The 57,671-nt window shown below is 67.6% G+C and carries 47 protein-coding genes and 1 tRNA gene (1 of these 48 running past the window's edge); 29 read left to right on the top strand and 19 right to left on the bottom strand.

Going from position 1 to position 57,671, the window contains the following annotated elements; genetic code table 11:
• The 5 genes from FHT36_RS18260 to FHT36_RS18240 all read left to right on the top strand — a co-directional run.
• Positions 1-219, top strand: partial view of a PAS domain S-box protein gene (locus FHT36_RS18260; RefSeq protein WP_169123926.1) — the 3' end only. The gene continues 225 nt to the left of window position 1, outside the view; 219 of the gene's 444 nt are visible here — the last part of the coding sequence; its start codon lies off the left edge, out of view; the stop codon is at positions 217-219.
• Positions 220-349: 130 nt separating this feature from the next.
• Positions 350-1,603, top strand: coding sequence for a formyl-CoA transferase (frc, locus tag FHT36_RS18255; RefSeq protein WP_168459886.1), 1,254 nt, complete (start codon positions 350-352; stop codon positions 1,601-1,603).
• Positions 1,604-2,051: 448 nt separating this feature from the next.
• Positions 2,052-3,254, top strand: a complete 1,203-nt coding sequence (sucC, locus tag FHT36_RS18250; protein WP_169123925.1) for an ADP-forming succinate--CoA ligase subunit beta — start codon at positions 2,052-2,054, stop codon at positions 3,252-3,254.
• The gene (gene sucD, locus FHT36_RS18245; protein WP_169123924.1) at positions 3,254-4,138 is read left to right on the top strand and encodes a succinate--CoA ligase subunit alpha; all 885 of its coding nucleotides are present in this window, start codon (positions 3,254-3,256) and stop codon (positions 4,136-4,138) included. The genes sucC and sucD overlap by 1 nt, the downstream gene beginning before the upstream one ends.
• A gap of 201 nt (positions 4,139-4,339) precedes the next feature.
• Complete coding sequence (locus FHT36_RS18240; protein ID WP_169123923.1) at positions 4,340-5,113, top strand: fumarylacetoacetate hydrolase family protein; 774 nt, start codon at positions 4,340-4,342, stop codon at positions 5,111-5,113.
• 21 nt (positions 5,114-5,134) lie between these two features.
• On the opposite strand, the gene FHT36_RS18235 is transcribed toward FHT36_RS18240, so the two are convergent.
• The 3 genes from FHT36_RS18235 to FHT36_RS18225 all read right to left on the bottom strand — a co-directional run bounded on the left by FHT36_RS18235 (position 5,135) and on the right by FHT36_RS18225 (position 8,475).
• Positions 5,135-5,386, bottom strand: a complete 252-nt coding sequence (locus FHT36_RS18235; protein WP_024280333.1) for a GlsB/YeaQ/YmgE family stress response membrane protein — start codon at positions 5,384-5,386, stop codon at positions 5,135-5,137.
• Positions 5,387-5,556: 170 nt separating this feature from the next.
• Entirely contained in the window at positions 5,557-8,214 is a 2,658-nt protein-coding gene (gene ppdK / locus FHT36_RS18230) for a pyruvate, phosphate dikinase (RefSeq protein WP_169123922.1), read from the bottom strand.
• Positions 8,215-8,334: 120 nt separating this feature from the next.
• Positions 8,335-8,475 carry a DUF3096 domain-containing protein gene (locus FHT36_RS18225; protein ID WP_081762717.1) on the bottom strand — a complete coding sequence of 47 codons (141 nt, stop codon included), beginning with the start codon at positions 8,473-8,475 and terminating at the stop codon, positions 8,335-8,337.
• Positions 8,476-8,943: 468 nt separating this feature from the next.
• On the opposite strand from FHT36_RS18225, the gene FHT36_RS18220 reads away from it, so the two are divergent.
• Positions 8,944-9,663 (top strand): MBL fold metallo-hydrolase, encoded by a 720-nt coding sequence (locus tag FHT36_RS18220; RefSeq protein ID WP_246702308.1) that lies wholly within the window; start codon positions 8,944-8,946, stop codon positions 9,661-9,663.
• Between the two features lie 261 nt (positions 9,664-9,924).
• Here FHT36_RS18220 and FHT36_RS18215 read toward each other — a convergent pair whose 3' ends face one another.
• From FHT36_RS18215 to FHT36_RS18205, 3 genes are all read right to left on the bottom strand, one after another.
• On the bottom strand, positions 9,925-10,866 hold the full coding sequence (locus tag FHT36_RS18215; RefSeq protein ID WP_229645313.1) for a TorF family putative porin: 942 nt from the start codon (positions 10,864-10,866) through the stop codon (positions 9,925-9,927).
• A 386-nt stretch (positions 10,867-11,252) separates the two neighbouring features.
• Entirely contained in the window at positions 11,253-12,044 is a 792-nt protein-coding gene (locus tag FHT36_RS18210) for a protease inhibitor Inh/omp19 family protein (protein ID WP_169123920.1), read from the bottom strand.
• Between the two features lie 137 nt (positions 12,045-12,181).
• The gene (locus tag FHT36_RS18205) at positions 12,182-13,138 is read right to left on the bottom strand and encodes a 2-hydroxyacid dehydrogenase (RefSeq protein WP_169123919.1); all 957 of its coding nucleotides are present in this window, start codon (positions 13,136-13,138) and stop codon (positions 12,182-12,184) included.
• A 358-nt stretch (positions 13,139-13,496) separates the two neighbouring features.
• Here FHT36_RS18205 and FHT36_RS18200 point away from each other — a divergent pair, with 358 nt between their 5' ends.
• From FHT36_RS18200 to FHT36_RS18180, 5 genes are all read left to right on the top strand, one after another.
• A complete protein-coding gene (locus FHT36_RS18200; protein WP_169123918.1) occupies positions 13,497-14,570 on the top strand; it encodes an ABC transporter ATP-binding protein in 1,074 nt (357 codons plus the stop codon).
• Positions 14,571-14,684: 114 nt separating this feature from the next.
• Positions 14,685-15,998, top strand: a complete 1,314-nt coding sequence (locus FHT36_RS18195) for an ABC transporter substrate-binding protein (protein WP_169123917.1) — start codon at positions 14,685-14,687, stop codon at positions 15,996-15,998.
• 183 nt (positions 15,999-16,181) lie between these two features.
• Positions 16,182-17,123, top strand: coding sequence for a carbohydrate ABC transporter permease (locus FHT36_RS18190; protein WP_210257856.1), 942 nt, complete (start codon positions 16,182-16,184; stop codon positions 17,121-17,123).
• Positions 17,124-17,172: 49 nt separating this feature from the next.
• A complete protein-coding gene (locus FHT36_RS18185) occupies positions 17,173-18,063 on the top strand; it encodes a carbohydrate ABC transporter permease (protein WP_169123916.1) in 891 nt (296 codons plus the stop codon).
• A 133-nt stretch (positions 18,064-18,196) separates the two neighbouring features.
• Positions 18,197-18,700 carry a TIGR00645 family protein gene (locus FHT36_RS18180; protein WP_210257855.1) on the top strand — a complete coding sequence of 168 codons (504 nt, stop codon included), beginning with the start codon at positions 18,197-18,199 and terminating at the stop codon, positions 18,698-18,700.
• An 87-nt stretch (positions 18,701-18,787) separates the two neighbouring features.
• On the opposite strand, the gene FHT36_RS18175 is transcribed toward FHT36_RS18180, so the two are convergent.
• Genes FHT36_RS18175 through FHT36_RS18165 form a run of 3 tightly spaced genes read right to left on the bottom strand, consistent with a single transcriptional unit; the run spans position 18,788 to position 22,451 of the window.
• Positions 18,788-20,266 carry a mannitol dehydrogenase family protein gene (locus FHT36_RS18175; protein WP_169123915.1) on the bottom strand — a complete coding sequence of 493 codons (1,479 nt, stop codon included), beginning with the start codon at positions 20,264-20,266 and terminating at the stop codon, positions 18,788-18,790.
• Positions 20,263-21,675: a glucuronate isomerase gene (uxaC, locus tag FHT36_RS18170; protein ID WP_169123914.1), complete on the bottom strand. Its 1,413-nt coding sequence runs from the start codon at positions 21,673-21,675 to the stop codon at positions 20,263-20,265. The genes FHT36_RS18175 and uxaC overlap by 4 nt, the downstream gene beginning before the upstream one ends.
• A 5-nt stretch (positions 21,676-21,680) precedes the next feature.
• Positions 21,681-22,451, bottom strand: coding sequence for a GntR family transcriptional regulator (locus FHT36_RS18165; protein WP_348644504.1), 771 nt, complete (start codon positions 22,449-22,451; stop codon positions 21,681-21,683).
• A 129-nt stretch (positions 22,452-22,580) separates the two neighbouring features.
• Between FHT36_RS18165 and FHT36_RS18160 the strand changes: the two genes are divergently transcribed.
• The 7 genes from FHT36_RS18160 (at position 22,581) to FHT36_RS18130 (ending at position 29,149) form a co-directional block, all read left to right on the top strand.
• On the top strand, positions 22,581-24,113 hold the full coding sequence (locus FHT36_RS18160; protein ID WP_210257854.1) for a UxaA family hydrolase: 1,533 nt from the start codon (positions 22,581-22,583) through the stop codon (positions 24,111-24,113).
• An 80-nt stretch (positions 24,114-24,193) separates the two neighbouring features.
• Positions 24,194-25,213: a TRAP transporter substrate-binding protein gene (locus FHT36_RS18155; protein WP_169123913.1), complete on the top strand. Its 1,020-nt coding sequence runs from the start codon at positions 24,194-24,196 to the stop codon at positions 25,211-25,213.
• A 59-nt stretch (positions 25,214-25,272) separates the two neighbouring features.
• Complete coding sequence (locus FHT36_RS18150; RefSeq protein ID WP_169123912.1) at positions 25,273-25,848, top strand: TRAP transporter small permease; 576 nt, start codon at positions 25,273-25,275, stop codon at positions 25,846-25,848.
• Between the two features lie 15 nt (positions 25,849-25,863).
• Positions 25,864-27,144, top strand: coding sequence for a TRAP transporter large permease (locus FHT36_RS18145; RefSeq protein ID WP_169123911.1), 1,281 nt, complete (start codon positions 25,864-25,866; stop codon positions 27,142-27,144).
• 44 nt (positions 27,145-27,188) lie between these two features.
• A complete protein-coding gene (gene kduI / locus FHT36_RS18140; RefSeq protein WP_169123910.1) occupies positions 27,189-28,028 on the top strand; it encodes a 5-dehydro-4-deoxy-D-glucuronate isomerase in 840 nt (279 codons plus the stop codon).
• Positions 28,025-28,786 (top strand): 2-dehydro-3-deoxy-D-gluconate 5-dehydrogenase KduD, encoded by a 762-nt coding sequence (gene kduD, locus FHT36_RS18135; protein ID WP_348644503.1) that lies wholly within the window; start codon positions 28,025-28,027, stop codon positions 28,784-28,786. The genes kduI and kduD overlap by 4 nt, the downstream gene beginning before the upstream one ends.
• A 12-nt stretch (positions 28,787-28,798) precedes the next feature.
• Positions 28,799-29,149 carry a cupin domain-containing protein gene (locus FHT36_RS18130; protein WP_169123908.1) on the top strand — a complete coding sequence of 117 codons (351 nt, stop codon included), beginning with the start codon at positions 28,799-28,801 and terminating at the stop codon, positions 29,147-29,149.
• A 3-nt stretch (positions 29,150-29,152) separates the two neighbouring features.
• Here the strand turns inward: FHT36_RS18130 and FHT36_RS18125 are convergent, their stop codons facing one another.
• The 3 genes from FHT36_RS18125 to FHT36_RS18115 all read right to left on the bottom strand — a co-directional run bounded on the left by FHT36_RS18125 (position 29,153) and on the right by FHT36_RS18115 (position 30,081).
• A complete protein-coding gene (locus tag FHT36_RS18125; RefSeq protein ID WP_348644502.1) occupies positions 29,153-29,476 on the bottom strand; it encodes a DUF167 family protein in 324 nt (107 codons plus the stop codon).
• Between the two features lie 10 nt (positions 29,477-29,486).
• A complete protein-coding gene (locus tag FHT36_RS18120; RefSeq protein ID WP_169123907.1) occupies positions 29,487-29,777 on the bottom strand; it encodes a YggT family protein in 291 nt (96 codons plus the stop codon).
• Between the two features lie 97 nt (positions 29,778-29,874).
• Positions 29,875-30,081, bottom strand: coding sequence for a hypothetical protein (locus FHT36_RS18115; protein ID WP_169123888.1), 207 nt, complete (start codon positions 30,079-30,081; stop codon positions 29,875-29,877).
• Positions 30,082-30,293: 212 nt separating this feature from the next.
• Between FHT36_RS18115 and FHT36_RS18110 the strand changes: the two genes are divergently transcribed.
• The 4 genes from FHT36_RS18110 to FHT36_RS18095 all read left to right on the top strand — a co-directional run bounded on the left by FHT36_RS18110 (position 30,294) and on the right by FHT36_RS18095 (position 34,313).
• On the top strand, positions 30,294-31,247 hold the full coding sequence (locus tag FHT36_RS18110) for an acetyl-CoA carboxylase carboxyltransferase subunit alpha (protein WP_169123906.1): 954 nt from the start codon (positions 30,294-30,296) through the stop codon (positions 31,245-31,247).
• A gap of 230 nt (positions 31,248-31,477) precedes the next feature.
• On the top strand, positions 31,478-32,704 hold the full coding sequence (locus tag FHT36_RS18105; protein ID WP_169123905.1) for a murein L,D-transpeptidase family protein: 1,227 nt from the start codon (positions 31,478-31,480) through the stop codon (positions 32,702-32,704).
• Between the two features lie 16 nt (positions 32,705-32,720).
• Entirely contained in the window at positions 32,721-33,578 is an 858-nt protein-coding gene (locus FHT36_RS18100; protein ID WP_210257853.1) for an FkbM family methyltransferase, read from the top strand.
• Between the two features lie 132 nt (positions 33,579-33,710).
• Positions 33,711-34,313, top strand: coding sequence for a Pr6Pr family membrane protein (locus FHT36_RS18095; RefSeq protein ID WP_169123904.1), 603 nt, complete (start codon positions 33,711-33,713; stop codon positions 34,311-34,313).
• Positions 34,314-34,364: 51 nt separating this feature from the next.
• On the opposite strand, the gene secA is transcribed toward FHT36_RS18095, so the two are convergent.
• The gene (secA, locus tag FHT36_RS18090; RefSeq protein ID WP_169123903.1) at positions 34,365-37,145 is read right to left on the bottom strand and encodes a preprotein translocase subunit SecA; all 2,781 of its coding nucleotides are present in this window, start codon (positions 37,143-37,145) and stop codon (positions 34,365-34,367) included.
• Between the two features lie 430 nt (positions 37,146-37,575).
• Between secA and FHT36_RS18085 the strand changes: the two genes are divergently transcribed.
• From FHT36_RS18085 to FHT36_RS18065, 5 genes are all read left to right on the top strand, one after another.
• The gene (locus tag FHT36_RS18085; protein WP_229645330.1) at positions 37,576-38,847 is read left to right on the top strand and encodes an efflux RND transporter periplasmic adaptor subunit; all 1,272 of its coding nucleotides are present in this window, start codon (positions 37,576-37,578) and stop codon (positions 38,845-38,847) included.
• A gap of 27 nt (positions 38,848-38,874) precedes the next feature.
• Positions 38,875-42,084 carry an efflux RND transporter permease subunit gene (locus FHT36_RS18080; protein ID WP_169123901.1) on the top strand — a complete coding sequence of 1,070 codons (3,210 nt, stop codon included), beginning with the start codon at positions 38,875-38,877 and terminating at the stop codon, positions 42,082-42,084.
• A 218-nt stretch (positions 42,085-42,302) separates the two neighbouring features.
• A complete protein-coding gene (locus FHT36_RS18075) occupies positions 42,303-45,728 on the top strand; it encodes a DUF2126 domain-containing protein (protein ID WP_169123900.1) in 3,426 nt (1,141 codons plus the stop codon).
• A 170-nt stretch (positions 45,729-45,898) separates the two neighbouring features.
• Entirely contained in the window at positions 45,899-48,406 is a 2,508-nt protein-coding gene (locus FHT36_RS18070) for a circularly permuted type 2 ATP-grasp protein (RefSeq protein ID WP_309298297.1), read from the top strand.
• A 92-nt stretch (positions 48,407-48,498) separates the two neighbouring features.
• Entirely contained in the window at positions 48,499-49,386 is an 888-nt protein-coding gene (locus FHT36_RS18065) for a transglutaminase family protein (RefSeq protein ID WP_169123899.1), read from the top strand.
• Between the two features lie 7 nt (positions 49,387-49,393).
• Here the strand turns inward: FHT36_RS18065 and FHT36_RS18060 are convergent, their stop codons facing one another.
• From FHT36_RS18060 to FHT36_RS18040, 5 genes are all read right to left on the bottom strand, one after another.
• Positions 49,394-50,746 carry a TRAP transporter large permease gene (locus tag FHT36_RS18060; protein WP_169123898.1) on the bottom strand — a complete coding sequence of 451 codons (1,353 nt, stop codon included), beginning with the start codon at positions 50,744-50,746 and terminating at the stop codon, positions 49,394-49,396.
• Positions 50,743-51,303, bottom strand: coding sequence for a TRAP transporter small permease (locus FHT36_RS18055; RefSeq protein ID WP_169123897.1), 561 nt, complete (start codon positions 51,301-51,303; stop codon positions 50,743-50,745). The genes FHT36_RS18060 and FHT36_RS18055 overlap by 4 nt, the downstream gene beginning before the upstream one ends.
• Positions 51,300-52,349: a TRAP transporter substrate-binding protein DctP gene (dctP, locus tag FHT36_RS18050; protein ID WP_169123896.1), complete on the bottom strand. Its 1,050-nt coding sequence runs from the start codon at positions 52,347-52,349 to the stop codon at positions 51,300-51,302. Before dctP ends, FHT36_RS18055 begins: the two co-directional genes overlap by 4 nt.
• A gap of 178 nt (positions 52,350-52,527) precedes the next feature.
• Positions 52,528-54,057 carry a malonyl-CoA synthase gene (locus FHT36_RS18045; protein WP_169123895.1) on the bottom strand — a complete coding sequence of 510 codons (1,530 nt, stop codon included), beginning with the start codon at positions 54,055-54,057 and terminating at the stop codon, positions 52,528-52,530.
• 61 nt (positions 54,058-54,118) lie between these two features.
• On the bottom strand, positions 54,119-55,489 hold the full coding sequence (locus tag FHT36_RS18040) for a malonyl-CoA decarboxylase (protein ID WP_169123894.1): 1,371 nt from the start codon (positions 55,487-55,489) through the stop codon (positions 54,119-54,121).
• Between the two features lie 304 nt (positions 55,490-55,793).
• Here FHT36_RS18040 and FHT36_RS18035 point away from each other — a divergent pair, with 304 nt between their 5' ends.
• Positions 55,794-56,468, top strand: a complete 675-nt coding sequence (locus FHT36_RS18035) for a GntR family transcriptional regulator (protein WP_169123893.1) — start codon at positions 55,794-55,796, stop codon at positions 56,466-56,468.
• A 187-nt stretch (positions 56,469-56,655) separates the two neighbouring features.
• Positions 56,656-56,732 (top strand) — tRNA-Arg (locus FHT36_RS18030).
• A gap of 401 nt (positions 56,733-57,133) precedes the next feature.
• Here FHT36_RS18030 and FHT36_RS18025 read toward each other — a convergent pair.
• Positions 57,134-57,671 (bottom strand): IS3 family transposase (locus tag FHT36_RS18025; protein WP_169123892.1); only part of this gene is annotated, 538 nt, incomplete at its 5' end.

Genomic DNA, 57,671 nt, shown 5'->3' with positions numbered 1-57,671 from the left:
CGCTACGGGACGACGCTCTTGCGCGTGCCGGCCATCCACAAGGACGGCCATGCCTTGTCCATCGCCTTCACCGTCGCCCTCCTCACCTCCCCGGCGGGCGAGCCGACGCACATCGTCTCGGTCATCCGGGACGAGACGGCGCGATGGAAGGAGGAGCGCGACCTTCGCAAGCGCCTCGCGGACGCCGAGACGCAGATGAAGGCGGCATCCCAAGCATAACAGACCGGGCAAACCGGCGGGTGAAGCCGGCGGCGGCCCCGTGCCGTGACGCCGGAAGGTTTCGGGACTGCGGATGCCTCGCGTGACGCCGTCCCGCTGTCGAAGACCAGTTTTTGAAAAGGGAACGCAAATGACCAGCAAGCCGTTGGAAGGCATCAAGATCATCGACTTCACGCACGTTCAGGCCGGCCCCGCCTGCACGCAGCTCCTCGCCTGGTTCGGCGCGGACGTCATCAAGGTGGAGCGTCCCGGCTCGGGCGACGTGACCCGCAACCAGCTGCGCGACATCTCCAATGCCGACGCGCTGTACTTCACCATGCTGAACTCCAACAAGCGCTCCCTGACCCTGGACACCAAGACCCAGGAAGGCAAGGAAGTGCTGACGAAGCTCATCAAGGAGAGCGACGTCCTCGTGGAGAACTTCGCGCCCGGCGCGCTCGACCGCATGGGCTTCACCTGGGAGCACATCAACGAGCTCAACCCGGGCATGATCGTCGCCTCGGTGAAGGGCTTCTCCGACGGCCACCACTACGAAGACCTGAAGGTCTACGAGAACGTGGCGCAGTGCGCCGGCGGCGCGGCCTCCACCACCGGCTTCTGGGACGGCCCCCCCACCGTCTCTGCCGCCGCGCTCGGTGATTCCAACACCGGCATGCACCTCGCCATCGGCATCCTCACCGCGCTGCACGCCCGCAACAAGACCGGCAAGGGCCAGAAGGTCGCCGTGTCCATGCAGGATGCGGTCATCAACCTCTGCCGCGTGAAGCTGCGCGACCAGCAGCGTCTCGACCGCGTGGGCTACCTCGAGGAATACCCGCAGTACCCGCACGGCACGTTCTCGGACGTTGTTCCGCGCGGCGGCAATGCGGGCGGCGGCGGCCAGCCCGGCTGGGTGCTGAAGTGCAAGGGCTGGGAGACCGATCCCAACGCCTACATCTACTTCACCGTGCAGGAGCAGGCCTGGGGCAAGGTGGCGGAAGCCATCGGCAAGCCCGAGTGGATCAACGATCCGGCCTACAACACCGCCCGCGCCCGCCAGGACAAGATCTTCGACATCTTCGCGGTGATCGAGGCGTGGCTGGCCGACAAGACCAAGTTCGAGGCGGTCGACATCCTGCGCAAGTTCGACATCCCCTGCGCCCCGGTGCTCACCATGAAGGAGATCGCCGAGGACAAGTCCCTGCGCGAGAGCGGCACCATCGTGGAAGTCGATCACAAGCAGCGCGGCAAGTATCTGACCGTGGGCAGCCCGATCAAGTTCTCGGACATGTCCGTCGAGGTCACCGGCTCCCCGCTGCTCGGCGAGCACACCGACGAGGTGCTTGCGGAGCTCGGCTATTCGCCGGAGCAGATCAAGTCCATGCACGAAGGTCGCGTGGTCTGATTTGAGCCTTGCGGCGGGGCGATGCGTCCCGCCGCTTTCTCTTGCGTCATCGCCCGGCTTGTCCGGGCGATCCACCGTCCCGCTCATCGGGTGCCCGGTCTTGAAGCACCGGGATGCGGATAAGTGGATGCCCCGGACGAGCCGGGGCATGACGATCCGCCCGACACCGCGTACTCCTTCCGGCCTTGCCCGATGCGCTGAGCGCTCCGGCCGCCGGCTCCACGCCGCCCCTGAGGGGAGAGGCGATGTTTCGTCCGCAAGGGCGGTCCGCAAAATTCACCTCGCCGAGCGCGTCACGCCTCGCGCTTCCACTGGCGCCCCCACTGGCGTCGTGTCGCACTGGAGCGTGCGCGCGATTGGGTGCAGACTGCGACTTTCGTCGCAATGTGCAGCCAAAGCGCACCTTGAGCCGCGGCAAACGCGGCCCTCGACGAGGGAGGAAACCCCGATGAACATTCACGAATACCAGGCCAAGGCCATCCTCCGCGATTTCGGCGTGCCGGTCTCCCGCGGCTTTCCCGCCTTCACCCCCGAAGAGGCCGAGGCCGCGGCCGGAAAGCTCGGCGGCATCGCCTTCGTGGTGAAAGCGCAGATCCACGCCGGTGGCCGCGGCAAGGGTAAGTTCAAGGAGCTGCAAGAGGGCGCCAAGGGGGGCGTCCGCGTGGTGAAGACTGCCGCCGGCGTCAAGGCGAATGCTGCCGAAATGCTCGGCAATACGCTTGTGACGCTGCAGACCGGCGCGGACGGCAAGCAGGTGAACCGCCTTTACATCGAGGAAGGCGCACTCATCGACAAGGAATTCTATCTCTCCATGCTGGTGGACCGCGCGACCTCGCGCGTCGCCTTCGTGGTCTCCACCGAAGGCGGCATGGACATCGAGGAGGTGGCGCATGCCACGCCTGAGAAGATCCACACCTTCTCCGTGGACCCGGCCACCGGCGTGCAGCCCCTGCACGGCCGCAAGGTGGCGCAGGCGCTCGGCCTCACCGGCGATCTCGCCAAGCAGGCCGGGGCACTCACCACCAACCTCTACAAGGCCTTCACCGAGAAGGACATGAGCCTTCTGGAGATCAACCCGCTGGTGGTGACGAAGGACTCCCGCCTCGTCTGCCTCGACGCCAAGGTGGGCTTTGATTCCAACGCCATCTTCCGCCACTCGGACGTGGCCCAGCTGCGCGACGAGAGCGAAGAGGACTTCAAGGAGATCGAGGCCTCGCGCTACGACCTCTCCTATATCGCGCTCGATGGCACCATCGGCTGCATGGTCAACGGCGCGGGCCTCGCCATGGCGACCATGGACATCATCAAGCTCTACGGCATGGAGCCGGCCAACTTCCTCGACGTGGGCGGTGGCGCCACCAAGGAGAAGGTGACGGCGGCCTTCAAGATCATCACCGCCGATCCCAATGTCGAGGGCATCCTCGTCAACATCTTCGGCGGCATCATGCGCTGTGACGTGATCGCCGAGGGCGTCATCGCCGCCGTGCGTCAGGTCGGCCTGAAGGTGCCGCTGGTGGTGCGCCTCGCCGGCACGAACGTGGACGAGGGCAAGAAGATCATCCGGGAATCGGGGCTCAACGTGATCCCCGCCGATGATCTCGACGATGCGGCGCAGAAGATCGTCGCGGCCGTGAAGAAGGAAGCTGCGTGATGTCCGTGCTGATCGACGCCAACACCCGGGTCATCACCCAGGGCTTCACCGGAAAGAACGGCACGTTCCACGCCGAGCAGGCGATCATGTACGGAACGAAGATGGTGGGCGGCACCTCCCCCGGAAAGGGCGGCTCGGTGCATCTCGGCCTGCCGGTGTTCGACACCGTGCTGGAGGCGAAGGAAGCCACCGGCGCCGATGCCTCGGTGATCTACGTGCCGCCGGCCGGCGCGGCCGACGCCATCCTGGAAGCCATCGACGCGGAGATCCCGCTCATCGTCTGCATCACCGAGGGCATCCCCGTGCTCGACATGGTGAAGGTGAAGCGGGCGCTCTCCGGCTCGAAGTCGCGCCTCGTGGGGCCGAACTGCCCGGGCATCGTGACGGCAGGGCAGGCCAAGATCGGCATCATGCCGGCCAACATCTTCAAGACCGGCTCGGTGGGTGTGGTCTCGCGCTCCGGCACGCTGACCTACGAGGCGGTGTTCCAGACCTCGCAGGAAGGCCTCGGCCAGACCTCGGCGGTGGGCATCGGCGGCGATCCGGTGAAGGGCACGGAGTTCATCGACGTCCTTGAGATGTTCCTGGCCGACCCCAAGACCCAATCCATCATCATGATCGGCGAGATCGGCGGCTCGGCCGAGGAGGACGCGGCGCAGTTCATCGCCGACGAGGCGAAGAAGGGCCGCAAGAAGCCGATGGTGGGCTTCATCGCCGGCCGCACGGCCCCTCCCGGCCGTCGCATGGGTCATGCCGGCGCCATCATCTCCGGCGGCAAGGGCGGCGCCGAGGACAAGATCGCGGCCATGGAGGCGGCGGGCATCCGCGTGTCTCCGTCCCCCGCGCGCCTCGGCAAGACCCTCGTCGAGGTGCTGAAGGGCTGAGGACAGGAGCGTTTCCGCGCCTGACCTCGCGAAATGACGCCGTCATCCCCCGGCTTGTCCGGGGGATCCACCCTGCCGCGCGCAGGGTGCCGGATTGCCCGCACCGCTATCGCGGCGCCGTGGATGCCCCGGACAAGCCGGGGCATGACACGGAGAGGAGGCAAAGGGCGGTTCCCAAAACAATCACCAGAGGAAACACCCATGACCACCTGGCTGCGCTTCGCCGCCGACGGAAAGACCGGCTTCGGCACGCTTGAGGGCGATACCATCGCCGTGCACGAGGGCTGCATGTTCGCGGGCGCCACCGCGACCGGCGCGACGCTGAAGCTCGCCGACGTGGCGCTGGAGGCCCCCTGCGCGCCCTCCAAGATCGTCGCCTTGTGGAACAACTTCCATGAGCTGGCGGCCAAGCTGAAGGTGGCTGAGCCCGCCGAGCCGCTCTATCTGCTCAAGGCCACCACTTCCGTCTCCGCGCCCGGCTCCGTCGTGCGCCGGCCGGCTTCCTATGAGGGCAAGACGGTCTATGAGGGCGAGCTGGGCATCGTCATCGGCAAGACGCTGACCAACGTTTCCGAAGCGGAAGCCGCGGCCGGCATCTTCGGCTACACGGTGGTCAACGACATCACCGCCGCCGACATCCTCAACCGCGACCCGACCTTCCCCCAGTGGGCGCGGGCCAAGGGCATCGACGGCTACGGCCCGTTCGGCCCGTGGATCGTGACGGATTTCGACCCCGCCGCTGCGCGCGTGCGCACCATCCTCAACGGGCAGGAGCGGCAGAACTATCCGCTCGCCGACATGATCTTCCCGCCGGCGCAGCTCGTCTCGCTGCTGTCGAAGGACATGACGCTGAACCCCGGCGACCTCATCGCCTGCGGCACCTCGGTGGGGGTCGGCACCATGAAGGAGCCGACCAACGCCATCGAGATCGAGATCGCCGGCATCGGCACGCTGGTGAATACGTTCGTTCAGTGAACGAAGGTCAGGGCCGGGCGGTCAGCCTCTGACTGCCCGTGCCCCGGCAATGAGGATGCAGGCACCCACGAAGCCGGCGACGAGATAGCCGAGCCAGCCGGCGAAGCCCACGCCAAGCAGCCCGAACAGGAAGCTGGCGATGGCGGCGCCGATGATGCCGAGAATGATGTTGGTGAAGAGGCCGGTGTCGCTCTTCATGAACATGGAGGCGAACCACCCGGCAAAGCCGCCGATGATGATGGCGGCGATCCAGCCCACTTGCGCCTCTTGCATGGTGTCCCTCCGATGTACCGCCCCGCTCGCGTGGGGGCGCGGAGGAAACGGTACAGCAGCCTAACGGTTCCGGCCACGCTCGCGAATGGACAGCAAAAAGGCCGCCCGGAGGCGGCCTTTTCAGAATCAGGCTCTGGGCCGCGCGGTTTGATCGCGCGGCGACAGGCTCCTCACTTCTTCAGTGCAGCCTGCGCCGCCGCGAGGCGGGCGATCGGCACGCGGAAGGGCGAGCAGGAGACGTAGTTGAGCCCCACCTCGTGGCAGAAGGCCACCGAGGCCGGATCACCGCCATGCTCGCCGCAGATGCCGAGCTTGATGTCGGGACGCGACTTGCGGCCACGCTCCACGCCGATCTTCACCAGCTCGCCCACGCCGTCCACGTCGATGGAGACGAAGGGGTCCACCTCGAGGATGCCCTTCTGGACATAGGGGCCGAGGAAGGTGCCGGCGTCGTCGCGGGACACGCCGAAGCAGGTCTGGGTGAGGTCGTTGGTGCCGAACGAGAAGAATTCGGCGCCCTTGGCGATCTCCTCCGCCCGCAGCGCGGCGCGGGGCAGCTCGATCATGGTGCCCACCTGGAAGGTGAGGGTGGCGCCGGTCTCCTGCTCCACCGCCTTGGCGGTGTCGCGGATCACCTTGTCCACGATGTCGAACTCGGCCTTGGTGGCGATGAGGGGGACCATCACCTCGGGCACCACCGCCTCGCCGGTCGACTTGGCGGCGATCACCGCCGCCTCGAAGATGGCGCGGGCCTGCATCTCGGCGATCTCGGGGAAGGCAATGGCGATGCGGCAGCCGCGGAACCCGAGCATCGGGTTCACTTCGTGCAGCTCCTTGTAGCGCCGCTCCACCCGCTCGATGTCCACGCCGAGGCTTTTCGCCACCTCAGCCGTCTCCTCCGCCGTGTGGGGGAGGAACTCGTGCAGCGGCGGGTCGAGCAGGCGGATGGTGACCGGCAGGCCCTTCATGATCTCGAACAGCTCGACGAAGTCGTCACGCTGCATGGGCAGCAGCTTGGCCAGCGCCGAGCGGCGGCCGGCCTCGTCGTCGGCGAGAATCATCTCGCGCACGGCGAGGATGCGCCCGGCGTCGAAGAACATGTGCTCGGTGCGCGACAGGCCGATGCCCTCGGCGCCGAACGAACGGGCCATGCGGGCGTCCGCCGGGGTCTCGGCATTGGCGCGGACCTTGAGCTTGCGGACCTTGTCGGCCCAGCCCATCAGGGTCGCGAACTCGCCGGACAGCTCCGGCTGGAGCATCGCCACCTCGCCCGCCAGCACCTGGCCGGTGCCGCCGTCGATGGTGATGAGGTCGCCCTTCTTGAAGGTCTGGCCGTTCACGGTCAGCGTCTGGGCGGCATTGTCGATGCGCAGCGCACCGGCGCCGGAGACGCAGGGCTTGCCCATGCCGCGCGCGACCACGGCCGCGTGGGAGGTCATGCCGCCACGGGCGGTGAGGATGCCCTGGGCGGCGTGCATGCCGTGGATGTCCTCAGGGCTCGTCTCGACGCGGACGAGGATGACCTTGCGGCCCTGCTCCTTCCACGCCTCGGCCTCATCCGCCGAGAACACGATGGCGCCAGCCGCCGCGCCCGGGGAGGCGGGCAGGCCGGTGGCGATCACCTTGCGCTCGGCCTTGGGGTCGATGGCGGGGTGGAGAAGCTGGTCCAGCGCGGCGGGATCGACGCGGCCGACGGCCTCCTGCTCAGTGATGAGCCCCTCGGCAGCCAGCTCCACGGCGATGCGCAGGGCCGCCTTGGCGGTGCGCTTGCCGGAGCGGGTCTGGAGCATCCACAGCTTGCCCTTCTCCACCGTGAACTCGAGGTCCTGCATGTCACGGTAGTGGTTCTCGAGCACATGCGAGATGCGCTCGAACTCCTTGAAGGCGTCGGGGAGGGCGACTTCCATGGAGGGCTTGTCGGATGAGGCGGCCTTGCGGGCCTTCTCGGTGAGGTCCTGCGGGGTGCGGATGCCCGCCACCACGTCCTCGCCCTGGGCGTTCACCAGGAACTCGCCATACAGCGCGTTCTCGCCGGTGGAGGGATTGCGGGTGAAGGCGACGCCGGTGGCCGACGTCTCGCCCATGTTGCCGAACACCATGGACTGCACGTTCACCGCCGTGCCCCAGCTCTCGGGAATCGAGTGCAGGCGACGGTAGGTGATGGCGCGGGCGTTCATCCAGGACGAGAAGACGGCGCCGATGGCGCCCCAGAGCTGCTCGTGCGGGTCCTGCGGGAAGGGCTTGCCGAGCTGCGACTCGACCTTCGCCTTGTACTTCACCACCAGGGCCGCCCAGTCGTCGGCCGAGAGGTCGGTGTCGAGGGTGTGGCCGTGCTGGAGCTTGTAGTGCTCCAGGATCTCCTCGAAGTGGTGATGGTCCACGCCGAGCACCACGTCGGAATACATGGTGATGAAGCGGCGGTAGCTGTCATAGGCGAAGCGCCGGTCGGCGAGACGGGCCACCGCGTCCACGGTGGCGTCGTTGAGGCCGAGATTCAGCACCGTGTCCATCATGCCGGGCATGGAGGCGCGGGCGCCCGAGCGCACCGAGACGAGCAGCGGGTTCGCCGCATCGCCGAACGCCTTGCCGGTGATCTGGCCCACCTGGGCGAGCGCGGCTTCCACCTCGCCCTTCAGCTCGGCCGGATAGGTCTGGCCGTGGGCGTAATAATAGGTGCACACCTCGGTGGTGATGGTGAAGCCGGGAGGAACGGGCAGGCCGAGGTTGGACATCTCGGCGAGGTTCGCGCCCTTGCCGCCGAGAAGATTCTTCATGTCGGCTTTGCCCTCGGCCTTGCCGTCGCCGAAGGTGTAGACCCATTTCGTCATGTGGGTGGCCCTGTGGGTGGAATGTGCAGAGTGGCGGGATGCTTTAACGTGCAGCGCACAAAGCATCAACTGGGCAATCGGACGGCCGTTCCCGCGCCGCCCTGCTGAAGCCGCGGGCGATCAGTGCCCCATGAGGCCCGTGACGCCCACGATGATGAGGTAAATGGCGACAAGCACGTTCAGAAGTCGCGGGAAGGCGAGGATCAGCACGCCTGCAATCAGCGCGACCGCCGGCTGAACGATGACCATGTTGAAAGACATTGTGAAGCCTCCCCTTTCGTCCGGGCGGCCCGAACTGCCTCCGTCGCCGCCGCGGCGCACGATTGCCGATCCGGGGCGCAAGGTCCATGGGGTCATGGGGGCCGTGGCGCGCGGACCGGGCGCGAGGTTGTACCCGGCGCGGGATGCGCCTCACGGTGCCGTTACGTGCGACGACATTGCGCGGGCGGTGCAACACGGCACAATCCCTTCATCCGCATTTCGCCGGACCATCCGCGCGCACGCCTGCCACCGCCGGTGCCCGGCAGGCCGGGGAGGGCGCGACCGCTGGGAGCCGCCATGCCCGCCCCGTCCACTGCCCCGTCCTCTCCTCATGCCGTTGCGGCACCACTGCGATCACGCCCCCGTCGCGGTGGGGGACGAGCGCGTGCGCTCCTCGCTGCGACCGCATTCGGGCTGCTGGCGCTGTCGGCGGGCACCGCGTTGGCGCAGCCGGAGAAATGCCCGCGCATGGTGGCCGAGCGGCCGAAGGTGCGGCTTGCGGCGCTGGACGCGGCCATGCTGCGGCTCGCCGAGGCGGCGGGGCCGGTGCACCTCACCTTCATCGGCCATGCGAGCTTCCTCATCGAAAGCCCGGCCGGGGTCAGCATCGTCACCGACTACAACGATTATGTGCGGGCGAATCTGCTGCCGCGCATCGTCACCATGAACCACGCCCACGACACGCATTACACGGACGCGCCGGACCCCGGCATCGAATATGTGCTGAGGGGCTGGGGGCGGGACGGGGCGCCGGCGCACCATGAGGTGACGGTGGAGGACGTGTGGATCCGCAACGTCCCCACCAACATCCGCCGCGGGGCGGGCACGGAATATGACGGCAATTCCATGTTCGTGTTCGAGGTGGCGGGCGTGTGCATCGCCCACCTGGGCCACCTGCACCACCTTCTGACCAAGGACCATCTGGAGGCGCTGGGCCGCATCGACGTGGTGCTGGCGCCGGTGGATGGGTCCTACACGCTCGATCTCGAAGGCATGGTGGAGGTGCTGAAATCCATCAACGCGCCGCTGGTCATCCCCATGCACTATTTCAGCCAGTACGGGCTGGAGCGCTTCCTCGCCCGGCTGGGGCAGGAATGGACGGTCCAGCGCGCCACCGAGCCGTTCGTGCTGCTCAGCCGGGAGACCCTGCCCAAGACCCGCACGGTGCTGGTGCTGCCGGGGCGGTAAAGCGGGGGAGGCAGGCGAGCGCCCGAAGGATATGCGTGACCGTCATCGCCCGCCTTGTGCGGGCGATCCGCGGCTCGGCCGGGTTGCCACGTCGAGACCCGGCACCGCACTTGCGGACCGGTGGATGCCCCGGACGCGCCGGGGCATGACGGCGTGTGGCCTCAAAGGTCGTCCGGAGCCCTAGCCCCAAAAGAAAAAGGCGCCGCGCAGAGCGCGACGCCTTTGTTCTGTCTCGACCCGGGTCAGGCGACCCGGCCGACCTCACTTGAGAGCGAGGAAGGTGGTGTCGAAGGAGAGGCTGGCCACGTAGCGGTCGCCGCAGACGTTCTGCAGGCCCGAGATCACGCCGCAGGTGCCGAGGGGAGCGAAGCCGACGCCGGACACGTAGGACGGGCTCGAGGTGAGGGTGCTGCCATAGTAGCGCAGGTCGAGGGTGGCAGCCTTGTAAGTGAAGGCGACGCCCACGTTCCAGGTGGTGTAGGAGGGCAGCTCGTAGTTGGCGACGAAGATGTTGCCGAGGTCGGTCTGGCCGAGCCACTGATAGCCGAGCTCACCCGACACGTAGAAGCCGACGTCCTTGACCGGGCTCCACTTGGTGAAGTCGATCTTGGCAGTGCCCGACAGGTAGGTGCCGGTGGAGCCGGAGCCCGCATAGCTGTTGGTGTAGTAGAGGTTGCCGCCGACGGTGAACACGTCGTTGATGACGTAGGTCGGCTTGAAGTAGATTTCCCAGTAGTCGATGTTCACCGACGGGACACCAGCGCCCAGCGTGTTCACGCCGATCTCGCCGGGATAGTAGTAGTAGACGAAGCCGACGTCGGCGGTGAAGGCGCCCCAGGTGTGGCGCAGGCCGCCGTACAGGTCGATCTCAGCCGAGGCGTCGGTCAGGCCGGTGAAGCCGCCGAACTGGTTGAGCGGGGGGAAGTCGACGTTCGAGGCGAAGATGCCGGCGTAGATCCAGTCGAAGAGGCGCAGCTCCGCATAACCCTGGACGGTGGGGTTGCCGTCGGTCTGCGAGATGCCGCGGAACACGTAGTCGGTGCCGAGCTTCACGCCGAAGGCGACGTCCCACAGCGGGGTCGGATCGGGCGCCGGAGCGGCCTTCACGGGCATGGGCGAGCTCAGGTCCGCGGCGCCAGCGGCACCCACGGAAGCGGCTCCGGCCAAGAGCATGGAAGCGGCAACGACTGCAATCTTGTTCATAACGGTTTTCCCCGCAGCGATCTGGAATGATAAAAATCAGGTCGCGGCTTCAAGTCCAATGCGAAATTTGAGGCAGCAAATGCATCCGCTTTAGGCAAAGTGTTGCAATTGCTGGATTCTGATGTTGCATCGTTGCAACGCACTGTCCCGAAACGGTACGGCGGCCCGTTCCTGCCAGGAAAACGATGTGCCGTGAAAGGGATCTGGCGCCTCAAAAAGGCCATGTCACGGGTACCCTGATCCGGCCGGGTGACGCTTTCGGATCACACGGTTTGTCACATAGGGGACTCACGGGTGTGACTCGCGGGAGTGACCAACGGGCAGGTCATGCCGGCTGGCGGGAACTGCCGGCAGACGTTTCCCCCGCTGGCGGGGCCGGATGAGTGTCAGGGCCGCGTCATCAGCAGCGGGCGGCCGCGTTCCGGCGTGCGCGCCCAGCCGCCGTCCTCCTGCCGGGCGAAGCGGATGACCGAGGCGCCACCCTCGCCACGGACGATGATGTTGCCGCCCTCGATGTCCCAGGCGGTGGGACCGAAGCGCAGCAAAGCCGCGTCGCAGCCGGTGGCGATGTTCAGGCGGAACCCGCCGCCCTTGGCCGGCGAATCGAGGAAGGTCACCCGGCATACGGGCGCTCCGGCCTGCCGGGCGAGATCCCAGTCGCCCACCACTTCCTCCGGCCGCAACTCGGTGGCGTCGGCCGTGGCGGGGTTGGCGAGGAAATACACGCCATCCCCTTCGCGCAGCGCCTCGTAGCTGCCGCCCGCACCCTCGGTGAACTCGGCCACGGTGCGGCCCTGCGCATTGAGCAGGCGGATCGAGCCGGAGGGATCGGGCAGCCAGGCGATGACCTGGGCGGAGAAGCCGATGTCGGCGCAGGCGGGCCGGTCGAATTCCACCGCGAGGCCGGGGCCGGAGGCGTCGGGCTTCAGCGCGAAGGCGCAGCTGCGGGAGCCGTCGGCGCTGGAGAGGCGCAGCGGCGCCGCGATGCGGGCCGCCGCCTCGCGCACGCTGGCATCGAGCTTCGGCGCCGCGGCGGGCGCCGGCTTGGCCGCCGGATCGGCCTTCTGCGCGAAAGCGGGCGTGATGGCGAACAGGCCGGCGAGCACGGGCACGGCCAGCATCCGGCACAGGGGCACGCGGAGCATCCGATCCATCGGAAAATCGTTCAGATCCGCCATGCTGCCCTCCACCACGACCGATGCCTCGACCGCCCCCTCCGCGTTGCGCCGCGAGTCTAGCACCGCGCGGGCGGGGGATCATCAGGCACGCGCACCGGCGCGATGGCCGGCGTGTCGCAGCCGGAGGGCGGCGCGGGTCAGCCGCGCGGCCAGGGCGTTTCGGCGACGGGGGTCAGCGGTCCCTTGCCGTCGAAGAAGGCGAGGATGTTGTCCACCACCAACTGGCCCATGGCGGTGCGGGTGTGGTGAGTGGAGGAGCCCACATGCGGTAGCAGCACCGTGTTTTCGAGGGCGAAGAACGCTTCGGGCACGTTCGGCTCGTCCTCGAACACGTCGAGGCCGGCAGCGAGGATGGTGCGCGACTGGAGCGCCGCGAGCAGCGCCGCCTCGTCCACCACGGTGCCGCGCGCCACGTTGATGAAGATGCCGTTGGGGCCCAGCGCCTCCAGCACATCCTTGTTGACGATGTGCCGCGTCGCCGGACCGCCGGGGATGATGGCGACAAGGATGTCCACCGCCCGCGCCATTTCCACGAGGTCCGGATAATGGCGATAGGCCACGTCCGCCTGCGGACGCCGGCTGTGATAGACGACGGGCACGGCGAAGGCCTCCAGCCGTCTGGCGATGGCCTTGCCGATGCGGCCCATGCCGAGGATGCCGACGGTGCGGTCGCGCAGGGTGGGGCCGAGGGGATAGGCGCCCTTGGCCCACTGTCCCGAGCGCACGAAGCGGTCGCCCTGGGGGAGCTGCCGGACGGTGGCGAGCAGCAGGCCGAGGGTGAGATCGGCGACTTCCTCGTTCAGCACGTCCGGCGTGTTGGTGACGATGACGCCGCGCTTTGCCGCCGCTGCCGCGTCCACCGTGTCGTAGCCGACGCCGAAATTGCTGACGATCTTGAGATTCGGCAGGCGCGCCATCAGGGCGTCGTCCACCTTCGTCTTGCCGCGGGTGGCGATGGCCTCGACCGCGCCGGCATTGCTCTCGTCGAGGGCGTCCAGGGGCACGAGGGTGAAGCGGCCGGAAAGCTGGCGCTCGACGACCTCCTCCATCACGGGGCCGGTAAGGAGCAGGGCCGGGCGGGCGGCATCGGTCATGGCAGGTCTCCGCTAGGGCGGCTGGGCAGGGGAAGAAACGGATGGGTCACCGGCGGGCAGGCGGGAGCGGTGCCCCGCGAACCCCGCGCCGATGCCCGCGGAGCGCGACCGGAAACGGCTGCCTCATCCGCGGGAGGGGTATGTCTAGCCCTATCTCAGACCTTCGTCCAATGGAGCTTCAATCGTTTTAAATTTCCACTTGATCCCGTTCTCGCCTCGCACCATGATCGCGCCGCGTTCCGGAAGGGACGCCCGGCCGGAGGTCTGTTCCGGCCCAAGAATCGAAACGGCTGCATCGGGCAAGGTCCTCAAGGGCCCCCGCGCGGTACGAGGAAACGGCGAGGGGAGAGGACGCTGCATGGCGACCGTGGACATTCGCGGTGTGAAGAAGGCCTATGGGTCGACGCAGGTCATCCATGGCGTGGACGTGGACATCCGCGACGGTGAGTTCGTGGTCCTGGTCGGCCCCTCGGGCTGCGGAAAGTCCACGCTGCTGCGCATGATCGCCGGCCTGGAAAACATCTCCGGCGGCGAGATCCTCATCGGCAATCGCGTCATCAACGAGATGCCGCCGAAGGAACGGGACATCGCCATGGTGTTCCAGAACTACGCGCTCTATCCGCACATGACGGTCGCGGACAATATGGGCTTCTCGCTGAAGCTGCGCAAAGCCCCGAAGTCCGAGATCGAGAGCCGGGTCCAGCGCGCGGCGGAGATTCTCAACCTCACCAAGCTGCTCGACCGCTACCCGCGCCAGCTCTCCGGCGGCCAGCGCCAGCGCGTGGCCATGGGCCGCGCCATCGTGCGCGATCCGCAGGTGTTCCTGTTCGACGAGCCGCTCTCCAATCTCGACGCCCAGCTGCGCGTGCAGATGCGCACCGAGATCAAGGAGCTGCACCAGCGGCTGAAGACCACCACCGTCTACGTCACCCACGACCAGATCGAGGCCATGACCATGGCCGACAAGATCGTGGTGATGCACGACGGCATCGTGGAGCAGATCGGCGCCCCGCTCGATCTCTATGACCGGCCGGCCAACCAGTTCGTCGCCGGCTTCATCGGCTCGCCCTCCATGAACTTCGTCAAGGGCAAGGTGCGGCTCGGTGCCAATCCCATGCTGGTGACGGACAGCGGTGTCGAGGTGCCCCTGCCGGACGCGCAGGGCCTCTCCGACGGGCAGAAGGTGGTCTACGGCCTGCGCCCCGAGCACATCCGCCTCGATCCCGCGGGCGTGCCGGCGCAGGTGGTGGTCACCGAGCCCACCGGCTCGGAGATTCTCGTCGTCGCCCGCCTCGGCGAGGGCGGCGACGCGCAGGAGATCACCTGCCTGTTCCGCGAGCGGCTGAGCTTCAGCCCCGGCGAAGTGATCCGCATCGCGCCGCAGCCGGGCCTCACACATCTTTTTGACGAGGCGACCGGAAGTCGGCTCTGACAAGGTCCGTTACCGTGCCGGGGCCCCCGGCACGATCAGGGGGAAAGAAGACCGTTCGAGACTGTCGTCCGAAACGGCCCGTCCTCGAGGAAACGCTTCACGGGAGGAAGACCAATGACCATTTCCAGACGTGACCTTCTCATGGGCGGCGCGGGCCTCGCGGCCGGCGCCATGGCCCTGCCCATGCTCTCCACCAAGGAGGCCATCGCCCAGGCCGTCGCCAAGTTCCAGCCGGAGGCCGGCGCCTCCCTGCGCCTGCTGCGCTGGTCGCCGTTCGTGAAGGGCGAGGAAGACGCCTGGATCGCCAACACCAAGAAGTTCACCGAGGCCACCGGCATCGATGTGCGCATCGACAAGGAGAGCTGGGAGGACATCCGTCCCAAGGCCGCCGTCGCCGCCAATGTGGGCTCCGGCCCGGACATCGTGTGGGTGTGGTTCGACGACGCCCAGCAGTATCCCGACAAGCTGCTCGACGTGACCGAGCTCGCCACCAGCCTCGCCGGTCAGTATGGCGGCTATTACCCGGCCTCCCAGGCCTATGCGACGGTCAACGGCCGCTTCGTCGGCCTGCCGCTCGCCACCATCGGCAATGCGGTGGTCTATCGCGACAGCTGGGTGAAGCAGGCCGGCTTCTCCGAATTCCCGAAGGATACCAAGGGCCTTCTCGAACTCGGCAAGGCGCTCAAGGCCAACAACCACCCGATGGGCTTTACCCTCGGCCACGGCGTGGGCGACGGCAACAACTTCTGCCACTGGGTGCTGTGGAGCCACGGCGGCAAGATGGTGGACGAGGGCGGCAAGGTCGTCATCAACTCGCCGGAGACCGTCGCCGGCCTGAAATATGTGGCCGAGCTGTACAAGACCTTCATCCCCGGCACCGAGAGCTGGCTCGACGTCAACAACAACCGCGCCTTCATCGCCGGTGACTTGTCGGTGACGGCGAACGGCGTGTCGGTCTATTACGCGGCCGCCAACGACCCCAAGCTCGCCGAGATGGCGGCGGACATGAAGTCCACCAACTTCCCCGTCGGCCCCATCGGCAAGAAGGTGGAGCTGCACCAGACCACCACCGCCTGCATCTTCAAATATTCCAAGTTCCCCAAGGCGGCGCAGGCCTATCTCGCCTTCATGTTCCAGGCCGACCAGTACAATGCGTGGCTCACCGGCGCGAGCGCCTATTGCTGCCAGACGCTGAAGAGCTTCGCCAACAACCCGGTGTGGACCTCCAAGCCCATCCACGCCGCCTACGCGCTCGCCTCCGAGACGCTGCAGCCCAACGGCTATGCCGGTCCGCTCGGGCCGAAGTCGGCCGCGGCCATGGCCGACTGGATCGTGGTGGACATGGTGGCGGAAGCCGCCACCGGCCAGCGCACGCCCGAAGAAGCCGCCAAGCGCGCCCAGCAGCGCGCCGAGCGCATCTACCGCTGAGGCGGGACTGATGCCTTCATCCTCCTCCCCTCTCCCCTAGCGGGAGAGGGGCTGGGGGTGAGGGGGCCAATGCGGGGTGGGGGAGCAACCCCTCACCCGTCTCGCGGCTGCGCCGCGATCCACCCTCGCCCGCAAGGGGAGAGGGGCTTCGAGTCAGAAAGAAAAGCTTCCGGAGACCCATCCATGGCCAACGTCGCAGCGGCTGAGCCGACCCACAAGCGGTCCTTCTGGGCCGGCATCGGGCAGGGCCGGCATGTGCTCGGCATCGCCTTCATGGTGCCGGCAGCCGTCTTCCTGCTGTTCTTCCTCACCTATCCCCTCGGCCTCGGCGTCTGGCTCGGCTTCACCGACACCCGCATCGGCCGCGAGGGCGTGTTCATCGGCCTTGAAAACTACCAGTCGCTCTGGGGGGACAGCCTGTTCTGGCTGGTGGTGTTCAACACGCTCCTCTACACCATCGCCGCCTCGATCCTGAAGTTCGCCCTCGGCCTGTGGCTGGCGCTTCTGCTCAACGAGAACCTGCCGTTCAAGGCCTTTTTCCGCGCCGTGGTGCTGCTGCCGTGGGTGGTGCCCACCGTGCTCTCGGCCATCGCCTTCTGGTGGATCTTCGACAGCCAGTATTCGATCATCTCCTGGGCGCTCATCAAGATGGGGCTCATCTCCGCGCCCATCAACTTCCTCGGCGACGTCACCAATGCCCGCGCCTCGGTCATCGCGGCCAATGTCTGGCGCGGCATTCCCTTCGTCGCCATCTCGCTGCTGGCGGGCCTGCAGACCATCTCGCCCTCGCTGCACGAGGCGGCGACGCTGGACGGGGCCACCAACTGGCAGCGCTTCCGCTACATCACGCTGCCCATGCTCTCGCCGATCATCGCGGTGGTGATGACCTTCTCGGTGCTGTTCACCTTCACCGACTTCCAGCTGATCTACGTGCTGACCCGCGGCGGCCCGCTGAACTCCACCCATCTCATGGCGACGCTCTCCTTCCAGCGCGCCATTCCCGGCGGCTCGCTGGGCGAGGGCGCGGCCATCGCGGTGGCCATGATCCCCTTCCTGCTGGCGGCGATCCTGTTCAGCTATTTCGGCCTGCAGCGCCGCAAGTGGCAGCAGGGCGGGGCCGACTGAGCCCGCCCTTCAAGCCCGCGCGCCGCCCCCCAATTCTGCGAGGACCACCATGGCCCAGCCCCAACCCACACCGATGACCGACAATTCCACGGGCATGAGCTATCTCGACAGCCTGCCCCGGCGCGTCGTCACCGTCTTCCTGCCGCTCCTCGTCTTCGTCTTCGTGCTGCTGTTCCCGTTCTACTGGATGGCGATCACCGCCGTTAAGCCGAACTTCCAGCTCACGGACTACAACAACTACTCGCCGCTGTGGGTGGTGCAGCCGACGCTGGACCACATCAAGTATCTGCTGTTCGAGACCTCCTATCCGCACTGGCTGTGGAACACGGTCTACATCTCGGTGGCGGCCACCGTCATCTCGCTGGTGACCAGCGTGTTCGCTGCCTACGCCATCGAGCGCCTGCGCTTCAATGGCTCGCGCTGGGTCGGCCTCGGCATTTTCCTCGCTTATCTGGTGCCGCCGTCGATCCTGTTCATCCCGCTCGCCATCATGGTGTTCGGCCTCGGCATCTACGACACCAAGCTGGCGCTGATCCTCACCTATCCCACCTTCCTCGTGCCCTTCTCCACCTGGCTGCTGATGGGCTATTTCCGCTCCATCCCGTTCGAGTTGGAGGAATGCGCGCTGGTGGACGGCGCCTCGCGCTGGCAGATCCTCATCAAGGTGCTGCTGCCGCTCTCGGTGCCGGGGCTCATCTCGGCCGGCATCTTCTCCTTCACCCTGTCGTGGAACGAGTTCATCTACGCCCTCACCTTCATCCAGTCGTCGGAGAACAAGACCGTGCCGGTGGGGGTGCTCACCGAGCTGGTGCGTTCGGACGTGTATGAATGGGGATCGCTGATGGCCGGCGCCCTCATCGGCTCGCTGCCGGTGGTGATCCTCTATTCCTTCTTCGTGGACTACTACGTCTCGTCCATGACCGGAGCGGTGAAGGAGTAGGGCACGCCCCTCGGGCGCGGGGGACGCCGCGCCCGAACGCCAATATGTCCGCTTGCCCTCGTGCGCGAGCCGTGGCAACCCTTGCCGCGGCTCGTTGCGGTGCATCATGCGCCGGGGGAAGCGGGGGTAGGGGATGATCGAGCGGGTGATCGAAGGGATTTTGTTCCGCAGCCGCTGGATTCTCGCGCCCTTCTATGTCGGCCTCGTCGTGGGCATGCTGGTGCTGCTGTTCAAGTTCGGCCACGAGCTGCTGCACTTCGTGCTGCACGCGGTCGCGGCCACCGAGAGCGACATCATCCTCGGCATCCTGGCCCTCGTGGACCTGACGCTCACCTGCAACCTCGTGGTGATCGTCATCTTCTCCGGCTACGAGAACTTCGTCTCCAAGATCGATCCGAACGGCCATCCCGACTGGCCGGACTGGATGACGCGGGTGGACTTTACCGGCCTCAAGCAGAAGCTGCTGGCCTCCATCGTCGCCATCTCGGCCATCCAGCTGCTCAAGGCGTTCATGAATCTCGACAAGGGGACCATGAGCGAGAACACACTCATGTGGCTGGTCATCATCCACGTGGTGTTCGTGGGATCGAGCCTCGTCCTCGCCTGGTCGGACAGTCTCTCCAACAACAAGCACTGAGCGGCGCGGGCGCCTGTATGCCATCGGCACCGGTTTCTGACCGGCGCCGAGAGGGCTCGCTCAGGCGCCGCGCGGGCTGGGACTCACTCACCCGCCCGCCATCTCCTCCACCGTCGCCGCAGCCCCGCGCGCCATGAGGCGGGCGAGGGCGTCGCGCACCGGGCCGGCGAAGCGCGGGTCGGCGCCGAGGTCGGCGAACACCTCCCGCACCGAGAGAAGCGCCGGCGCGAGGCGAGAGGCATCGGGACCGGCCTCGTCCGCCAGCGCCTTCAGGCGGGCGGCGAGGGGATCGCGCACGTCGATGGCATTGCCCTGTTCATCGCGCCCGGTCACGTAGCGCATCCATCCGGCGACGCCGAGGGCGAGGAGCGGAATGGGCGCGCCGGCGGCGAGCCGGTCGCGGGCGGTGGCGACGAGGCGCTGGGGCAGCTTCTGCGAGCCATCCATGGCGATCTGCCATGTGCGATGCCTGAGCGCCGGATTGGCAAATCGCTCGCGCAGCGCCCGTTTGTAGGCGGCAACATCCACGCCCGCGGGCAGATGCAGGGTCGGCGTCACCTCTTCGTCCTGGAGACGCGCGACGAGCCGTGCGAAAGCGGGCACCGCCATGGTGTCGGCGATGGTGGCATGGCCCGCGAGATAGCCGAGATAGGCGAGGGTGGAGTGCGCGCCGTTGAGAAGGCGCAGCTTCATGTGCTCGAACGGCTCCACGTCCGACACCAGCTCCACACCCACCTCCTCCAGAGGCGGCCGGCCGAGAGCGAAGCGGTCTTCCACCACCCATTGCGTGAAGGGCTCGGCCATCACCGGCCATGCGTCCTGAAGCCCGAGCCCGGCGGCGACGAGCGCGCGGTCGTCGTCGGTGGTGGCAGGCACAATGCGGTCCACCATGGTGGAGGGGAAGGCGACCTCGCCGGCGACGAAGCGGCCGAGATCGTCGTCGCGCAGGGCCGCGAGGCGGGCGGTCACCCGCGCTACGGTCTTGCCGTTGGCGGGGAGGTTGTCGCAGGTGAGCACGGTGAAGGGCGCGACGCCGGCGGCGCGGCGGCGGGCGAGGGCCTCCACCAGATAGCCGGGCGCGCTCACCGGGCGCTGCGGGCTGGCGAGATCGGCGCGGATGTCCGGGTGCGCCTCGTCCAGCGTGCCCGAGGCGGGATCGTGGCAATAGCCCTTCTCGGTGACGGTGAGGGTGACGATGCGCACGCGCGGATCGCACATGGCCGCCAGCAAACCCTCGGGATCGCGCGGCGCCACCAGCAGCCGGCGGAGCGATCCGATGACGTGCAGCTTGTCCCCCGCGCCCGAGCGTTCGGCGAGGGTGTAGAGCCCATCCTGCGGATCGAGCGCGTCGGAAGTGTCGGGCGAGCGCAGGCTGGCGCCGCAGATGGCCCAGCCTTTGTGCCCGCGCGAGAGGATGGCATCGAGATAGGCCGCCTGATGGGCGCGGTGGAAGGCGCCCACGCCCAGATGCACCACCCCCACCTCGGCCGCCGCGATGTCATAGGCCGGACGGGCGACGGCGGCGGGCAGGTCGGCGAGGGTCGAAAGCGAGAGCCGCGGGCTCAAAGCTTGTAGGCCTTCTTGGCGAGCCCGTAGGCGAGATCGCGCGCCACCTCCACCGCCTCGTCCTCGTCCAGCCGGTGCTCGCAGACGAGTTCGGCGAGGAAGCCGCAATCGATGCGCCGCGCCACGTCGTGGCGAGCGGGGATGGAGGGGAAGGCGCGGGTGTCGTCGTTGAAGCCCACGGTGTTGTAGAAGCCGGCGGTCTCCGTGGTCATGGCGCGGAAGCGCTTCATGCCCTCCGGGCTGTCGTGAAACCACCAGGCCGGGCCGAGCCGGAGCGCCGGATAGTGACCTGCCAGCGGCGCCAGCTCGCGGGCATAGCTCGTCTCATCCAGCGTGAAGAGGATGAGGGTGAGGCCGGCTTCGTTGCCGAAGCGGTCCAGCAGCGGCTTCAGCGCGCGCACATATTCGGTGGGGGAGGGGATGTCGGCCCCCTTGTCCCGGCCGAAGCGGGCGAAGATCTGGCCGTTATGGTTGCGCACCGCGCCGGGATGGATCTGCATCACGAGCCCGTCCTCCAGGCTCATGCCCGCCATCTCCGTGAGCATCTGGCCCCGGAACAGCTCGGCGTCCTGCGCGCTCACGGGCGCGTTGCCGGTGACCCGGCGGAACAGCGCCTCGGCCTCGTGCGGGGGAAGGTCGAATGTCGCGGCGGTGGGGTGGCCGTGGTCGGTGGAGGTGGCGCCGAACGTCTTGAAGAAGGCGCGCCGCTTGCGGTGGGCGGCGAGATAGCCGGACCAGGAGAAGGTGTCCTCGCCGGTGATCTCGCCGAAGCGTGCGAGATTGGCGGTGAAGCCCTCGAAGTCCGGGTCCACCACCGGGTCGGGCCGATAGGCCGTCACCACGCGCCCGCCCCAGCCGCTGGCGCGGATTTCCGCATGGGCGGCAAGGTCGTCCAGCGGGCTCTCGGTGGTGGCGATCACCTCGATGTTGAAGCGCTCGAACAAAGCGCGGGGCTTGAACGCCTCCTGCTGCAGCTTCTCGGCGATGAGATCATAGGCGGCATCCGCGTTCCTCTCGCTGAGCCGCTCCTCGAGCCCGAAGAGAGTGGCGAAGGCATGGTCCAGCCACGCCCGCGTGGGGGTGCCGCGAAACAGGTGATAGTTGGCCGCGAACAGCCGCCAGATGGCCCGCCCGTCCTGCTCCGTGGCGCCGCCATCCGCGCGGGGAACGCCGAGCTTTTCCAGCGGGATGCCCTGGCTGTAGAGCATGCGGAACACATAATGGTCCGGCACCACGAAAAGCCGCGCGGGATCGGGGAAATTCTCGTTGAAGGCGTACCAGCGCGGGTCGGTGTGGCCGTGGGGCGAGACGATGGGCAGCGCCTCCACCTCCGCATAAAGCCGGCGCGCCACCGCGCGCACGGACGGATCGGCGGGCAGGAGGCGATCGGGATGGATGAGGCTGGACACGGAACTCACCTCGCGCTCACGGCATCGGCGGGCACGCCTTCCGCCTCGAAATAATCGGGATGGGCGGCGCCCAGATCCTCGACGCTGGGGATGACCCGGCCGAGATGGGCCGCCATGGCCTTCTCCGCCCCGTCCGCATCGCCCTCGCCGATGGCGTCGGCCACGGTCTGGTGCTCGGCGATGACGCTGGCGCGGCGCTGGGGGGAGGGAAGGGTGAGCAGGCGGCAGCGGTCTACATGCGCCTTCTCCTGCCGGATGACCCGCCAGATGTTGGGGTGTCCGGCGAGTTCTGCGATGATCTGGTGGAAGGCCTCGTCGGCGGCGTGGAACTCCGCCAGCGCCCCGGCGCGGTGGGCGGCGCGCTGCTGGCGCAAGGTGGCGACGAGCGGCGCCATCACCTGCCGCCGCGCCTTCTCCGGCAGCGACGCCACATGGGCGGCGGCCTCGCGCACGCTGGTGCGCTCCAGCGCGTTGCGGATGATCATGGCGTCGCGCACCTCCGGCACGGAGATGCGCGAGACGAAGGTGCCGTACTGGGGAAAGATGTCCACCAGCCGCTCGTCGGCGAGCTTCAGGATGGCCTCGCGCACCGGCGTGCGGCTGACGCCGTAGGCGAGCGCGATCTGCTTTTCCTGGAGCGGCGCGCCGGGCGGAAGGGTCATGGCCACGATGTCGTCGCGCAGGGCGGCGTGGATGCGCGATGAGGCCGGCACCGCACGGACATTCTCGCTGCGAAGCGCCGGCCTGCGCCTGAGATCCGCCCCCGTCACCACCACCGTTCCAGCCTCCCCCGGCAGCCTGCCCGCTCTTGCGGCGTCTTCCGTACTAATATATTAGCATATCAAGAGCGTCAACGAAGGCGCGGGCCCGGCGGGGCCGAGGTTAAGGGTCGGGGAGACGTGCTCATGGGGATGGAGGCGGGCATCGTGCCGCGCACCCTTCGGCTTTCTGCGAAGGACAATCTGGCGGTGGCGCTGGACGAGGTCGCGTCCGGCGCCTCGGTCGCGGGCGTCGTCGCCATCCAGCGCATTCCGCGCGGCCACAAGGTGGCCATCGAGCCCATTCCCGCCGGCGTGCCCCTGGTGAAGTTCGGCCAGATCATCGGCTTCGCCAGCGAGGACATCGCCCCCGGCGCCCACATCCACACTCACAATGTGGTGCTGCATGATTTCGCCCGCGACTACGCCTTCGCCGCCGATGCCCGCGACGATGCGCTGGTGCCGGAGGCCGAGCGCGCCCACTTCATGGGCTTTCGCCGGTCCAACGGGCGCACCGGCACGCGCAACTATCTCGGCATCCTCACCAGCGTGAACTGCTCGGCCTCGGTGGCGCGGTTCGCGGCGCAGGCGGCCGAGCGCTCCGGCATTCTCAGCGAGTTTCCGGGCATCGACGGCATCGTGCCGATCATCCACGGCACCGGCTGCGGCATGGCCTCCAAGGGCGAGGGCTATGACGTGCTCTCGCGCACGCTCTGGGGCTATGCCACCCACCCCAACTTCGCCGCGGTGGTGATGGTGGGGCTCGGCTGCGAGATGTTCCAGATCGCCCGCTTCAAGCAGGAATACGGGGTGGAGGAGGCGGACGGCTTCCGCACCCTCACCATTCAGGACGAGGGCGGCACGCGCCGCACGGTGGAGCAAATCCTCGGCACGCTGAAGGAGATGGCGCCCCGCGCCGCCGCCGCACGGCGGGAGGCGCGGCCGGCGTCGGAGATCGTGCTGGCCCTGCAATGCGGCGGCTCGGACGGCTATTCGGCCCTCACGGCGAACCCCGCGCTCGGCGTCGCGTCCGACCTGCTGGTGGCGCAGGGCGGCACCTCCATTCTCTCCGAGACGCCGGAAATCTACGGCGCCGAGCATCTCCTCACCCGCCGTGCCGCGACCCGCGAGGTGGGGGAGAAGCTGGTCGCCCGCATCAAGTGGTGGGAAGACTACACCGCCCGCAATGCGGGGGAGATGAACAATAATCCCTCGCCCGGCAACAAGGCGGGCGGGCTCACCACCATCCTGGAAAAGTCGCTGGGCGCCGCCGCCAAGGGCGGCTCCTCCACCCTGCGCGCGGTCTATGAATATGCCGAGCCGGTGACGGACGCCGGCTTCGTCTTCATGGATACCCCCGGCTACGATCCGGTGGCCGCCACCGGGCAGGTGGCGGGTGGGGCGAACGTCATCTGCTTCACCACCGGGCGCGGTTCCGCCTTCGGTGCCAAGCCCACCCCGTCCATCAAGCTCGCCACCAATTCCGACATCTATCGCCGGATGGAAGAGGACATGGACATCAATTGCGGCGACGTGCTCGACGGCGTGTCGCTGGAAGAAAAGGGTCGCGAGATCTTCGACAAGGTGCTGGCTGTCGCCTCGGGCGCCCACACCAAGTCCGAGGAGCTCGGCTATGGCGATGCCGAGTTCGTGCCCTGGCAGATCGGCGCGGTGATGTGATCGCCGTGCGCGTTGGAAGTGGACGGCCGCAAAGGCCGCAATAAGCGGAAAAATCCGCTGGACACTCAGGGAGAACGCCCATGCTGACACGACGCCGACTGACCTCCCGCGCCGTTGCCCTTACGCTATCGGGCCTTGCGCTATCGGGGCTGGCGCTCTCCGGCCTTGCGCTATCGGCGCTGCCGGCGATGGCCCAGACCACGCTGCGGTCCGCCGACATCCACCCGGATGGCTACCCCACCGTCGACTCCGTCAAGTATTTCGGCGAGATCATCGAGAAAAAGTCGAACGGCAAGTACAAGGTGCAGGTCTTCTCCTCCGGCCAGCTCGGCGGCGAGAAGGACACCATCGAGCAGACCCGCTTCGGCGTCATCGATCTCAACCGCGTCAACACTGCGCCGTTCAACAATTTGATCCCCGAGACGGCGGTGCTTGGCATGCCGTTCCTCTTCCGCTCCACCGACCACATGTACAAGGTGGTGGACGGGCCGATCGGCGCGGAAATCGCCAAGGCCTTCGAGCCCCACGGCCTCGTGGTGCTGGGCTTCTTCGATTCCGGCGCCCGCTCCATGTACAATTCCAAGAAGCCCATCAAGACGCTCGACGACATGAAGGGCATGAAGATCCGTGTGCAGCAGTCGGATCTCTTCATCGGCATGATCAACGCGCTCGGCGCCAATGCGACGCCCATGCCCTTCGGCGAACTCTACTCCGCATTGCAGACCGGCCTCGTGGATGGTGCCGAGAACAACTATCCCTCCTACGATTCCGTGAAGCACTACGAGGTGGCGAAGTATTATTCGCTCACCGAGCATTCGCTGGCGCCGGAGGTGTTCGTGATGTCGAAGCGCGCCTTCGACAAATTGAGCCCCGACGACCAGAAGATGTTCAAGGAGGCCGGGCTCGAGGCCACCAAGAAGATGCGCGAACTGTGGGCCAAGCGCGATGCGGAGGCCAAGGATCGCGTGGTCAAGGGCGGCGCCATCATCAACGAGGTGGACAAAAAGCCTTTCATCGACGCGATGAAACCGGTCTACGACAAGTTCGTCACCACCGACAAGATGAAGGACCTCGTCGCCCGCATCCGGGCGGTGAACTGAAGGCGCGGCACCGGCCGGGCCTTCAGCGGCCCGGTCGCTGTCCGGGGAGACGCAGCGGCATGAGCAGTCAGTCCAGCCATCGTTCCAGCCGGGCCGGAAAGGCCGAGGGGCCCTTGCCGCTGCTCGCCTTGAGGCGGGTGGTCCGCCTGCTCTCGGGAACGGCGCTGTGGATCTCCGGCGCCGGCCTCGTCGCCATGACGGCGGCGGTGTTCTGGCAGGTGATCGGCCGCTACGTGCTGAACGCCTCGCCGAGCTGGACCGAGCCGCTGTCGCTGCTGCTCATGAGCTGGTTCATCCTGCTGGGCGCCGCGGTGGGCGTGCGCGAGAACATGCATCTCGGCTTCGAGATCGGTCTGCATTTCGCCTCGCCGCCGGTGCGCCGCGCCATGGAGATCGCCACCCATGTGCTGGTGATGGGCTTCGGCGGTGCCATGGCTTGGTATGGCTGGGATCTCGCCATGGGCACCTGGAGCGCCAAGATGGCGGGCGTGGACCTGCCCCAAGGCGTCGACTACCTGCCGCTGGTGGGCGGCGGCGCGCTCATCTGCCTGTTTTCGTTCGAGCGGCTCCTCACCGACCTCACCGAGGGGCGGGTGCCCGAGGTGCCGCTCGCCCATGTCCACACCGTGGAATGACGCCGGAACAGACCCATGGCCATCACCATCCTCTTCGGCGTCTTCTCGCTGCTCCTGCTCGTCGGCACGCCGGTGGCCTTCTGCCTCGGCCTCGCCTCGCTCGCGACCGTCCTCTATCTCGATCTGCCGCCGGTGGTGGTGTTCCAGCAGCTGAATTCCGGCATGAACGCCTTCTCCATGCTGGCCATCCCCTTCTTCATCTTCGCCGGCGACTTGATGATGCGCGGCGGCATCGCCGACCGGCTCATCGGCATGGCGGCGAGCCTCGTCGGGCATCTGCGCGGTGGCTTGGGCCAAGTGAACGTGGTGGCCTCCACCCTGTTCGGCGGCATATCCGGCTCGGCGGTGGCGGATGCCTCGGCCATCGGCGGCATCATGATCCCCCAGATGGCCCGCCACGGCTATGCCAAGGACTATGCGGTCAACGTGACGGTGAACTCGGCCATCATCGCGCTGATGATCCCGCCGTCGCACAACATGATCATCTATTCCCTGTCGGCGGGGGGCACGATCTCCATCGCCGACCTGTTCACCGCCGGCATCATGCCCGGCCTGCTGCTCGCCGCGGCGATGATGATCACGGCCTATGTGGTGGCGCGCAACCGCGGCTACCCCGCCGGCACCTTTCCCGGCTGGCATGCGGTGCTGCGCTCGGTGGTGGCGGCCATCCCCGGCATCATGCTCATCGGCATCATCTTCGGCGGCGTGCGCTCGGGCATCTTCACGGCGACGGAAAGCTCCTGCATCGCCGTCATCTACGCCCTGCTGGTGACGACCCTCGTCTATCGCGAGATGCACTGGGCGGACTTCGTGGAGGCGACGCTGGGCGCGGTGCGCACCACGGCCATGGTGCTGCTCGTCATCGGCACGGCGGCGTCCTTCGGCTGGCTCATGGCCTTCCTGCAGGTGCCCAAGGCCACCATCGAGATGATGCAGGCCATCTCCTCGAACCCCTACGTCATCCTGCTGCTCATCAACATCATCCTGCTCATCCTCGGCACCTTCATGGACATGGCGCCGATGATCATCATCTGCACGCCCATCTTCCTGCCGCTGGTGAAGGCCTTCGGCATCGATCCCGTGCATTTCGGGGTGATCCTGATCCTCAACGCCGGCATCGGGCTGAACACGCCGCCCGTGGGCTCGGTGCTGTTCGTGGGCTGCGCCGTTGGCAAGATCACCATCGGCGAGGCCATGAAGACCATCTGGCCCTTCTTCGGCGCCTCCATCGCGGTGCTGATGATCGTCACCTATGTGCCGGCGGTGTCGCTCTGGCTGCCGGCCGCGTTCCGCTAGTCCCCGTTCTGCTCGTCCCTGCTCTCCTGCCCCGAGACTGCCCCATGATGATCGACGTGCGCCACGTGCACCACCAGGAGGCCGCACGCGGCTTCGACACCGAGGCGCTCCGGCGCAACTATCTGGTGGAACGCCTGTTCGAGCCGGGCATGGTGCTGCTCACCTACAGCCATGTGGAACGCTTCGTCATCGGCGGGGCCACGCCCATCACGGTGCCGCTGGCGCTGGAGAGCGACAAGGCGACCATCGGCTCGCCGAACTTCCTCGACCGGCGGGAACTGGGCGTCTTCAACATCGGCGGCGCCGGCAAGGTGAGCGTGGACGGCGTTGTCCATGCTCTGGGGCACCGCGACGCCATCTATGTGCCCATGGGCACGAAGGAGGTGCTGTTCACCTCGGACAGCGCCGATGTGCCGGCCCGCTTCTATCTGCTCTCCACCCCGGCCCACGCGCGCCACGAGACCAAGGTGGTGCGGATCGCGCAAGCCAAGAAGATGCTGCTGGGCGAGGCCGCCACCGCCAACCGGCGCACCATCTACCAGATGATCCACCCGGATGTGGTGACCTCCTGCCAGCTGGTGATGGGCATGACCCAGCTGGACGAGGGCAACGTCTGGAACACCATGCCCTGCCACGTCCATGACCGGCGCTCGGAGGTCTATCTCTATTTCGACCTCATGGCGGACGCCCGCGTCATCCACCTGATGGGCCAGCCGACCGAGACGTGCCATATCGTGGTGGCGGACGGGCAGGCGGTGATCTCGCCGCCCTGGTCCATCCATTCCGGCTGCGGCACGCGCGCCTACACCTTCATCTGGGGCATGGGCGGCGACAATATCGACTATACGGACATGGACATGGTTGCCATGGACCAACTGAAGTGAGTGTCGTGAATCCGTTTGATCTGTCCGGCCGCAGGGCCGTCGTCACCGGCGCCAATACCGGCCTCGGCCAGGCCATCTGCATCGCGCTCGCCGCCGCCGGCGCGGGCGTGGTGGGCGTCGGCCGCTCCGCCATGGACGAGACGGCCGCATTGGTGACGGCCGCTGGCGGCCGCTTCACCGCCATCGCCGCCGACCTCGGCACGCTCCAGCCCATCGACCGCATCGTCGGCGAGGCGGAGATCGGCGGGCGCATCGATATCCTCGTCAACAATGCCGGCATCATCCGCCGCGCCGACGCCCTCGACTTCACCGAGAAGGACTGGGACGAGGTGATGGACGTGAACCTCAAGTCCACCTTCTTCCTCACCCAGGCCTTCGCGCGGCGCATGCTGGCGGACGGGAAGGGCGGCAAGGTCGTCAACATCGCTTCGCTGCTCTCCTTCCAGGGCGGCATCCGCATTCCCTCATACACGGCGAGCAAGAGCGGGCTGGCCGGCCTCACCCGGCTGCTCGCCTGCGAATGGGCGGCGAAGGGCATCAACGTGAATGCCATCGCCCCCGGCTATTTCGTCACCAACAACACCGAGGCCCTGCGCGCGGATGCTGACCGCAACGCCGCCATCCTCGGCCGCATCCCGGCCGGCCGCTGGGGCGACCCGTCCGACATTGGCGGCGCGGCGGTGTTCCTGTCGTCGCGCGCGGCGGATTATGTGCATGGCATCGTGCTGCCGGTGGACGGAGGCTGGCTGGCGCGCTGAAAGGACCAGGACATGACTGAAAAAGGCAACGTCTTCGCCTTCGCCGAGACCACACCGGTGGAGGTGCTGGACGAGGTGGTGAGCCGGCAGATTCTCACCTTCAACGACGAGATCATGCTGGTCCGCGTCATCGCCCGCGCGCCGGGGCAGATGGGTGTGCCGCACAGCCATCCGCACACGCAGATCACCAGCGTGGAGAGCGGCGTGTTCGAGCTGACCATCGGCGGGCGCACCGAGCGGCTGAAGGCGGGGGACAGTTTCTATGTGCCCTCGGGCGTGCACCACGGCGCGGTGTGCATCGAGCCCGGCGTGCTGGTGGACGTGTTCACGCCCATGCGCGAGGATTTCGTGAAGCCCGCCTGAGGCTCATTTCCCCGCGGCGGCGGCAAGCTTCGCCGCGAGGGCCGGGCCATCGCCGGCAATGCGGAAGGTCTTCACCCGCGCCGTCGCGCCCGAGGTGAGCCGCACCTGCGAGGCGGCGACGCCCGCCGCCCCGGCCACCACCTTGGCGACGGCCGCGGTGGCGGCGCCATCCTCCGGTGCCACCCGCACGCGCACCTTCAGCACCTCCCGCCCATCCGACAGGGCCGCGACACCGTCCACGGCATCGCGCCCGCCGCGCGGCGTCGCCCGCACCGTCACCTCCACGCCGTCCGGCAGGACGCGCACGAAGCATGCGTCGGCCGCCACGGCGCCCGGCTCAGAACACGTAGGGGTAGATGTAGTAGGCGATGACCTGCTGCAGGAAGAAAATGAGGAGGATCAGCACCATCGGTGACAGGTCGATGCCGCCCAGATTGGGCAGCAGGTTACGGATGGGCGCCAGCAGCGGCTCCGTCACCCGGAACAGGAACTCGCCCACGTTCCGCACGAACGAGTTGTACGGATTGACGACGTTGAATGCGACCAGCCAGGACAGCACGGCCGCGGCAATGAGGATCCAGACATAGAGCTGGAGAACGACAAGGATAACGTCGAGCAGCGCGCGCATCGTCGGAAGGGTCCCCGGGAAGTAGCGTGCCAGCAATAGCCCCAGCAGCCCCCCCGGAACAAGGCCGGCCGCCGGCCCCCGTCGCCGGCCGGCTGCGTCAGCCGGTCGCGTCCGGGTCCTGCGGCTTGTCGGGATCGGGCAGGGCACCGGCCCCCGGCGTCTTCTCGGGATCGGTCAATTGCGGCTTGGCATGCGGGCCGGCGGCCGGCTTCTGGCGCTGCGCCTCCAGATGACGCTCCTCGGCCGTATCGGCGGGCGGGGGGCCTTCTTTGGCCTTCTGCGGCGTCGCGTCTTGCGGTTTCATGACAGCCTCCATGATGTCACCATGATTTGGGGACAACGCTCCCCGCTCGGTTCCGTTGCAGCGTCGCCTTGCCTTTACGGCAGGGTCGCGCGACGGGCCTTTTGTTCGCGCCGCGCGCCGACTTGATCTGGCGACCTTGACTTGCCCGCGCGGCAAAGGCAGCTTCCCGCCGCTTTAGGGGGCGCCGACCTCCTCAAACCTCACGGACCCTCATGCGCAGCTATCTGGACTTCGAGAAGCCGGTTGCCGAACTTGAGGCCAAGGTGGAAGAGCTGCGTGCGCTCTCCTCTTCCGGCGACGGCGTGGCCATCACCGACGAGGTGGTGAAGCTCGAAGGCAAGGCACGCGACGCCCTTGTCGCGCTCTATGCGAATCTGACGCCCTGGCAGAAGACGCTGGTGGCCCGCCATCCGCAGCGGCCGCATTTCGCCGACTTCGCCCGCGGCCTGTTCGAGGATTTCACCCCGCTCGCCGGCGACCGCAAGTTCGGCGAGGACGAGGCGATCATCGGCGGCTTCGCCCGCTTCCGCGGCGAGGCGGTGTGCGTGCTCGGCCACGAGAAGGGCTCCTCCACCGAGACCCGCATCCGGCACAATTTCGGCATGGCCCGCCCCGAGGGGTATCGCAAGGCCGCCCGCATCATGGAACTGGCCGACCGCTTCGGCGTGCCCATGATCTCGCTGGTGGATACCGCCGGCGCCTATCCCGGCATCGGCGCCGAGGAGCGCGGACAGGCCGAGGCCATCGCCCGCTCCACCGACGCCTGCCTCGCGCTCTCCGCGCCCAACGTGGCCCTCATCATCGGCGAGGGCGGCTCCGGCGGCGCCATTGCCATCGCCACCGCCAACAAGGTGCTGATGATGGAGCACGCCATCTACAGCGTGATCTCGCCGGAAGGCGCGGCCTCCATCCTGTGGCGCGACACCGCCAAGGCGCAGGACGCGGCCACCAACATGAAGATCACCGCGCAGGACCTGCTGAGGTTCGGCGTCATCGACGGCATCGTGAAGGAGCCCGCCGGTGGCGCCCACCGCGACCCGGATGCGGCCATCGCGGCGGCGGGCGACGCCATCGCCGATGCGCTGTCCTCCCTCGCCGGGCTCGACGGCCCCCAGGTCCGCAAGGCCCGCCGCGACAAGTTCCTCGCCATCGGCCGCTCCCTGTGAGAGGCGCGGTTTCGCGGCCACAGCGGTAAGGAATCCTTAACCATGGCGCTGCGGCATGGGGGATCGGCGCCGGTGCCTCCCCATCTTGGCCGCATTTGCCTTATTTTCTCCATCGAGCCGGGGCGACGTTCGTAACGTCGCGTCAAGGGGGACCGGTTAGCCTTCTCGGCCTGATTGGCCGGTCCGGACCCGGGAGTTTCGCGTTGAGCCGCTTAGCCACGAGCCGTCCGATGACGACCCTCTCTTCGCGCTTGCGCATGGCCGGCCTCGCCGCCTGCGCGGCCCTCGCCCTCGCGGGCTGCAACGCCACCGATTCTGAGGTCGCGCGCAAGGCCAACAAGCCGCTGACGCCGGAGATGGTGTCGCTGCTGGCCAAGAAGGACATGGCGCCGTCGACCCCCATCCTGGTGCGCATCTACAAGCAGGAATCGGAGCTGGAGGTTTGGAAGGTCACGTCGGAAGGCCGCTACGCGCTTCTGAAGACCTATCCCATCTGCCGCTGGTCCGGCGAACTGGGTCCCAAGGTGGGCACCGGCGACCGGCAGGCGCCGGAGGGCTTCTACACCATCACGCCCGGCCAGATGAACCCGAACTCCAGCTATTATCTGGCGTTCAACCTCGGCTTCCCCAACGCCTATGACAAGGCGTATGGCCGCACCGGCGACTTCCTGATGGTGCACGGCGACTGCTCGTCCTCGGGCTGCTACGCCATGACCGACGACCAGATTTCGGAGATCTTCTCCCTCGCCCGTGAGAGCTTCGCCGGTGGCCAGCGCGCCTTCCAGGTGCAGGCCTATCCCTTCCGGATGACGGCCAAGAACCTCGCCCGCTACCGCAACAACCCCAACATGGCCTTCTGGCGGAACCTGAAACAGGGCTCCGACCACTTCGAGGTGACGAAGCAGGAGCCGAAGGTGTCGGTCTGCAACCGCACCTACGTGTTCGACGCCACGCCCGCGCCGGGGCGCTCCTTCGAGGCCAGCCAGGCCTGCCCGCCCTATCAGGTGCCGGAGCAGATCGCTTCGGCGGTGTCCGCCAAGCAGCGTTCGGACGACGCGCAGATGGCGGCGCTCGCCACCACCTCTCCCGTGGCCCCGGTGAAGACCGGCGCCGATGGCGGCATGCATCCGGTGTTCCTCGCCAAGCTCAAGGAGCGCGAGACCGGCCAGCTCTCCTACACCGAGGCGCCCGGCCGCCTGCCTGAATATGTGAACCCGCCGAAGGAGACGCCGGCCAAGCTCCAGGCGGATGCCCTGATGCGCGCCGACGACGGCGACGGCGCCCCGGCCACCACCGGCAGTACCGGCGCAGCGGCGGCTCCGTCTGCGACGGCCCCCGGCGCCCCGGCCAAGCCCCAGCCCGTTGTCACTGCTGCGGCAAAGCCCGCCGCGGCCAGCGCCACCGGCACGCTCAACGGATCGTCACCGGCCGTGAATACCACCACTTTCTCGCGGTGACATTGGAGTGAGCCGAGTGTCTGACGTCGCGCCGTCCCCACTCGCGCTCCTGCTCCGCACGGATCACCTCACCCGGGTGGTCGATATTGGCGCCAATCCCATCGACGGGGATCCGCCCTACAAGCCGCTCCTCGCCCGGCGCCTGTGCCGGGTGGTCGGCTTCGAGCCCCAGCCGGAGGCGTTGGCCCGGCTGAACGCGGCAAAGAGCGAGCTCGAGACCTATCTGCCCCACGCGATCGCCGACGGACAGAACCGGACGCTCCACGTCTGCGCCGCTTCGGGCATGACGAGCCTGCTGGAGCCCGATCCGCACGTCCTCTCCCATTTCCCCGGCCTCGCCGAGTGGGGGCGGGTGCTGGAGCGCCGGCAGATCGACACGGTTGCTCTCTCGGCCGTGCCGGAGATCGATGGCATCGAGATGCTGAAGATGGACCTCCAGGGCGGCGAGCGCGCGGTGCTGGATGGCGCCGGCGATACCTTGTCCGAGGCGGTGTGCATTCAGCTCGAAGTCTCGTTCGTGCCGCTCTACAAGGGGCAGGCGACCTATGGGGAGATGGACCTTGCGCTGCGGTCAAGGGGCTTCATCCCGCACATGATGGCGTCCACCAGCCGTCGAATGATCCTGCCCATGCGCGGACCCGACATCTACGCCACCCTGAACCAGCTGGTGGAGGGCGATGCGGTCTATGTGCGCAACTTCCTCCAGCCCGAAGCCATGACCACCGAACAGCTGAAGCACCTCGTGCTGATCGCGCACTATTGTTACCGCTCGTTCGATCTCGCCCTCAACGGCCTGCACCATCTCGCCCAGCGCGGCGCCGTGCCGGCCGATGCCGCCGGGCAATATCTGCGGATCGTCCAGACCGGCGGCTGATCTCCCCCGACGCGTGTCTCATCCCGAAGCGGCCTTGCCGAGCGTGGAGCGTTCAGCCTACGCTTTTCGCCCGCCCCTGGGGGGAGCGGCTGGGGGAGGCGGGGAATGGGGCATGGTGTCTGGTGCCGGCGGATGGCCGCCCTCACCGCTGTCGTCGGCTGGGCGGCGCTGATCCTCCAGCTGGTCATCTTGGTCCAGAAGATGGCGGCCGCCGGTCAGGGCTTCGGCCCGGCGCTGTGGCGCTTCCTCGGCTTTTTCACCGTTCTCACCAATCTCGGCGTCGCCATCGTCGCCACCGAGATCGCGCTGGGCGGGCTGCACGCGCTCACCGGGGCGCGGGCGCGGCTGACGGCGGTGGTCTCCATCGTGCTGGTGGGCATCATCTATGCCCTGCTGCTGCGCAACGTGTGGAGCCCGCAGGGCGCGCAACTGGTCGCCGACCGCCTGCTGCATCAGGCGGTGCCAGTGCTGTTCCTGATCGTCTGGCTGGTGGGGCCGCATGGGCGGCTGCGGCTGACCGATACGGTGTGGGCCATGGCGCCGCCGCTGGCCTATCTCGTCTATGCGCTGGCGCGGGGCGAGGCGGACGGTTGGTACGCCTACTGGTTCCTCGATCCGGCTAAGCTCGGCGCGGAGAAGATGGCCCAGAATGCCGTGGTGCTGGCGGTCGTGTTCTTCACCACCGCGCTGATCTTCGTCGGTGTCGACCGGGCTATCGGCCACCGGCGGGGTTGATCCCGAAGCCCCAAGGCCCGGCGCGGGATGACCGCGCCGGGAAGCACCGCCTCAGGCGAAGCGGCCGTGGCAGTGCTTGTACTTCTTGCCCGAACCGCAGGGGCAGGCCTCGTTGCGGCCCACCTTGCCCCAGGTGGAGGGGTCGTTCGGGTTGCGCTCGATCACCGCCACGTCGCCCGACAGCAGCGGCTCCGGACGGGAGCCGAGGGCCGCGCCCGCGAACGTCATCTCGTCCTCGCCGGTGAAGGGATCGGCGTGGTGCGCCTCCATGGGGGGCAGTTCCTCCTCCATGGGCGGCTGGGCGACGATCTCCACCCGCATCAGCTGGGCGGTGACGACCTCGCGCAGGCGGTTCAGCAGCGCGGAGAAGAGGTTGAACGCCTCGGACTTGTACTCGTTCAGCGGATCGCGCTGGGCATAGCCGCGCAGGCCCACCACCTGGCGCAGGTGGTCGAGCATGGCAATGTGCTCGCGCCAGAGGTGATCCAGCGTCTGGAGAAGGATGGACTTCTCCACATAGCGCATGATGTCCGGCCCATACTGGGCGGTCTTGGCGGCCATCCACTCGTCGGCGCGGCGGATGACGCGCTCGGTGACCTCGGGGCCGGCAATGCCTTCTTCCTTGGCCCAGTCCTTCACCGGCAGCTCGATGCCGAGCACTTCCTTGATGGCGGTGTCGAGGCCGTCCACGTCCCACTGCTCGGGATAGGCGTTCTCGGGGATGAACTTGGCGACGGTCTCGGTGATGAGGGCGTGGCGCATGTCCTCCACGGTCTCGGCCACGTCGTCGTCGTTCATCAGTTCGAGGCGCTGCTCGAACACCACCTTGCGCTGGTCGTTGAGCACGTCGTCATACTTGAGGACGTTCTTGCGCATGTCGTAGTTGCGCGCTTCGACCTTCTGCTGCGCCTTCTCCAGGGCCTTGTTGATCCAGGGATGGATGATGGCCTCGCCTTCCTTGAGGCCGAGGCGCTGCAGCATGCCGTCGAGCCGGTCCGACCCGAAGATGCGCATCAGGTCGTCGTCCAGCGACAGGAAGAACTTGGAATGGCCGGGGTCGCCCTGGCGGCCGGAGCGGCCGCGCAGCTGGTTGTCGATGCGCCGGCTCTCGTGACGCTCGGTGCCGAGCACGAAGAGGCCGCCGGCGGCAAGCGCCTTCTGCTTCAGCTCCTCCACCTCGGCGCGGATGCGCGTCTCGGCGGCGGTGCGCTGCTCGCCCTCGGGCATGTCCTTCAGCTCGGCAGCGATGCGCATGTCGGCGGCGCCGCCCAGCTTGATGTCGGTGCCTCGGCCGGCCATGTTCGTGGCGATGGTGATCGCGCCCGGCACGCCGGCCTGGGAGACGATGTACGCCTCCTGCTCGTGATAGCGCGCGTTCAGCACCGCGAAGGCCTTGCCCGAGCGGTCATGGGCGAAGGCGGCGGGATCGGAGAAGTCGATCTGGTGGAAGCCGCCCTGCTTCAGCAGCTCGGCGAGCAGCTCGGACTTCTCGATGGAGGTGGTGCCCACAAGCACGGGCTGGCCGCGCGCGCTGCACTCCTTGATGAGCTCGATGATGGCGGCATACTTCTCGCCGGCCGAGCGGTACACCTCGTCATCGTCGTCGATGCGCGAGACCGGCACGTTGGTGGGCACTTCCACCACTTCGAGCTTGTAGATGTCCTGGAACTCGGCCGCCTCGGTCGCCGCCGTGCCGGTCATACCGGCGAGCTTCTCGTAGAGGCGGAAATAGTTCTGGAAGGTGATGGAGGCGAGCGTCTGGTTCTCCGGCTGGACCTGGACGCGCTCCTTGGCCTCCAGCGCCTGGTGCAGGCCTTCCGAATAGCGCCGGCCCGGCATCATGCGGCCGGTGAACTCGTCGATGATGACGACCTCGTCGTTGCGCACGATGTAGTCCTTGTCCCGCTGGAACAGGGAGTGCGCGCGCAGCGCCTGGTTCACGTGGTGGACCACCGAGACGTTCTCGATGTCGTAGAGGCTCTCGGACTTCAGCAGCCCGGCCTCGGTGAGCATCTGCTCCATCTTCTCCATGCCCGCTTCCGTCATGCTGACGGTGCGCTGCTTCTCATCCACCTCGTAATCCTCCTTGGAGAGGCGGGGGATGTACTGGTCGATGGTGTTGTAGAAGTCCGAGCGGTCGTCGAGCGGGCCGGAGATGATGAGGGGCGTGCGCGCCTCGTCGATGAGGATGGAGTCCACCTCGTCGACGATGGCGTAGAAGTGCGGACGCTGCACCATGTGGGCGCGCTCGTACTTCATGTTGTCGCGCAGATAGTCGAACCCGAGCTCGTTGTTGGTGGCGTAGGTGACATCGCTGGCATAGGCGGCGCGGCGCTCGTCGTCGTCGAGGCCGTGCACGATGATGCCGGTGGTGAGGCCGAGGAAGCGATAGAGCTTGCCCATCCACTCGGCGTCGCGCTTGGCGAGATAGTCGTTCACCGTCACCACGTGCACGCCCTTGCCGGCCAGCGCGTTGAGGTAGACGGGGAGGGTGGCCACCAGCGTCTTGCCTTCGCCGGTCTTCATCTCGGCGATGGAGCTTTCGTGCAGCACCATGCCGCCGATCAGCTGCACGTCGAAGTGGCGCATGCCGAGCGCGCGCTTGGCGCCCTCGCGCACGGTGGCGAAGGCGGGGACGAGCAGGTCGTCCAGGGTCACCTTGCCCTCGGCGAGCTGGCGTCGGAAATCCTCGGTGCGGGCGCGCAGCTGGTCGTCGGAGAGGGCTTCCAGCTCCTTCTCCAGCGCATTGATGGCCTGTACGCGGGGACGATAACCCTTCACCCGGCGATCGTTCGCGGAGCCGAAGAGCTTGCGGGCAAGTCCACCAAACATGGGTTTCTCTATTCCGTTCCGTCAGGTCTGAAGGAGGGCGGAGACGGACCGCCGGACCTCCGGGCAACGATGCGCGCCGTTGGACACCCGCAATGGGGCGTCAGCAAGTCCGAAGGCGGGGCAGGCGGGCGCAGCGAACGAACGCGCAGCCGCAACCGCCCCGCTTCCGCGGGCAGCGCACCATGCGGACACTTATGAACGGGTCGGTGCAATGTCAATGCGAGGGGCGTGCGGCGCCGCGCGCGGCGGTGGTTTCCCCAAGCGTTGCCGCGCTGCACAGGTGCGGCATCAATCTGCATGGAAAGCCCGCACGGCCAATTCCTTTCATGGACACGCAATAACCCGCTGCTTAGTATCCGCCGCGTCTGATAGTGGGGGTGTTGGTATGGTGGGGGGTATCCGGGTATCGGGTCGGCTGGGCTGCGCGAGCGTGGCTCTCGGAGCTGCCTTCCTCCTGTCCGCGTGCGAGGAAAAGAACACCTACGTACCCCCGCCGCCGCCCAAGGTGACGGTTGCGACCGTGCTGGAACAGCCGATCACGCGGTTCCTCGAGCTGACCGGCAACACCGCCGCCATCAATTCGGTGGACCTGAACGCCCGCGTGCAGGGCTTCCTCACCAACATCAATTACAAGGACGGCGCCTTCGCCAAGAAGGGCACCACCCTGTTCGTCATCGAGCAGGACACCTACATCGCCCAGGTCGATCAGGCGAAGGCCACGCTCGCGGCCAATCAGGCGTCGCAAGTGCAGGCCGAGGCCGAGTTCAACCGCCAGAACCAGCTGGCCAAGCAGGACTTCGCCTCGCAGGCCGCCCTCGACCAGGCCCGCGCCAAGCGCGATTCCGCCGTGGCCCAGGTGGCCAATGCCGAGGCCTCGCTGCAGCTCGCCCAGATCAACCTGGGCTATACTCAGGTCAACGCGCCCTTCGACGGCGCCGTGACGGCCCACCTTCAGGACGTCGGCGCCCTCGTCGGCTATAGCGGCCCCACCAAGCTCGCCACCATCGTCCAGCTCAACCCCATCTGGGTGTGGTTCACGCTCAGCGAGCAGGAGGTGCTGCGAATCAAGGAGCAACTGGCCAAGCGGGGGCGCTCCCTGACCAGCCTGACCCGTGACCTGCCGGATATTCCCATCGAGATCGGCCTGCAGACCGAGACCGGCTATCCCCACGTCGGCCGCATCGACTACATCGCGCCGCAGGTGGACCCCAACCTCGGCACGCTCACCGTCCGCGGCATCTTCCAGAACGACGACTTCGTGCTGCTGCCCGGGCTGTTCGCCCGCGTGCGCGTGCCGCTGGGTCAGCCGGCACCGACCATCCTCGTTCCGGATTCCGCTGTCAGCTACAACCAGCTCGGCCCCTACGTGCTCACCGTCAGCTCCGACAACGTGGTCGGCCAGACGCAGATCACCCTCGGCCAGCTCCAGGCGGACGGCCTGCGCGCCGTGCTCAGCGGGCTGAAGACGACGGATCGCGTCATCATCAACGGCATGCAGCGCGCGGTGCCCGGCTCCAAGATCGACGTGGAGGTGGGCAAGATCGTCGCCATCGCCCCGCCGGTGGACGACGGGACCAAGCCTCTGCCGAAGCCGGCGGGTGTCGCACCGGCGGACGCGCCGGCCCGCGCGATCCCCTCGGTGCCGCCGACCCCCAATGCTCCGGCGACGCCGGGTGCGACCCCTGCGACGCCGAAGAACTGACCCGCCCTCGAACATGAGGCAGCGCCCATGATTTCGCGCTTTTTCATCGAGCGGCCGGTCCTCTCGAACGTCCTCGCGCTGGTGTTCGTGCTGATCGGCCTCGTCTCGCTGATCCGCCTGCCGGTGTCGCAATATCCGAACATCGTGCCGCCCACCGTGTCGGTCACGACCTCCTATCCCGGCGCGTCCGCCAAGACGATGATCGACACCGTGGCCCTGCCCATCGAGCAGCAGGTCAACGGCGTCGAGGGCATGATCTACATGCAGTCGTGGTCGGCGTCGGACGGCACCTACACGCTGGTCGTGTCCTTCGCGATCGGCACCGATCCGAACATGGCGCAGGTGCTGGTGCAGAACCGCGTCAACATCGCCCTCGCCTCGCTGCCCACGGCGGTGCAGGCGCAGGGCGTGACGATCCTGCAGAAGGGCACCTCGATCCTCGAGTTCGTGACCCTGATCTCGCCGGACGGGCGCTATGACGGCCTGTTCCTGAACAACTACGCCATCATCAACATCCAGAACGAGCTGGAGCGGGTGGACGGCGTGGCCAACGTCGCGGTGTTCGGCGCCGGCACCTACGCCATGCGCGTGTGGATGGACCCCGACCGCATGCAGGCGTTCGGCCTGACCCCCACCGATGTCTCGAACGCCATCCAGAAGCAGAGCCAGATCGTCACGCCCGGACAGCTGGGCCTGCCGCCGGCGCCATCCAACGCCTCGTTCCAGTACACGGTGAACGTCTCCGGCCGTCTCGACGACGTGAAGGATTACGAGAACATCATCGTCAAGGTGGACAATTCCGACGGCGGCCGGATCGTGCGCATCCGCGACATCGGCCGCGTCGAACTCGGCGCGCAGAGCTATTCCAAGGACTTCATGCAGGACAACAAGCCTGCGGCCGGCATCGGCATCTTCCAGCTTCCCGCGGCCAACGCGCTCGATGTGGCCAAGCGCGTGGCCGCGAAGATGGAAGACCTGAAGAAGAACTTCCCCGAAGGGCTCGACTACGCCATCCCCTTCGATACGACCCTATTCGTGACCGCCTCCATCGATGAGGTGTGGAAGACCCTGTTCGAGGCGGCGATCCTCGTCCTCGTCGTCATCCTGCTGTTCCTGCAGGACTGGCGCGCGACGCTGGTGCCCGCCACGACCGTGCCGGTGACCATCATCGGCGCCTTCGCCGCCATGGATGCCATGGGGTTCACCATCAATCTCTCGACCCTGTTCGCCATCATCCTCGCCATCGGCATCGTGGTGGACGACGCCATCGTCATCGTGGAAGGCGTGGCCCGGCACATCGAGGAGGGCATGGCGGGACAGCCAGCGGCCGAGAAGGCCATGGACGAACTGTTCGGCCCGGTGGTGGGCATCACCCTCGTGCTGATGTCCGTGTTCCTGCCTGCCTCGTTCATTCCCGGCCTGTCAGGCCAGATGTTCAAGCAGTTCGCCCTGGTCATCGCGGCGACCGCCTTCATCTCGGCCATCAACGCGGCCACCCTGAAGCCCACCCAGTGCGCGCTCTGGTTGCGCCAGCCGGTGCCGCCGGAAAAGCGCAACTTCATCTATCGCGGCTTCAACGCCATCTACGGCAAGGCGGAGCACTGGTACACCGGCGTCATCAGCCGCATGGTGCACCATTCCAAGCTGATGGTGCTCATCGCCATCGCGCTCATGAGCGTCGCCGGCTACGGCCTCACCCGCATTCCCACGGCCTTCCTGCCCATCGAGGACCAGGGCTACTTCCTCGCCCACGTCCAGCTGCCGGACGCCTCGAATCTCAACCGCACCAAGAAGGTGATGGCGGATGTCTCCGAGCGCATCCGCAAAGTGCCGGGCGTGCAGACCGTGCTCGCCATCTCCGGCATCTCGGTGCTCGACAACTCCTCCACCCTCGCCAATGCGGGTGTCACCTACATCACCCTGACCCCCTGGGACGTGCGCTACGCCACCAAGGGGCAGGACCTGCTCTCGATGTATGAGAACCTGGGCAAGGCGGTGGCGGGCGTCGAGGAGGCGGAGGTGGTCATCCTCGTGCCGCCGGCCATTCAGGGCATCGGCAACGCCGCCGGCTTCACCATGCAGCCGCAGATCCGCAACGGCAATTTCGACTACCAACTGCTGGAGCAGATCACGGCGTCCATGGTGGACAAGGGACGGGCGCAGTCGGCCCTCTCCCACGTGTCCTCGTCGTTCCGCGCGGGTGCCCCGCAGATCCAGGTCGAGGTGAACCGCATCAAGGCGGAGACGCTGGGCATCACCGTCGGGCAGGTGTTCAGCACCATCTCTGCCTATCTGGGCTCGACCTACGTCAACCAGATCAACAAGTTCGGCAACGTCTTCCAGGTCTATATCCAGGCCGACGCGGGCTTCCGCGTGACGCCAGCCGACCTGATGCAGCTGAAGGTCCGCTCGCCGACCCAGAACGCCATGATCCCCCTCGGGACCGTGGTGGACATCAAGATGACGCTGGGTCCGCCGCTGATCTCGCTCTACAACCTCTATCCCTCGTCCACCATCGTCGGCACCAACGCCGCCGGCTTCTCGTCGGGCCAGGCGCTGTCGCTGATGGAGCAGATCGCCGCCTCGACCCTGCCTCCGGGCACCGGGTTCGAGTGGACTGCCATGTCCTATCAGGAGAAGGCGGTCGGCAATCAGATCTACTACGTGTTCGGGCTCGCCATCCTGCTGGTCTACTTCGTGCTGGCCGGCCAGTATGAGAGCTGGATCCAGCCCATGTCGGTGATCCTCGCGGTGCCGCTGGCGCTGCTCGGCACCGTCAGCGCGCTGCTCGGCCTGGGGGTGGCGAACAACCTCTACACCCAGATCGGCCTCGTGCTGCTGATCGCGCTCGCCTCCAAGAACGCGATCCTCATCGTCGAGTATGCCCGCGAGAAACGGGCGGAGGGCATGGAGATCATGGATGCGGCGGTGGAGGCCTCGCGCCTCCGGTTCCGACCCATCCTCATGACCTCGTTCGCCTTCATCCTCGGCGTGCTGCCGCTGGTGTTCGCCACGGGCGCCGGCGCCAACTCGCGCAAGTCCATCGGCATCGCGGTGGTGTCGGGCATGCTCGCCTCCACCTGCCTTGCCGTGCTGTTCGTGCCGTCCTTCTACACGGTGCTCCAGCGCTTCGAGGAAGGCCGCAAGGGCAAGAAGAAGTCCAGCGCTGGCCATGCGCCGCCCGAGCCGCCCCCGGCTCCGGACGCGGGAGTGCCCCCGGCACCCGCATCTGCCTGATCCGGGCGCGTGCGCATTGCCTCTTCCTTCGGCAACTGCCCTCGATCGGGGCGGTTGCCGCCGCAAAGTCGCGCTTCCGCCCCTTGTCCGGCTTGTCTAACCTTGGCCGGACACAGGAGCCGTTTCCCGACCGACTCTCGGACCCGCTGCCGATCTCACCGCTGAACCCACAGTCGATCCTATCCCTGGGCTGTCGCCCGCAGGACCTGGTGCCCTAAATGTCGATCCTCGCGAGCCTGCATCACGTCACGAGCTACACCTACGACCACCCGGTCTCCATGGGACCGCAGGTCATCCGGCTGCGGCCGGCGCCGCACAGCCGCACCGACATTCCCGCCTATTCGCTGAAGATCTCGCCGGCTGACCACTTCATCAACTGGCAGCAGGATCCGTTCGGCAACTGGCTGGCCCGCATCGTGTTTCCCGAGCGGGTCACGGAGTTCAAGGTCGAGGTGGACCTCCTCGCCAAGCTCGACGTCATCAACCCGTTCGACTTCTTCGTCGAGGAATATGCCGAGAGCTTCCCGTTCGAGTATGCGCCGGCGCTGAAGGCAGAGCTCGCGCCCTATCTCGAGCTGGAGGATGAAGGCACCCTGTTCGCCGACTATCTCGCCTCCGTCCCGCGCGAGAAGACCCGCATCGTCGACTTCCTGGTCTATCTCAACCAGCGCCTGCAGAGCGAAGTCGGCTATGTGATCCGCATGGAGCCGGGCGTGCAGACGCCCGACGAGACCCTGACGCGTAAGCTCGGCTCGTGCCGCGACACCGGCTGGCTGCTGGTGCAGCTGCTGCGCCACCTCGGCCTCGCCGCCCGCTTCGTCTCCGGCTACCTCATCCAGCTCAAGCCGGACGTGGCGGCCCTCGATGGTCCCTCCGGCACCGACGTGGACTTCACCGACCTGCACGCCTGGTGCGAGGTGTTCGTGCCCGGCGCCGGCTGGATCGGCCTCGATCCCACCTCGGGCCTGCTGTGCGGCGAAGGCCACATCCCGCTCGCCGCCACGCCGCACTACAGCTCCGCCGCGCCCATCAGCGGTTATGTGAACGAGAAGGCCGAGGTCGAATTCGGCTTCGACATGCAGGTGGTCCGCGTCGCCGAGGCGCCGCGCGTCACGCTGCCCTTCTCGGATGAGACCTGGGCGGCCCTCGACCAGCTCGGCCACAAGGTGGACGAGGATCTCAAGGCTGGCGACGTGCGCCTCACCATGGGTGGCGAGCCGACTTTCGTGTCCATCGACGACTACCAATCGCCCGAGTGGAACACCGAGGCGCTCGGCCCGCACAAGCGCGAGCGCGCCGACGACCTCATCCGCCGCCTGCGCCGCCGCTTCGAGACCGAGGGCGTGCTGCATTACGGCCAGGGCAAGTGGTATCCCGGCGAGACGCTGCCGCGGTGGTCCTTCGACCTGTTCTGGCGCAAGGACGGCCAGCCCATCTGGCAGCGCGAGGACCTGATCGCCGACGAGAAGGTCAATTACGGCGTCACGCCGGCCGACGCCGAACGCTTCTGCAAGGCGGTGGCCGAGAAGCTCGCCGTGGGCACCGAGTTCGTCCAGCAGGCGTTCGAGGACAACATCTATTACATGTGGAAGGAGCAGAACCTTCCCGAGAACATCGCCCCCGGCGATCCGCGCATGGCGGACGAGGTGCAGCGGCGCATGCTCGCGCGCACCTTCAATCAGGGCCTCGGCACCGCCACCGGCTCGGTGCTGCCGCTGCGTCGGGTGTGGACGCCGGCCGGCCCGGCGTGGCGTTCGGAGGAATGGACCTACCGTCGCCAGTTCCTGTTCCTGATCCCCGGCGAGAGCCCCATGGGCTACCGCCTGCCGCTGGAATCGCTGCATTATCTGGCGCCCACGCGCTATCCCTATATCGTCGAGGCCGACCCCTTCGAGCCGCGCGCGCCGCTGCCGGATGCCGCCGACTTCTCCGCCCGCTACAGCACGGGGCAGGGCGGTGTCGGCGCGGGCACTGATGGCACGGACGCCGGCACGCCCGGCGGCCCGGGTGGCATGCCGCGCCATTCCATCGCCCCGCGCACCGAGGCCTACGGCGTCGGCGAGCGGGCGCAGGAGCTGGCGCGCGAATATCTCGCCAAGTACGACACCCAGATCTTCACCGCCGACACCCGCACCGCGCTCTGCGTCGAGCCGCGCAACGGCCGCCTGTGCGTGTTCCTGCCGCCAGTGGAGATCCTTGAGGACTATCTCGACCTCGTAGCCGCCCTCGAGCAGGTGGCGATCGAGCTCAACACGCCCATCCACATGGAGGGCTATCCCCCGCCCTTCGACTACCGCCTCAACCTCATCCGCATCGCGCCCGATCCGGGCGTGCTGGAGGTGAATGTCCATCCGTCTGCCAGCTGGGCCGGCTGCGTGGAGATCACCCGCATCCTCTATGAGGAGGCGCGGCTCGCCCGCCTCGGCACCGAGAAGTTCATGGTGGACGGGCGCCACACCGGCACCGGCGGCGGCAACCACGTGGTGGTGGGCGGCTCTACCCCCGCCGACAGCCCCTTCCTGCGTCGGCCGGACGTGCTGAAGAGCCTGCTGCTCTACTGGCAGCGGCATCCCTGCCTGTCCTATTTCTTCTCCGGCCTCTTCATCGGCCCCACCTCCCAGCATCCGCGGGTGGACGAGGCGCGGCACGACAGCCTTTATGAGCTGGAGATCGCCTTCTCCAAGTTCCCGGCGCCCGGGCAGGGCGAGCCCCCGGCCCCGTGGCTGGTGGACCGGCTGCTGCGCAACCTGCTGGTGGACGTCACCGGCAACACCCACCGCACCGAAATCTCCATCGACAAGCTCTATTCGCCGGACGGCCCCACCGGCCGGCTGGGCCTCGTGGAGTTCCGCTGCTTCGAGATGCCGCCGGACTGGCGCATGAGCCTTGCCCAGCAACTGCTGCTGCGGGCCCTCATCGCGCGGCTGTGGAACAAGCCGGTGCACGGCCACTGCACCCGCTGGGGCACCATCCTCAACGATCGCTTCATGCTGCCGCATTACGTCTGGCAGGACTTCCTCGACGTGGTGGAAGACCTCTCCGACGCCGGCTACCAGATCGATCCCGAGTGGTTCCGCGCCCAGTTCGAGTTCCGCTTCCCCGCTTTCGGCAAGGTGCAGCAGGCGGGCGTGGACATCGAGGTGCGGCAGGCGCTGGAATGCTGGCACGTGCTCGGCGAGGAAGGCGTGGTGGGCGGCACCGCCCGCTACGTGGACTCCTCCGTGGAGCGCCTGCAGGTGAAGGTGGAGGGCTTCAACCCCTCGCGCCACATCCTCACCTGCAATGGCCGCAAGGTGCCGTTGGCCCCCACCGGCCGCAACGGCACCTATGTGGCGGGTGTGCGCTACAAGGCGTGGCAGCCGTGGTCGGGCCTGCACCCGACCATTCCGGTGCACTCGCCGCTCACCTTCGACCTCGTGGACACCTGGAGCGAGCGCTCCCGCGGCGGCTGCATGTATTACGTCTCCCATCCGGGCGGGCGGAACTACGACACCTTCCCGGTGAACTCCTACGAGGCGGAGGCCCGCCGCCTCGCCCGCTTCCAGACCTTCGGCCACACCCCCGGCACCCTCGACGTGGTGCTGGAGACGGCGCCGGACGAGTTCCCGACCACCCTCGATCTGCGGCGCCCTGCCAGCGCCTGATCGCACGACCGTGCCGAAGTTCCGCCGCAGGCGCGCCCTGCGGCGGGCGCAGGCTGGAAGCGCTCCGAAGAGGGGTGCATCTGGCGCCAGCACGGTCATAATGGAGAACCCGGACCCACCGGGCACAGGAAGATGATGCGCGGGCAGGGGTGCCCGCGGAAGGGGTGATCGTGTCGGGTGCGGAGCAGCGGAGCGAGGTATTCGAACGGGCCGCAGCCGAAAGTCTGATCGGCGGCTACCGCACACTGCCGGCCACCCGCGACGAGATGATGGATGCGGACGGCCAGCCGCGCCGTCACTGGCAGCCCTTCCTCGCCGCACTGGCCGAGCTTGGCCCCGAGGAGTTGCGCCGGCGCTTCTCCGCCGCGGACCGCTATCTCAGGGATAGCGGCGTCTTCTATCGCGTCTATGACGACGCGGGTGGCGGCGAGCGGCCGTGGTCGCTCAGCCACATGCCGCTCATCATCGGCAATTCGGACTGGGAGGCCCTCTCTGCCGGCCTCATCGAGCGCGCCGAGCTGCTGGAAGAGGTGCTTCAGGATCTCTATGGCGACGCGCATCTGGTCGCCGATGGCGATCTGCCGGCGGCGGCTGTGGCCGGCAGCCCGGAATTCCTGCGTCCGCTGGTGGGCGTGCGCCCCGAGGGCGGGCGCTACCTGCGCGTCTACGCCGCCGACGTGGGGCGCGGCCCGGACGGGCGCTGGTGGGTGCTCGCCGACCGCACCCAGGCGCCATCCGGCGCCGGCTATGCGCTGGAGAACCGCCTCGCCTCGACGCGCGCGCTGCCGGACGTCTCGCGCAACCTGAACATGAAGCGCGTCGCCGCCTTCTTCCAGGCGCTGCGCACCTCGCTGATGAAGCTCGACCGGACGGGGGAGGGCCGCATCGGTCTCCTCACCCCCGGGCCGCTGAACGAGACCTATTTCGAGCACGCTCTGCTCGCCCGCTATCTCGGCTTCCTGCTGGTGGAAGGCGAGGACCTCACCGTGCGGGGCGATACCCTGCATGTGCGCACGGTGGCGGGCCTCAGGCGCATCGACGTGCTGCTGCGCCGCCTCGATTCCGATTTCGCCGACCCGCTGGAGCTGAACGCCCGTTCTCGCCTCGGCGTGCCCGGGCTTGTCCAGTCGGTGCGCATGGGGGGCGTGGCGCTCGCCAATGCGCTCGGCTCCGGTATCGTGGAGGCGCCGGCACTGCTCGCCTTCCTTCCGCGCATCGCCACCCGGCTCACCGGGCGACCGCTCAGCCTGCCCCACGTCGCCACCTGGTGGTGCGGCCAGCCGGCCGAGCGGGCGCAGGTGATGGAGCACCTGGACGAGCTCGTCATCTCTTCCGCCTTCGGCCGGGCGCTGCCGGGCCTGCCGGATGGTGGCTCGGTGCTCGGCGCGGACCTGACCCAGGCCGACCGGCGGCGCCTTTCCACCCTGCTCGCCCGGCGCGGGGCGGACGTGGTGGGACAGGACATCGCCCGCCTCTCCACAACGCCGGTATGGACCGGCGAGAAGCTCACGCCCCGCCCGTTCATGCTGCGGGTGTTCCTCACCGCCACCGAAAAGGGCTGGTCGGTAATGCCGGGCGGCTTCTGCCGCATCTCCTCCGCCGCTGACGCCCGCGCCGTCTCCATGCAGAAGGGCGACCGCTCGGCGGACGTGTGGGTGCTGGCGGACGGCGAGGTGGCCGACACCACGCTGCTGCCGAGCCCGGACAATGTGAAGGTCCGCCGTTCCTCCGGCACCCTGCCGAGCCGCGCCGCCGACAACCTCTTCTGGCTCGGCCGCTATGTGGAACGGGCCGAGGCGACGCTGCGCCTCTCTCGCGTGCTGGTGGGTCGCCTCGCCGAGAGCGGCGACACTGGCACCAGCCCGCTCGTGTCGCGCCTGCTCGGCCTGCTCGGGGCATGGGGCGCCATGCCGCGCGATCTCGCCCGCGCCACGCCCACCCGCTATGCCGTGGCCGTGCTCACCCGCCGCGACGTGCCCGGCGCCCTGCCGCAGCTGGTGCAGGCGGCGCGTTCGGCGGCTTCCGTCATCCGCGACCGCTTCTCGCCGGATGCGTGGCGCGCGCTGGTGGACCTCGAGACCTGCGTCTCCCAGCCGGTCCCCGCCGCCCCCTCCGAAGCCGATGTGGCGGAGCGGGCGGACGCAGCATTGCGCATCATCGCCGCCTTCTCGGGCCTCGCCTCGGAGAACATGAACCGGCTCACCGGCTGGCGCTTCCTGGAGATCGGCCGGCGCACGGAGCGCGCCATCGGTACCCTGCGCTTTGCCCGCACCTTCGGCGAGATCGGCGCCCCGCAGGGGTCGCTCGATGCGCTGCTGCAGGTGGCGGACAGCCTCATCACCTACCGCACGCGCTATGTGATGATGGAAGCCCGCGGCCCGGTGCTGGACCTCGTGCTGCTGGACCCGGACAATCCGCGCTCGGTGGCCTTCCAGGTGCATCGCATGGCGAACCACCTCAAGGTGCTGCCCGGCCGCGACCAGGATGCGCCGCCGCCCTTGTGGGAGCGCATCGTCGCCCGCATGCAGGCCGAGCTTGCCGCGAGCACGGCCGAGAGCTTCGAGCCGCAATGGTTCGACGCCATGGAGAAGATGCTTATGCAGCTCTCCGACGAGGTGTCGTCGCATTACTTCCTCCAGGGACACTCCCCGGAGATGACGCTCACCTTCGGCATGTGATGCGAGCCCCGCGAGCCCCAAGCCCGCGCGGCGCTTGAGCGAAAGCAACGAGACAGCCCGCGCGGCGCCTGAGCGAAAGCAACGAGACACCAATGCTCTATGATATTCGCCAGACCACGACCTACAGCTATCAGGTGCCGGTGCGCGTGGTGCGGCAGGTGCTGCGCATGACGCCGGTGGATCGTTTCGGCCATCAGCACGTCATCGCCCACATCCTCGATGTGGACCCCGAGCCGGCGGAGCTGGAGCAGGGCACCGACTTCTTCGGCAACGGCCTGACCTGGCTCACCATCGACCAGCCCCACGGCCATCTCTCCATCACCACCCGCAGCCGGGTGGACGTGACCGCGACGCCCCTGCCGGACCCGGCGACGACGCCGCTGGTGGACGAGGTGCGCGCTGCCGCGCTGGAGGAGACGGACCTCGGGCCGGACGCGGCCGCCCACGGTCTGTTCCCGAGCCGGGCGGTGCCCATCGACAACGAGATCACGGACTGGACGGCGACCAGCTTCCGCGGCGACCGCCCCGTGCTGGAGGCCGCGCTGGAGCTGATGCATCGGGTGCATGACGAATTCACCTACGAGCCCGGTGCCACCATCGTCACCACCTCGCCCCACGAGGCGTTCGCGGCGAAGGCCGGCGTGTGCCAGGACTTCGCGCAGGTGATGATCGCGGGCCTGCGCGGGCTCGGCCTACCGGCGCGCTACGTCTCCGGCTATCTGCGCACCATCCCGCCCGAGGGCCAGCCGCGGCTGGAGGGGGCGGATGCCACCCATGCCTGGGCCGAGGTGTGGTGCGGGCCGGCCTTCGGCTGGATCGGGCTCGACCCTACCAACGCCATCCCCGCCGGGGACGACCACATCATCCTCGCCGTCGGCCGCGACTATGCGGATGTGTCGCCGGTGGACGGGGTGATCGTCTCGTCCGGCGACCACATCCTCGCCGTGGGCGTGGATGTGGTGCCGGTGCAGGGTCGCTAGGGCCGCCTCAGCGGCCTTTGCCCATCACGAGGTCCGGGAAGCCGGTGGCGATCTGCGGGAACAGGCAGAGCAGGATCACCGCCAGCAGCATCAGGAGCACGAAGGGCACCGTGCCCCAGATCACGTCCTTCAGCGGGATGTCGGGAGCGATGTTCTTGATGACGAAGATGTTGAGCCCCACCGGCGGGTGGATGAGCCCCATCTCCATCACGATGGTCATCACCACGCCGAACCAGATCAGGTCGAAGCCCGCAGCCTTGAGCGGCGGCAGGATGATCGGCGCGGTCATCAGGATGATGGACACCGGCGGCAGGAAGAAGCCCAGCACCACCACAAGCACGAGGATGGTGGCGAGCAGCAGCCACTTGGACAGATTGAGCGCCACGATCGCCTGCGCCGCCGCCTGGCTGATGTGCAGGTAGCTCATGACGTAGGAGTAGAGCAGGGACATGCCGATGATCATCATCAGCATGGTCGACTCGCGGATGGTGGAGGTGAGGATGGGGGAGAGGTCCTTCGGCGTCCACACGCCGTAGATCAGGGCGATGAGCGCCAGCGCCAGCACGCCGCCGAGGCCCGCCGTCTCGGAGGGGGTCGCATAGCCGCCATAGAGGGCGACCATCACGCCGGTGAGCAGCACCACGAAGGGCAGCACCCGCGGCAAGGCCGCGAAGCGGTCGCGCAGGGTGAGGTTTTCCTCATGCAGCAGGGCGGAACGCGCCCCGGTCTCCGCATAGGCCTTCTTCGCCGCCGCATATTCCTGCCGGAAGCGCACCATGGCATAGCCGGCGAACAGCATCACCAGCAGCAGGCCCGGCCCGAGGCCGGCGAGGAACAGGCGCCCCAGCGACTGCTCCGCCGCGACCGCATAGAGGATCATGGTGATGGAGGGCGGCAGCAGGATGCCGAGGGTTCCGCCCGCCGCGATCAGCCCGGCGGCGAAGGCGCCGGAATAGCCGCGCTTGCGCATCTCCGGAATGCCGGCCGAGCCGATGGCCGAGCAGGTGGCGGGCGAAGAGCCGGCCATGGCGGCGAACAGGGCGCAGGCGAACACATTGGCGATGCCGAGGCCGCCGGGGATCTTGTGCATCCAGGCGTGCAGCGCCGAGTAGAGATCCTGCCCCGCCCGCGACTTGCCGATGGCCGCGCCCTTCAGGATGAAGAGCGGGATCGACAGCAGGGTGATGGAGGCCATTTCCTCGTAGACGTTCTGCGTCACCGTATCGAGGGAGGCGGCCGGCATGAAGCCGACCATGAACAGTACCGCCACGGCCCCCAGCGCAAAAGCGATGGGCATGCCGAGGAACATGGTGCCGAGGGTGGCCCCGCCATAAAGGAGGCCGACGAGGGCCGTGCTCATCGTTCCACCCTTTCGAGAAGTCCGGCGAGAACCTGAATGAGGATCTGCAGCGAGAGGAGGCCCATGCCGGCGGTCATCACGCCGTAGGGGATGGAGAGGGGCGGCGCCCAGGTGGAGGAGGTCACCTGCCCGTCCACCCACGCCTCGTGCCACAGGGTGAAGGACTTCCAGGTGAAGAAGGCGCAGAAGGCGAAGCTGAACACATCCACCACGAACTGCCGCACCCGGTTCAATCCCGGCGGGAGCATGTGGGCGAGGGCATCGATGGCCACATGGCCGCGCTGGCTCTGCACGAAGGCGGCGGTCATGAAGGTGACGCCCACCAGCAGGAAGACGGAGGCCTCGTCCTGCCAGTAGGTGGGCGCGTGGAAGAAGAAGCGCGACACCACGCTGTAGGAGAGGATGAGGCTCGCCGCCACGAGGGCGACCGAGCCGAGGGCGAGGATGAGCCGGTTGGCTCGCCTGAGCAGGCCGTGCGCCGCCACCAGCAGGGGAGGGGCGTGGGTCGCCTCCGCCCGCGCCTGCGCGCCGTGGCCGAGATCGAGCCCGTGGCTCATGCCGGCACCTCCTGCGCGAGCTTCATGAGATTGGCGCAGCCGGCGGACTTCGCGGAATAGTCCTTCCACGCGGTGTCGCGGGCGATGGCACGCCATTTCTCCACGGTGGCGGCGTCGAGATCGTGGATCTTAGCGCCTGCCTTGGCGAACACCTCGGCGACCTTGGTGTCGTCCGCCATGGCGCCGGCCTTGCCGAAGGCTTCCATCTCCAGCCCCACGGCGGAGAGCACGTCCTGCTGCGCCTTGGGCAGCTTGTCGAACACCGCCTTGGAGATGAGCAGCGGCTCCAGCATGAACCAGTAGGACTTTCCGCGCCCGGTGGTGAGCTGCTTCGCCAGCTCTTCCAGCCGGAAGGAGATCAGCGAGGTGGAGGAGGTGATGCCGGCATCGCACGCGCCGGTCTGCATGGCGACATAGAGCTCGTTCGACGGCAGCGACAGCACGGCGGCGCCGGCGGCCTGCAGCACCATGTCCATCTCGCGCGAGCCGCCGCGGATCTTCATGCCCTTGGCATCCTCGGGCGCGATCAGCGGCTTCTCGCGGCTCGCGACGCCGCCCGCCTGCCAGACCCAGGTGAGGATCTTGACGCCCTTGCTTTCAAGATATTCCGAGAAGGCCTGCCCCACCGGCTTGGTGCGCCAGGCGAGGCCCTGGTCGTAGGAAACCACGAGACCCGGCATGAGGCCGATATTGCACTCCGGCGCCTCGCCGCCCGCATAAGAGATGGGATAGAGCGAGAGGTCGAGCGCGCCCTTGCGCAGGGCCGAGAACTGGGCGTTCGTCTTCATCAGGGACGAGCCGGGATAGATCTCGAAGGCCAGCTCCCCGTTGGTGCGCTTGGTCACCTCCTCCGCGAAACGGCGCACGAGGCGGTCGCGGAAGTCGCCTTCCTCGCCGGAGGAGGAGGGGAACTGGTGCGAGATCTTGAGGGTCGTCGCCGCATGGGCAGTGCCGGTGAAGCGCAGCACGGCGGGCGCGGCCAGCGCGCCGGCCAGCACGAGGCGGCGGGAAACCGGGCGATGGATGAGGGAATGGTCGTTGGACATGCGTTTCCTCCCTTGGCCCGGTGGCTGCGGGCCTGTGGCGTTTCTTCCCGTTTCACTTGGCCGGCCCCGGTTGATCCAGGGTCCGGCAGTTCGACTTCATAACTCTTGGCGAGGACCAGATACTCGGCGGGGACCGGCCGACGGTTGATTGGCGTTGCCGGCGGCGCGGTCCCTTCTGTCAGGCGACGTTACGATAAATGTCCTTGTAGGTGTCCCGAAGGATATTCTTCTGCACCTTGCCCATAGTGTTGCGCGGCAGTTCGGAGACGAAGAAGACGCGCTTAGGCTGCTTGAACTTCGCAAGACGATTTTCGAGGGCTCGGTGGACGGCCTCTTCCGTCAGGGTCGCATCCTTCTGGGCGACAATGACGGCGGTGACGCCCTCGCCAAAATCCGGGTGGGGCACGCCGATGACCGCGCTTTCCACGACGCCCGGGATGGCGTCGATCTCGCCTTCCACTTCCTTGGGATAGACGTTGAAGCCGCCGGTGATGACCAGATCCTTGCCGCGGCCGACGATGTGGACGTAGCCCTTCTCGTCGATCTTGCCGAGGTCGCCGGTGATGAAGAAGCCGTCGCGGAACTCGGAGGCGGTCTTTTCCGGCATTCGCCAGTAGCCCTTGAACACGTTCGGCCCCTGGACCTCGATCATGCCGATCTCGCCGGTGGGAAGCACCGCGCCGGTCTCCGGATCGGTGACGCGCGCGCTGATGCCGGGGAGGGGATAGCCCACGGTGCCGGCGATGCGCGCGCCGTCATAGGGGTTGGACGTGTTCATGCCCGTCTCGGTCATGCCGTAGCGCTCGAGGATGGCGTGGCCGGTGCGCTCCTCGAAGGCGCGATGGGTCTCGGCGAGCAGCGGCGCGGAGCCGGAGATGAACAGCCGCATGCCCTTCGTCGCCTCGCGGGTGAGGCCGGGCTGGTCGAGCAGGCGTGTGTAGAAGGTGGGCACGCCCATGAGCGTCGTCACCTTGCCCGCCGACATGAGGGCGATGGCCTCCTTCGGATCGAACTTGGAGCGGAACTCCATGCTCGCGCCGGCCAGCAGGATGATGTTGGAAGCCACGAACAGGCCGTGGGTGTGGAAAATGGGCAGTGCGTGCAGCAGCACGTCGTCCGCGGTGAAGCGCCAGTAGTCCTTCAGCGTCTGCGCATTGGAGAGCAGATTGGCGTGCGTGAGCATTGCGCCCTTGGCGCGGCCCGTGGTGCCCGAAGTGTAGAGAATGCCCCCGAGATCCTCCGGCCCGCGCGCCACGTCCTCGAACGTATCGGGGAAGGCGGCGGCGGCATCGGTGAGGGAGCCCTTGCCGTCGGTGCCGAGGGTCTCGACCGCGCCGACGCCGAGCCGGGCGGCGAGCGCCCGCGCGTCCTGCTCGATCTCCGGCCGGCACACGAACACGGCGGGCTCGGCGTCGGAGAGGAAATACTCGACCTCGTTCAGCGTATAGGCCGTGTTGAGCGGCAGATAGACCGCGCCCGCGCGGATCGTCGCCAGATAAAGCGCGAGGGCGGGCCAGGATTTCTCCACCTGCACCGCCACCCGGTCGCCGGGCTTCACGCCGCGCGCGACGAGGAGGTTGGCGAGGCGGGCGGACAGGGCGAGGGCGTCGCCATAGGTCTCCACCGTCCCGTCCATGAGGCGGGCGAGGGGCTTGTCCATCGCCGGGATGGCGGCGCGGATGGCGCTGAAAAGGTGGTTCTCGGTCATATCTTCGTCTCGTTGGCGGCTGTGCCGGTGGCGCGGCGGTCAGCTCAGGACACGGGCAAGTTCAGGAAGCCGGAACGAGGGCGCGGGCGCCCGCATCCGCCCGCAGCAGCTTCTTCACCGCCGCGCTCGCGACAACCTCGCCCTTGCCGGCGAAGGCCTCGTGGTTCTTCTCGATGTCGTTGAGGACATAGCGGTAATTCACCATGAGCCCCGCCGCCTGGGCGATGCCCTTGGGCGAGAGGTCGCCCATGGGATTGATCTTCTCCAGCCGCGCGCCGTTGCCGAGGTGGAAGCGGGCCACCGGGTCCACCGGCTTGCCCTTGGCGGTGCGGGCGACGAGGAAGTAATAGGCCGCGGCGGCGTTCAGCACCGGCGTCAGCGCCTCGCGGACTTCCGCCTTTTCGGCCCAGTCCGGCGTATCCAGCGCCTTGAGCGTCTCCTTGTCGGCGACGGTGAGGGCGGCCGGCGTCTCGGCCTTGCGCTCGCCGTCGAGCCAGGCACGGAAGCCGGGGACGGGGGAGAGGGTAACGAAGGTGGTGAGCGAGGGAATCTCGCGGGAAATCTCCTCCACCACCTGCTTGATGAGGAAATTGCCGAAGGAGACGCCGCCAAGCCCGCGCTGGCAGTTGGAGATGGAATAGAAGACGGCCGTGGTGGCCTTCTCCGGCTCCAGCAACTCGCGCGACTGGTCCAGCACCGGGGCGATGGCGCCGGGAATGTCCTTGGTGAGCGCGACCTCCACGAAGATCAGCGGCTCGTCCACCAGCGCCGGATGGAAGAAGGCGTAGCAACGCCGGTCCGGGCTGTCGACGCGGGCGCGCAGGTCGTTCCAGTCGCGGATGGCGTGCACCGCCTCGTAGCGGATGATCTTCTCCAGCACATTGGCGGGCGTCGACCAGTCGATGCGTCGCAGCACGAGGAACCCCCGGTTGAACCAGGACGAGAACAGGTGGCCGAAATCGCGATCCACGGCGGCGAGGTCGCGCCGGTGGACCATGGCGTCCATCAAATGCTCGCGCATCCGGACCAGGGAGAGGGTGGCGCCCGCGGCCATGTTGAAGCGGCGGAACAGCTCCTGCCGGCGCGGCTCGCTGGCAAGGTGCAGTTCGGCCGTCGCCGCATCCGATCCGGTGCGGCCATAGCTGGCGATCGCCGCATCGAGACGGGCGCGGTCCGGCCCGAAGGTCTCGGCCAGCGCCTCGAAGAAGGCGATGCGCTCGCCGGTCTTCATGCGGGCGTAGCGGTCGAGGATGTCGGTGGCGAGGGCCACGCCCGAGGCTTCGCCGCGACCGGAGAGAAGCTGTTCGCAGCGTTCCACCAGCGTCGCCGCCTTGGTGGCGCCGGATGTGCGTGTGTTGCGGTCCAGCAGCGCGCGGCCGCGATCCGCGATGGTGGTGAGAAGATCGCCGAAGAAGGACGCGTTCGAATTCATCGCCGCACTCCACCAGCCCCGCTGCCGGACATCCCCACCGTCATGGGACGGCGCTCGGCCCGCGAAGGCAACCCCAAGGCCGCCCGCCGGAGCGTTCTCTTTCGGGTGATCCTGCTTCCGGTGTGGGGCAAAAGTGGCGCTCCGGTATCGAGATGTGGCATCTTCCAGGATCCCCGCGGCGTCTGTCGGCAATAGAAATCCAACTGCATTTTTTGTCAACATTCATGTATGCAAGATTTTCTCTCTTGCATTGAATGGCGGGACTCGGCTTTCTGATGATGGGGAGTTGGCAAGGAGCGCCGTCGTGCGGGGAGAGCAGACGCCGAGGCTCAGGGAGGCGCTGGAGGACGACATCGTCGCCGGCCGGCTGAAGCCCGGGCAGCGGCTCGACGAGGTGGGCCTCGCCGAGCGGTTTGGCGTTTCGCGCACGCCCATCCGCGAGGCGCTGATCCAGCTCTCGTCGTCCGGCCTGGTGGAAATCCGTCCCCGCCGCGGCGCCTTCGTGGTGCTGCTCGGCCCGCGCGAACTGATCGAATCCTTCGAGCTGATGGCCGAGATCGAGGCCTCCTGCGGCCGGCTGGCCGTGCAGCGCATGGGCCCCTCCGACCGCGAGGCGATATCGGACGCGCACGAGACCTGCCGCATCGCCGCCGCCGCCGGCGACGAGGAGGCCTATTATCCCGCCAATGCCCGTTTCCACGCCGCCATCTATGCCGCCACCGGCAACCGGGTTCTGGCAGGGGAAGCACTGAGATTGCAGCGGGGGCTCCAGCCCTATCGCCGCCTGCAGCTGAAAGTGCCGCGCCGCGTGGAGGCGTCCTTCGCCGAGCACCAGGGCATCGTCGACGCCCTGTTTGCCGGCGACGGCCCGCTCGCCGCCGAGCGCCTCAGGGCCCACGTGCTGGTGCAGGGCGAGCGCTTCATGACGCTGCTTGCCGCGCTCCAGGCCGAATCGGAGGCGCTGGAGGACGCCGGCTGATGGCCCCAGCGGACGTCCTCCGCCCGACCTGATGCGCTTCGGGCCCCGCCCGACATCCGCGCCGCACTGGGGCCAATCGCGCTCCGGTAAGGCCCGGCTGGTCACCCACACTGCGCCGTGGACACCGCCCCATCCCCTGTTGCCGCGCCGCAAGCCTTCCGATAAAAGAAACCCGCTCCTGCGCCACGCACCCGTAGCTCAGCTGGATAGAGCGCCGCCCTCCGAAGGCGGAGGCCACACGTTCGAATCGTGTCGGGTGCGCCATTGCAATCAGAAATTGCTTCGGCATTTTCGAGGAAGTCGCGCCTTTTCATCCTGTCGCTGGACGCTCGTTGACCGCCTTGGCAAGACCGGGGCGCGGCGCGCGCCTGCATCTGAATCTCGTTATCTCCAAAATTCGACGGTCTATGAGACGCTCGGCTGGGCGAGCCCGCTTCCACAGCGGCCTCTGAAGATCATGGGAGTCGGCAGACGCCCGATGCCTCCCCGTTGCGCTCAAATCGTCATTCACAAGCACCTGGTCCGCCCCCGCCTCTCGTCACGGCGAACTGCTCTCCCTTCAACTCGCGACCAGATCTCCCTCCTTGTGGGAAGCAGGCGCTATATCACTGTCCTGAAGACGGGCGTGAACCGCCCCGGCTTCACCGGAGGCCATTTGGTTTAAGTCACGCCGCCATTTGCTGCTCACCGAGCATGACGTCGTAGCGCTCCTCGGCTTCGGCCGGCGGGATGTTGCCGATAGGCTCCAGCAGCCGGCGATGGTTGAACCAGTCAACCCAGGTCAGCGTGGCGAACTCGACGGCCTCGAAGGATCGCCAAGGCCCCCGACGGTGGATGACCTCGGCCTTGTAGAGGCCATTGATCGTCTCGGCGAGTGCGTTGTCATAGCTGTCACCGACGCTGCCGACGGAGGGCTCGATGCCGGCCTCAGCCAGCCGTTCGGTGTAGCGAATGCTCACATATTGCGAACCGCGGTCGCTATGGTGCACCAGGCCGCCGCGATGGGCGGGCCGTCGCTCGTGAAGGGCCTGCTCCAGCGCATCCAGCACGAAGCTGGCATGCGCGGTCCGGCTCACCCGCCAGCCGACGATGCGGCGAGCATAGGAGTCGATCACAAAGGCGACGTAGACGAAGCCCACCCAGGTGCTGACATAGGTGAAGTCCGAGAGCCAGAGCCGGTTAGGCGCCGGCGCATGGAACACC

It is taken from the genome of Xanthobacter sp. SG618 (genome assembly GCF_012932745.1).
Lineage (GTDB): Bacteria > Pseudomonadota > Alphaproteobacteria > Rhizobiales > Xanthobacteraceae > Xanthobacter > Xanthobacter flavus.
Note: the sequence above shows the minus strand (reverse complement) of the source record. Positions and strands in the feature narration are given on the sequence as shown.

Coding starts and splice junctions, on each gene's coding strand:
- FHT36_RS18225 (WP_081762717.1), bottom strand. CDS start 8,475: ATGTCTTTCAACATGGTCATCGTTCAGCCGGCGGTCGCGCTGATTGCA.
- FHT36_RS18055 (WP_169123897.1), bottom strand. CDS start 51,303: ATGAGCCACGGGCTCGATCTCGGCCACGGCGCGCAGGCGCGGGCGGAG.
- FHT36_RS18105 (WP_169123905.1), top strand. CDS start 31,478: ATGACGACCCTCTCTTCGCGCTTGCGCATGGCCGGCCTCGCCGCCTGC.
- FHT36_RS18195 (WP_169123917.1), top strand. CDS start 14,685: ATGACCATTTCCAGACGTGACCTTCTCATGGGCGGCGCGGGCCTCGCG.
- FHT36_RS18205 (WP_169123919.1), bottom strand. CDS start 13,138: ATGACCGATGCCGCCCGCCCGGCCCTGCTCCTTACCGGCCCCGTGATG.
- FHT36_RS18240 (WP_169123923.1), top strand. CDS start 4,340: ATGACCACCTGGCTGCGCTTCGCCGCCGACGGAAAGACCGGCTTCGGC.
- dctP (WP_169123896.1), bottom strand. CDS start 52,349: ATGTCCAACGACCATTCCCTCATCCATCGCCCGGTTTCCCGCCGCCTC.
- FHT36_RS18110 (WP_169123906.1), top strand. CDS start 30,294: ATGCGCAGCTATCTGGACTTCGAGAAGCCGGTTGCCGAACTTGAGGCC.
- FHT36_RS18235 (WP_024280333.1), bottom strand. CDS start 5,386: ATGCAAGAGGCGCAAGTGGGCTGGATCGCCGCCATCATCATCGGCGGC.
- FHT36_RS18080 (WP_169123901.1), top strand. CDS start 38,875: ATGATTTCGCGCTTTTTCATCGAGCGGCCGGTCCTCTCGAACGTCCTC.
- ppdK (WP_169123922.1), bottom strand. CDS start 8,214: ATGACGAAATGGGTCTACACCTTCGGCGACGGCAAGGCCGAGGGCAAA.
- FHT36_RS18040 (WP_169123894.1), bottom strand. CDS start 55,489: ATGAATTCGAACGCGTCCTTCTTCGGCGATCTTCTCACCACCATCGCG.
- FHT36_RS18045 (WP_169123895.1), bottom strand. CDS start 54,057: ATGACCGAGAACCACCTTTTCAGCGCCATCCGCGCCGCCATCCCGGCG.
- FHT36_RS18060 (WP_169123898.1), bottom strand. CDS start 50,746: ATGAGCACGGCCCTCGTCGGCCTCCTTTATGGCGGGGCCACCCTCGGC.
- FHT36_RS18120 (WP_169123907.1), bottom strand. CDS start 29,777: ATGCGCGCGCTGCTCGACGTTATCCTTGTCGTTCTCCAGCTCTATGTC.
- FHT36_RS18115 (WP_169123888.1), bottom strand. CDS start 30,081: ATGAAACCGCAAGACGCGACGCCGCAGAAGGCCAAAGAAGGCCCCCCG.
- FHT36_RS18190 (WP_210257856.1), top strand. CDS start 16,182: ATGGCCAACGTCGCAGCGGCTGAGCCGACCCACAAGCGGTCCTTCTGG.
- sucD (WP_169123924.1), top strand. CDS start 3,254: ATGTCCGTGCTGATCGACGCCAACACCCGGGTCATCACCCAGGGCTTC.
- FHT36_RS18065 (WP_169123899.1), top strand. CDS start 48,499: ATGCTCTATGATATTCGCCAGACCACGACCTACAGCTATCAGGTGCCG.
- FHT36_RS18155 (WP_169123913.1), top strand. CDS start 24,194: ATGCTGACACGACGCCGACTGACCTCCCGCGCCGTTGCCCTTACGCTA.
- FHT36_RS18210 (WP_169123920.1), bottom strand. CDS start 12,044: ATGGCGGATCTGAACGATTTTCCGATGGATCGGATGCTCCGCGTGCCC.
- FHT36_RS18185 (WP_169123916.1), top strand. CDS start 17,173: ATGGCCCAGCCCCAACCCACACCGATGACCGACAATTCCACGGGCATG.
- FHT36_RS18130 (WP_169123908.1), top strand. CDS start 28,799: ATGACTGAAAAAGGCAACGTCTTCGCCTTCGCCGAGACCACACCGGTG.
- FHT36_RS18180 (WP_210257855.1), top strand. CDS start 18,197: ATGATCGAGCGGGTGATCGAAGGGATTTTGTTCCGCAGCCGCTGGATT.
- FHT36_RS18200 (WP_169123918.1), top strand. CDS start 13,497: ATGGCGACCGTGGACATTCGCGGTGTGAAGAAGGCCTATGGGTCGACG.
- sucC (WP_169123925.1), top strand. CDS start 2,052: ATGAACATTCACGAATACCAGGCCAAGGCCATCCTCCGCGATTTCGGC.
- FHT36_RS18160 (WP_210257854.1), top strand. CDS start 22,581: ATGGGGATGGAGGCGGGCATCGTGCCGCGCACCCTTCGGCTTTCTGCG.
- FHT36_RS18150 (WP_169123912.1), top strand. CDS start 25,273: ATGAGCAGTCAGTCCAGCCATCGTTCCAGCCGGGCCGGAAAGGCCGAG.
- frc (WP_168459886.1), top strand. CDS start 350: ATGACCAGCAAGCCGTTGGAAGGCATCAAGATCATCGACTTCACGCAC.
- secA (WP_169123903.1), bottom strand. CDS start 37,145: ATGTTTGGTGGACTTGCCCGCAAGCTCTTCGGCTCCGCGAACGATCGC.
- FHT36_RS18095 (WP_169123904.1), top strand. CDS start 33,711: ATGGCCGCCCTCACCGCTGTCGTCGGCTGGGCGGCGCTGATCCTCCAG.
- kduI (WP_169123910.1), top strand. CDS start 27,189: ATGATGATCGACGTGCGCCACGTGCACCACCAGGAGGCCGCACGCGGC.
- FHT36_RS18145 (WP_169123911.1), top strand. CDS start 25,864: ATGGCCATCACCATCCTCTTCGGCGTCTTCTCGCTGCTCCTGCTCGTC.
- FHT36_RS18075 (WP_169123900.1), top strand. CDS start 42,303: ATGTCGATCCTCGCGAGCCTGCATCACGTCACGAGCTACACCTACGAC.
- FHT36_RS18220 (WP_246702308.1), top strand. CDS start 8,944: ATGGTGGCCGAGCGGCCGAAGGTGCGGCTTGCGGCGCTGGACGCGGCC.
- FHT36_RS18215 (WP_229645313.1), bottom strand. CDS start 10,866: ATGAACAAGATTGCAGTCGTTGCCGCTTCCATGCTCTTGGCCGGAGCC.